Origin of the sequence: Microcoleus vaginatus HSN003 (genome assembly GCF_022701255.1) — a bacterium.
GTDB classification, from domain to species: Bacteria; Cyanobacteriota; Cyanobacteriia; order Cyanobacteriales; family Microcoleaceae; genus Microcoleus; species Microcoleus vaginatus_B.
In genome coordinates, this window is sequence record NZ_CP031705.1 from 2471041 (window position 1) to 2528534 (window position 57494).

Annotated in this window: 59 protein-coding genes and 2 tRNA genes (2 of these 61 only partly in view); 25 read left to right on the plus strand and 36 right to left on the minus strand. The window is 44.7% G+C overall.

Translation table 11 applies throughout. The features are described 5' to 3' along the window. From D0A37_RS10560 to D0A37_RS10625, 14 genes are all read right to left on the minus strand, one after another. Positions 1-46 carry the 5' portion of a hypothetical protein gene (locus D0A37_RS10560; protein ID WP_242723946.1) on the minus strand. It extends 1280 nt beyond the left edge of the window, so only the first 46 of its 1326 coding nucleotides appear in the window; the start codon lies at positions 44-46; its stop codon lies beyond the left edge, outside the window. Between the two features lie 13 nt (positions 47-59). Next, positions 60-1292, minus strand: a complete 1233-nt coding sequence (locus D0A37_RS10565; protein WP_242723949.1) for an SGNH/GDSL hydrolase family protein — start codon at positions 1290-1292, stop codon at positions 60-62. 4 nt (positions 1293-1296) lie between these two features. After that, the gene (locus D0A37_RS10570) at positions 1297-1461 is read right to left on the minus strand and encodes a DUF5989 family protein (protein ID WP_006634651.1); all 165 of its coding nucleotides are present in this window, start codon (positions 1459-1461) and stop codon (positions 1297-1299) included. Next, entirely contained in the window at positions 1462-1869 is a 408-nt protein-coding gene (locus D0A37_RS10575; RefSeq protein ID WP_242723950.1) for an SxtJ family membrane protein, read from the minus strand. A 93-nt stretch (positions 1870-1962) separates the two neighbouring features. Beyond that, entirely contained in the window at positions 1963-3996 is a 2034-nt protein-coding gene (locus tag D0A37_RS10580) for a carbamoyltransferase family protein (protein ID WP_242723951.1), read from the minus strand. A gap of 392 nt (positions 3997-4388) precedes the next feature. Next, entirely contained in the window at positions 4389-6185 is a 1797-nt protein-coding gene (locus D0A37_RS10585) for a hypothetical protein (RefSeq protein ID WP_242723953.1), read from the minus strand. Between the two features lie 18 nt (positions 6186-6203). Next, positions 6204-7139 carry a glycosyltransferase family 2 protein gene (locus tag D0A37_RS10590; protein WP_242723955.1) on the minus strand — a complete coding sequence of 312 codons (936 nt, stop codon included), beginning with the start codon at positions 7137-7139 and terminating at the stop codon, positions 6204-6206. Positions 7140-7688: 549 nt separating this feature from the next. Next, entirely contained in the window at positions 7689-8174 is a 486-nt protein-coding gene (locus D0A37_RS10595; protein ID WP_242723960.1) for a hypothetical protein, read from the minus strand. 236 nt (positions 8175-8410) lie between these two features. Further along, a complete protein-coding gene (locus D0A37_RS10600) occupies positions 8411-9331 on the minus strand; it encodes an NAD(+) kinase (RefSeq protein ID WP_242723962.1) in 921 nt (306 codons plus the stop codon). 397 nt (positions 9332-9728) lie between these two features. Next, entirely contained in the window at positions 9729-11411 is a 1683-nt protein-coding gene (locus D0A37_RS10605) for a DUF1574 domain-containing protein (RefSeq protein WP_242723963.1), read from the minus strand. Positions 11412-11496: 85 nt separating this feature from the next. Next, positions 11497-15402, minus strand: coding sequence for a cobaltochelatase subunit CobN (cobN, locus tag D0A37_RS10610; protein WP_242723966.1), 3906 nt, complete (start codon positions 15400-15402; stop codon positions 11497-11499). 191 nt (positions 15403-15593) lie between these two features. After that, the gene (locus D0A37_RS10615; RefSeq protein ID WP_006634644.1) at positions 15594-16454 is read right to left on the minus strand and encodes an EamA family transporter; all 861 of its coding nucleotides are present in this window, start codon (positions 16452-16454) and stop codon (positions 15594-15596) included. Then, positions 16451-17188 (minus strand): ABC transporter ATP-binding protein, encoded by a 738-nt coding sequence (locus tag D0A37_RS10620; RefSeq protein ID WP_242723967.1) that lies wholly within the window; start codon positions 17186-17188, stop codon positions 16451-16453. The genes D0A37_RS10615 and D0A37_RS10620 overlap by 4 nt, the downstream gene beginning before the upstream one ends. A 170-nt stretch (positions 17189-17358) precedes the next feature. Continuing rightward, positions 17359-18171, minus strand: coding sequence for an ABC transporter ATP-binding protein (locus D0A37_RS10625; RefSeq protein WP_242723968.1), 813 nt, complete (start codon positions 18169-18171; stop codon positions 17359-17361). Positions 18172-18222: 51 nt separating this feature from the next. On the opposite strand from D0A37_RS10625, the gene D0A37_RS10630 reads away from it, so the two are divergent. From D0A37_RS10630 to D0A37_RS10660, 8 genes are all read left to right on the plus strand, one after another. After that, a complete protein-coding gene (locus D0A37_RS10630; protein ID WP_242723969.1) occupies positions 18223-18522 on the plus strand; it encodes a DUF4258 domain-containing protein in 300 nt (99 codons plus the stop codon). A gap of 4 nt (positions 18523-18526) precedes the next feature. Continuing rightward, positions 18527-18823 carry a type II toxin-antitoxin system MqsA family antitoxin gene (locus D0A37_RS10635; RefSeq protein ID WP_242723971.1) on the plus strand — a complete coding sequence of 99 codons (297 nt, stop codon included), beginning with the start codon at positions 18527-18529 and terminating at the stop codon, positions 18821-18823. Between the two features lie 143 nt (positions 18824-18966). Then, complete coding sequence (locus D0A37_RS10640) at positions 18967-19833, plus strand: HEAT repeat domain-containing protein (RefSeq protein ID WP_242723972.1); 867 nt, start codon at positions 18967-18969, stop codon at positions 19831-19833. Positions 19834-19857: 24 nt separating this feature from the next. Beyond that, positions 19858-20136 (plus strand): HEAT repeat domain-containing protein, encoded by a 279-nt coding sequence (locus D0A37_RS10645; RefSeq protein WP_242723974.1) that lies wholly within the window; start codon positions 19858-19860, stop codon positions 20134-20136. Positions 20137-20279: 143 nt separating this feature from the next. Beyond that, positions 20280-20603, plus strand: coding sequence for a hypothetical protein (locus D0A37_RS10650; RefSeq protein ID WP_242723975.1), 324 nt, complete (start codon positions 20280-20282; stop codon positions 20601-20603). A gap of 240 nt (positions 20604-20843) precedes the next feature. Continuing rightward, a complete protein-coding gene (locus D0A37_RS29445) occupies positions 20844-20954 on the plus strand; it encodes a hypothetical protein (RefSeq protein ID WP_445242547.1) in 111 nt (36 codons plus the stop codon). Between the two features lie 4 nt (positions 20955-20958). Continuing rightward, positions 20959-21753: a Uma2 family endonuclease gene (locus D0A37_RS10655; protein ID WP_242723976.1), complete on the plus strand. Its 795-nt coding sequence runs from the start codon at positions 20959-20961 to the stop codon at positions 21751-21753. Positions 21754-21818: 65 nt separating this feature from the next. Continuing rightward, a complete protein-coding gene (locus D0A37_RS10660) occupies positions 21819-23687 on the plus strand; it encodes a tetratricopeptide repeat protein (RefSeq protein ID WP_242723977.1) in 1869 nt (622 codons plus the stop codon). A gap of 198 nt (positions 23688-23885) precedes the next feature. Here the strand turns inward: D0A37_RS10660 and D0A37_RS10665 are convergent, their stop codons facing one another. Then, the gene (locus D0A37_RS10665) at positions 23886-24521 is read right to left on the minus strand and encodes a L,D-transpeptidase (protein ID WP_242723978.1); all 636 of its coding nucleotides are present in this window, start codon (positions 24519-24521) and stop codon (positions 23886-23888) included. Between the two features lie 669 nt (positions 24522-25190). Here D0A37_RS10665 and D0A37_RS10670 point away from each other — a divergent pair. Continuing rightward, positions 25191-25691, plus strand: a complete 501-nt coding sequence (locus tag D0A37_RS10670) for an autotransporter (RefSeq protein ID WP_242723980.1) — start codon at positions 25191-25193, stop codon at positions 25689-25691. Between the two features lie 306 nt (positions 25692-25997). Beyond that, a complete protein-coding gene (locus D0A37_RS10675) occupies positions 25998-27344 on the plus strand; it encodes a PQQ-dependent sugar dehydrogenase (RefSeq protein WP_242723981.1) in 1347 nt (448 codons plus the stop codon). 65 nt (positions 27345-27409) lie between these two features. Here the strand turns inward: D0A37_RS10675 and D0A37_RS10680 are convergent, their stop codons facing one another. From D0A37_RS10680 to D0A37_RS10705, 6 genes are all read right to left on the minus strand, one after another. Continuing rightward, positions 27410-27865: a DUF6575 domain-containing protein gene (locus tag D0A37_RS10680; protein WP_242723982.1), complete on the minus strand. Its 456-nt coding sequence runs from the start codon at positions 27863-27865 to the stop codon at positions 27410-27412. An 11-nt stretch (positions 27866-27876) separates the two neighbouring features. After that, complete coding sequence (locus tag D0A37_RS10685) at positions 27877-28233, minus strand: hypothetical protein (RefSeq protein ID WP_242723984.1); 357 nt, start codon at positions 28231-28233, stop codon at positions 27877-27879. 246 nt (positions 28234-28479) lie between these two features. Continuing rightward, positions 28480-29046 (minus strand): DUF924 family protein, encoded by a 567-nt coding sequence (locus D0A37_RS10690; protein ID WP_242723986.1) that lies wholly within the window; start codon positions 29044-29046, stop codon positions 28480-28482. A gap of 143 nt (positions 29047-29189) precedes the next feature. Next, positions 29190-29546, minus strand: a complete 357-nt coding sequence (locus D0A37_RS10695) for a peptidoglycan-binding domain-containing protein (RefSeq protein ID WP_242723988.1) — start codon at positions 29544-29546, stop codon at positions 29190-29192. A 129-nt stretch (positions 29547-29675) separates the two neighbouring features. Further along, positions 29676-30314: a ThiF family adenylyltransferase gene (locus D0A37_RS10700; protein ID WP_242723991.1), complete on the minus strand. Its 639-nt coding sequence runs from the start codon at positions 30312-30314 to the stop codon at positions 29676-29678. 12 nt (positions 30315-30326) lie between these two features. After that, entirely contained in the window at positions 30327-31172 is an 846-nt protein-coding gene (locus tag D0A37_RS10705; RefSeq protein ID WP_242723993.1) for a hypothetical protein, read from the minus strand. A 135-nt stretch (positions 31173-31307) separates the two neighbouring features. Here D0A37_RS10705 and D0A37_RS10710 point away from each other — a divergent pair, with 135 nt between their 5' ends. Further along, a complete protein-coding gene (locus D0A37_RS10710) occupies positions 31308-31700 on the plus strand; it encodes a DUF4189 domain-containing protein (protein WP_242723994.1) in 393 nt (130 codons plus the stop codon). Between the two features lie 141 nt (positions 31701-31841). Here the strand turns inward: D0A37_RS10710 and D0A37_RS10715 are convergent, their stop codons facing one another. Beyond that, positions 31842-32183, minus strand: a complete 342-nt coding sequence (locus D0A37_RS10715; RefSeq protein WP_242723996.1) for a hypothetical protein — start codon at positions 32181-32183, stop codon at positions 31842-31844. 421 nt (positions 32184-32604) lie between these two features. Here D0A37_RS10715 and D0A37_RS10720 point away from each other — a divergent pair, with 421 nt between their 5' ends. After that, the gene (locus D0A37_RS10720) at positions 32605-32871 is read left to right on the plus strand and encodes a DUF433 domain-containing protein (RefSeq protein ID WP_242723999.1); all 267 of its coding nucleotides are present in this window, start codon (positions 32605-32607) and stop codon (positions 32869-32871) included. A gap of 77 nt (positions 32872-32948) precedes the next feature. Here D0A37_RS10720 and D0A37_RS10725 read toward each other — a convergent pair whose 3' ends face one another. The 9 genes from D0A37_RS10725 to D0A37_RS10765 all read right to left on the minus strand — a co-directional run bounded on the left by D0A37_RS10725 (position 32949) and on the right by D0A37_RS10765 (position 38282). Next, the gene (locus D0A37_RS10725) at positions 32949-33269 is read right to left on the minus strand and encodes a type II toxin-antitoxin system Phd/YefM family antitoxin (protein WP_242724001.1); all 321 of its coding nucleotides are present in this window, start codon (positions 33267-33269) and stop codon (positions 32949-32951) included. A 47-nt stretch (positions 33270-33316) separates the two neighbouring features. After that, positions 33317-33604 (minus strand): Txe/YoeB family addiction module toxin, encoded by a 288-nt coding sequence (locus tag D0A37_RS10730; protein WP_006634628.1) that lies wholly within the window; start codon positions 33602-33604, stop codon positions 33317-33319. 101 nt (positions 33605-33705) lie between these two features. Next, entirely contained in the window at positions 33706-35145 is a 1440-nt protein-coding gene (locus D0A37_RS10735) for a vWA domain-containing protein (protein ID WP_242724003.1), read from the minus strand. Positions 35146-35356: 211 nt separating this feature from the next. Continuing rightward, positions 35357-35818, minus strand: a complete 462-nt coding sequence (locus tag D0A37_RS10740; protein ID WP_242724005.1) for a hypothetical protein — start codon at positions 35816-35818, stop codon at positions 35357-35359. A 130-nt stretch (positions 35819-35948) separates the two neighbouring features. Next, positions 35949-36018, minus strand: a tRNA-OTHER gene (locus tag D0A37_RS10745). A gap of 291 nt (positions 36019-36309) precedes the next feature. Further along, positions 36310-36510, minus strand: a complete 201-nt coding sequence (locus tag D0A37_RS10750; RefSeq protein WP_242724006.1) for a hypothetical protein — start codon at positions 36508-36510, stop codon at positions 36310-36312. A gap of 126 nt (positions 36511-36636) precedes the next feature. After that, entirely contained in the window at positions 36637-36834 is a 198-nt protein-coding gene (locus tag D0A37_RS10755; RefSeq protein ID WP_242724008.1) for a radical SAM protein, read from the minus strand. Positions 36835-37139: 305 nt separating this feature from the next. Further along, positions 37140-38099 carry a GNAT family N-acetyltransferase gene (locus D0A37_RS10760; RefSeq protein WP_242724010.1) on the minus strand — a complete coding sequence of 320 codons (960 nt, stop codon included), beginning with the start codon at positions 38097-38099 and terminating at the stop codon, positions 37140-37142. Between the two features lie 9 nt (positions 38100-38108). After that, positions 38109-38282: a hypothetical protein gene (locus D0A37_RS10765; RefSeq protein WP_242724011.1), complete on the minus strand. Its 174-nt coding sequence runs from the start codon at positions 38280-38282 to the stop codon at positions 38109-38111. A gap of 260 nt (positions 38283-38542) precedes the next feature. Here D0A37_RS10765 and D0A37_RS10770 point away from each other — a divergent pair, with 260 nt between their 5' ends. From D0A37_RS10770 to D0A37_RS10795, 6 genes are read left to right on the plus strand one after another with little or no spacing between them, the layout of a single operon-like run. Next, positions 38543-40237 (plus strand): TnsB C-terminal domain-containing protein, encoded by a 1695-nt coding sequence (locus tag D0A37_RS10770; RefSeq protein ID WP_242724012.1) that lies wholly within the window; start codon positions 38543-38545, stop codon positions 40235-40237. 3 nt (positions 40238-40240) lie between these two features. Further along, positions 40241-41077, plus strand: a complete 837-nt coding sequence (locus tag D0A37_RS10775) for a TniB family NTP-binding protein (protein WP_242724013.1) — start codon at positions 40241-40243, stop codon at positions 41075-41077. Beyond that, positions 41077-41598: a TniQ family protein gene (locus D0A37_RS10780; RefSeq protein WP_242724017.1), complete on the plus strand. Its 522-nt coding sequence runs from the start codon at positions 41077-41079 to the stop codon at positions 41596-41598. Before D0A37_RS10775 ends, D0A37_RS10780 begins: the two co-directional genes overlap by 1 nt. 39 nt (positions 41599-41637) lie before the next feature. Further along, positions 41638-42144: an NUDIX hydrolase gene (locus tag D0A37_RS10785; protein WP_242724019.1), complete on the plus strand. Its 507-nt coding sequence runs from the start codon at positions 41638-41640 to the stop codon at positions 42142-42144. Next, a complete protein-coding gene (locus D0A37_RS10790) occupies positions 42144-43295 on the plus strand; it encodes a hypothetical protein (protein ID WP_242724021.1) in 1152 nt (383 codons plus the stop codon). Before D0A37_RS10785 ends, D0A37_RS10790 begins: the two co-directional genes overlap by 1 nt. 3 nt (positions 43296-43298) lie before the next feature. Beyond that, on the plus strand, positions 43299-45002 hold the full coding sequence (locus tag D0A37_RS10795; protein ID WP_242724022.1) for a carbamoyltransferase family protein: 1704 nt from the start codon (positions 43299-43301) through the stop codon (positions 45000-45002). Between the two features lie 32 nt (positions 45003-45034). Here D0A37_RS10795 and D0A37_RS10800 read toward each other — a convergent pair whose 3' ends face one another. Continuing rightward, positions 45035-45472 carry a MerR family transcriptional regulator gene (locus tag D0A37_RS10800; RefSeq protein WP_242724023.1) on the minus strand — a complete coding sequence of 146 codons (438 nt, stop codon included), beginning with the start codon at positions 45470-45472 and terminating at the stop codon, positions 45035-45037. 323 nt (positions 45473-45795) lie between these two features. Between D0A37_RS10800 and D0A37_RS29660 the strand changes: the two genes are divergently transcribed. Genes D0A37_RS29660 through D0A37_RS10820 form a run of 5 tightly spaced genes read left to right on the plus strand, consistent with a single transcriptional unit; the run spans position 45796 to position 53398 of the window. Next, a complete protein-coding gene (locus tag D0A37_RS29660) occupies positions 45796-46074 on the plus strand; it encodes a SctK family type III secretion system sorting platform protein (protein WP_508632743.1) in 279 nt (92 codons plus the stop codon). Next, complete coding sequence (locus tag D0A37_RS10805; RefSeq protein WP_508632747.1) at positions 45984-48338, plus strand: type I restriction-modification system subunit M; 2355 nt, start codon at positions 45984-45986, stop codon at positions 48336-48338. Before D0A37_RS29660 ends, D0A37_RS10805 begins: the two co-directional genes overlap by 91 nt. Continuing rightward, positions 48338-49582, plus strand: a complete 1245-nt coding sequence (locus D0A37_RS10810; protein ID WP_242724025.1) for a restriction endonuclease subunit S — start codon at positions 48338-48340, stop codon at positions 49580-49582. Before D0A37_RS10805 ends, D0A37_RS10810 begins: the two co-directional genes overlap by 1 nt. Next, positions 49579-52692 (plus strand): type I restriction endonuclease subunit R, encoded by a 3114-nt coding sequence (locus D0A37_RS10815; RefSeq protein WP_242724028.1) that lies wholly within the window; start codon positions 49579-49581, stop codon positions 52690-52692. The genes D0A37_RS10810 and D0A37_RS10815 overlap by 4 nt, the downstream gene beginning before the upstream one ends. Position 52693: 1 nt before the next feature. Then, positions 52694-53398 carry a M48 family metallopeptidase gene (locus D0A37_RS10820; protein ID WP_242724029.1) on the plus strand — a complete coding sequence of 235 codons (705 nt, stop codon included), beginning with the start codon at positions 52694-52696 and terminating at the stop codon, positions 53396-53398. Between the two features lie 107 nt (positions 53399-53505). On the opposite strand, the gene D0A37_RS10825 is transcribed toward D0A37_RS10820, so the two are convergent. After that, positions 53506-53934 (minus strand): MerR family transcriptional regulator, encoded by a 429-nt coding sequence (locus D0A37_RS10825; protein ID WP_242724031.1) that lies wholly within the window; start codon positions 53932-53934, stop codon positions 53506-53508. A 55-nt stretch (positions 53935-53989) separates the two neighbouring features. On the opposite strand from D0A37_RS10825, the gene cas12k reads away from it, so the two are divergent. Together cas12k and D0A37_RS10835 are read left to right on the plus strand one after the other, a co-directional pair. After that, a complete protein-coding gene (gene cas12k, locus D0A37_RS10830; RefSeq protein ID WP_242724032.1) occupies positions 53990-55918 on the plus strand; it encodes a type V CRISPR-associated protein Cas12k in 1929 nt (642 codons plus the stop codon). A 92-nt stretch (positions 55919-56010) separates the two neighbouring features. After that, positions 56011-56304: a hypothetical protein gene (locus D0A37_RS10835; protein WP_242724034.1), complete on the plus strand. Its 294-nt coding sequence runs from the start codon at positions 56011-56013 to the stop codon at positions 56302-56304. A 513-nt stretch (positions 56305-56817) separates the two neighbouring features. Here the strand turns inward: D0A37_RS10835 and D0A37_RS10840 are convergent. The 3 genes from D0A37_RS10840 to D0A37_RS10850 all read right to left on the minus strand — a co-directional run. Next, positions 56818-56891, minus strand: a tRNA-Lys gene (locus tag D0A37_RS10840). Between the two features lie 197 nt (positions 56892-57088). Beyond that, positions 57089-57232, minus strand: coding sequence for a dihydrofolate reductase family protein (locus D0A37_RS10845; RefSeq protein ID WP_242724036.1), 144 nt, complete (start codon positions 57230-57232; stop codon positions 57089-57091). Positions 57233-57262: 30 nt separating this feature from the next. Continuing rightward, positions 57263-57494 carry the 3' portion of a dihydrofolate reductase family protein gene (locus tag D0A37_RS10850; RefSeq protein ID WP_242724038.1) on the minus strand. The gene runs 167 nt beyond the window's last position, so 232 of the gene's 399 nt are visible here — the last part of the coding sequence; the start codon falls outside the window, past its right edge; the stop codon is at positions 57263-57265.

Here is a 57494-nt window from a genome sequence, read left to right on the forward strand (position 1 = left end):
GAATTAATATATTTTTGCCTTTTTTCAACGCCGTTGAATCTTTCATGAAATTTGACTGATTACGGTTGTTTTTTGGGGACTTGAGACTGCTTCAAATTTTCGCACACATTTCGGTTAATCAGGATACTAGCCAGCCGGTGTCCGAGTTCATTCCAGTGACCCCCACAGGGTACAGAATTCTCAAAACCGTGGGCGCAGACTTGATATTTTTCAGTGTAATCTTGGATCTGTTCGGATAAATTTAGTACCCGAAAACCCTCGCGTGCGCCCAATTTTTCCAGCCGCCTATCGGGATAAAACAAATCCTGAATGTTGTTCTTTGTCATAAAATTTTTTCGCTTCTCGGCCTCCGGTCTAACTTGCACCGGATCTCCGATCGTCACAACTAAGAACTCAGCATTTTTCTGAACAACTTCATCCCGCATAGTCACAATCAAACCCTCTGTCACCCTCCACGCCTCTTGCCAAGCTGCATCCTGAGGTTCCTTGAGGTTGTAGGTACTTAAGTGGGTAAAATCATCCGATAACTCGCGCTTTTTCCGCTCTAAGTCTACTTTTTTAATGACCTGCAAAATGCGCGAATTGTTGACGAGCAAACTGGGCATCCGGTCTACGAAGGAAACTGCTCTTTCGTTGCGGTCGATCGGCGCCAGATTGCGAAAAGACATATCCGGTACTAACTTGCCACTAGCATCATAACTAAAAAATGGTCGGTAGCGATCGTATTCCAATTGCGGCGAATTGTTAATTATATCATTACCAATAAAAAAAGCAAGAATTACAATATCAGGACTGTAATCCCACACTTTTTTTCGCAGCATCATCAATTGTTGAGCAGTGCTGTAGCCCTGCACCCCGAAATTCATGACCTCAACCTTTTTGCGTCCCTTAACAGCTTCGCAGTTGCCTAACTTTCGTTCCAATTTTGACCAGAAAGTTTGTTCGACAGGTACGTGAATTGCTTCGGTAAAAGAATCGCCCAAAACCGCAACGCGCAAAGTATTTGGAGGTTTTGCTTTTGTATGTTCACGATCGCGCAAACCCTCGCTATTCACCTGCACCAAACTCGCACCTTCCCCATTCCACTCACCCGAGGCACCCGGTTTCAGCTTCCAGCCCAAATTCGGATCGGAAGTGTGGAAACCAGTTGGCGCCGAGTCTACGAAATCTCCTATTTTTGGATAGCCTTCAATCTTGGCCACCCGCAATCCAATTTCACCAATTACCACCCCCATAAACAAACCGCCGAGTGTCAAACCTAAATTGACACCCAAATTTTTCAACTTGCTCATTATTTCAAAACAGCGTGTAAATAAACGGAGCAATCACAGAACCCTGACTCAATACAATCAAAGCTCCTAAAAAGACTAAAGTCACAATTAACGGCAACATCCAATACTTTTGGCGTTCTTTCATAAACGCCCACAAATCTTTGAGAAAATCTAAAGTTGCTTCAAACACTTAGAAAGGACGCTCCATACTAACTTTTGTTCTTGCTTTACTTGGGATGCGGTAACTATCCATTTTCGGATTGAGTTTTCGCCGCATTGCATCTTCGCCGAAAATATTTTTGATTACTCCCATCGGCCAAACTATCAGGTAAAAAACTATCCCTAGGATGAGCGGCGTTTGGATTTTGTGGAGGAGCAGTCCAAACCGCATCCATGCGTGATAAACGGGATTCAGCGATTTCGGCGCAACCAATCCTAGCACGATTAGCACGGCGCCGATGGCCCAGGGCGCCCAAGGTAGAGAATGCCGCCGCAGTAAAGGTACTGCTAAACCGAAGATCACTGGAATCAAGCTGCCAATTAGCAGCCCGAAATCGCGCAAGCCTTTTTTGTCGAGTTTTTTAATTTCGTCGCTCATTAGAAATGGGGAATTGGGAATTGGGAATGGGGAATTGGGAATTAGTTATTAGTTATTCGTTCCCACAAATAACTAATAACTAATGACTAATGACTAATCTAGTTCAAATTCATTTTTCCAAGCATCATCTTGTTTCCAAGGAATTTGTTCGGACTTGGGAAGCAAGTAATTTTCCAAAACCAGATAGTCCATTTCGGTTCGCATGAAACAGCGGTAAGCATCCTCTGGAGTGCAAACAATGGGTTCGCCTCGGACGTTGAAAGAAGTATTTACCACAATAGAACAGCCCGATCGCTTTTCAAAATGGCTGATTAAGTCATAGTAGCGAGGATTGGTTTCTTTGTGAACAGTTTGAATGCGAGCCGAGTAATCGACGTGGGTGACAGCCGGAATCTCCGATCGCGGAATGTTGAGCTTTTCAATGCCAAACAACTGCTCTTGTTCGGGAGTCATCGGAATACGGAGACTGGACTTGACAGGTGCTACCAATAGCATATAAGGGCTAGAATGGTCCATCTCGAAATAATCCGCAACTCGTTCGGCTAAGATTGACGGCGCAAAAGGTCGAAATGATTCCCGATATTTAATTTTCAGGTTCATCACGGACTGCATTTTAGCACTGCGGGGATCGCCAATGATCGATCGACCACCCAGAGCCCGCGGGCCAAATTCCATCCGCCCTTGGAACCATCCCACCACATTTCCCTGTTCCAAAATTTCCGCCAACTGCGGCATTAATTGGGCATCGTCCAATCGGTGATAGCTGGCTTTGACAGCATCCAAATATTCGAGAATTTCTGCGTCACTAAACTTCGGGCCCAAATAAGAGCCTCGCATTTGGTCATGACAAGTTAAATGAGCAACCGACTTCGCCACAGTTGCCACCGCTTGGTTTACAGTGAGAATTTCAGTCCTCTCCTCTACCGCTGCCACAGTTGCCACCGCTTGGGTTGTAGTGAGAACTTCAGTCCTCTCCTCTAACGCTGCGTTTGTAGTGATAAGTTCAGTCTTGAGGGATTCTATACTATTTGGTGTTGAGTTCGCGCTCACAGTGCGAGTTTGTTCGCAATACTGATACCAAATCGCTAAAGCCGCGCCCAAAGCACCGCCAGCATCTCCCGCCGCCGGCTGAATCCAAATATCTTTGAAAATACCTTCCCGCAAGAGTCTGCCGTTAGCAACGCAGTTGAGAGCAACGCCGCCGGCCATACAAAGATAATCGACATTCAATTCTTTTTTAACTGTTCTGCAAAGTCGCAAAACAACTTCTTCGGTAACAACTTGAATGGAAGCGGCAATATCCATTTCCCGCTGAGTCAATTTTCCTTCAGCTTGACGCGGCGGCCCTTCAAACAGTTCGTCAAACTTCTTATTTGTCATGGTTAAGCCAACTGTATAGTTGAAATAATCCATGTTCAAACGAAAAGTTCCGTCATCTTTGAGGTCGATTAAATAGTTAAGAATCTTGTCTACATACTTGGGTTCGCCGTAAGGAGCTAAACCCATGAGTTTGTATTCACCAGAGTTGACTTTGAAGCCGGTGTAATAGGTGAAAGCTGAATAAAGCAAGCCCAAGGAGTGGGGAAAATCGATTTCCCACTGAGGTGTAAGTTCGTTACCGTCTCCCAACCAAACTGAGGTTGTTGCCCACTCGCCCACGCCGTCGAGGCACAAAACGGCGGCTTTTTGAAACGGGCTGGGGAAAAATGCCGATGCTGCGTGGGATTGGTGGTGCTCGGTAAATAGCAGAGATGGCAGTTTATTCGTTTTGCAGTTTGCTATTGCTGCCAGATCTCTTTTGAGCATGGTTTTGAGGTAAAGCTTTTCTTTGAGCCATATCGGCATGGCTGCTAGGAAAGAGCGAAAACCTTGGGGTGCGTAGGCTAAATAGGTTTCGAGAAGGCGCTCGAATTTGACTAAAGGTTTGTCGTAAAAGACTATTCGATCGAGTTCCCGCAAATCTATTTTTGCTTCTTTCAGGCAATAAGCGATCGCATTCTTGGGAAATCTGGCGTCGTGCTTTTTGCGGGAAAATCTCTCTTCCTGCGCTGCGGCAATAATTTCTCCGTCGCGAACTAAGGCTGCGGCGCTGTCGTGATAGTACGCCGAGATTCCAAGTATGTTCATCCCTCTCCTCACAAATCGCAATGCGTCTGGATCTGACTGTTTAACTGTTGGGGGTCTGGGCGGCTAGAAGTCCTCCCGCCAAATCGAAGATTTCGCGTTGGGATACGCGGACACCCCAGGTCAATTATAGAACCCATTTGAGATCTTTTGACGATCGCCCTTCATGTGATACCACTTTTTTAAAGTTATGACAGACTTTTGCAACAGGGAAAGGTGGATATTTACAATGTCTTGTCCTCCTCGATCTCTATCGGATCTTTAGAAAAATGGTATGAGATCGACTCAGCCACGGGCGATCGACTCAGCCACGGGCGATCGACATCCAATTGCCCCAAGGAAAGAGAGTGATGCAGTTTCAACCAAAACGGGGAAGGGTTGTTGGTTGTCTCTGCTTACTGAATTAATGTAAAATTACCTTTTAACTTGAAGGCTTTCCCCGTATCGGCATCTAAGGCCCAAGCTTTTATTGTTCCCGCTTTTGGGGGAATTTGATTAGCCAAGATAACTTTTTCCCAACCTGACTTGGAGTAGGCTTTGTTTCCTAACACTTTAGCAATATCTTGTCTGTTGAGTTCCACCGAAGCGATCGCAAATATAATTGATTCGCCGTGTTGATTTTCGTATGTCAAAATTACTCCATCTGCTGGCTTGACTTTTTCCGGCAAAATAGCCCATCCTCTCACCGCGTACTTATCTTTACCCACAGGTTCCATGCTATTCAACCAGCCATAATCTACTCCCGCTACTTTCTGGCCTTTAATCTCTTGTATTTTGTTACTGGTTGCTAATTTTGGCTGTAAAAATCCCATGCGGTTCAAGATGTTTGCTCTTGCTTTCATGATGTTCAATAGGGTAGCTTGTACTTGTTTATCGTTGGGCTCGTTCCACAGCCATATCAAGCAATTATCTGTATTCACGACGTTGACGAACGTTAAACAAGTTTTTCCTCGGTTACGAGCAACCTGGCTTTCGCCCATCTGGTCGATGCCATAGCCAATCGCGATTCCATGCAACAATATAAAGAGGGTTAGCACCGATGACAGCACTCGGTTTAACGTTAGATTATGCCGCGTTAAAAGTCCTCTCGCTGCGGCGTCCTCCCAAACAATGGTTATTAAGTAAATCAGAGGAATCGCTAAATAAACCGCAAACGTTGCATATCTAGAAGAGAGAGATTGTTTTACACCAAACCCAACGCGACCGGAGGCTGTAATCGCAGCGCTGATAATGGTATATCCGGCGATCGCTAACCAACCTAATGTACGATTGATGAGATTTTTCTGCTCTCTAAATTTCCCTATATAAACACAACAAATTATCAAACTTCCAACTAAAATTACACCCACAATTGTGGCAATGGTTAAGTTACCTCCAGCCAACGGCGCACCCAAGAACGCTAAAAAGTAGTTCAGTGCTTTCACTGGATGCAAAACTCCCTCTGCAAAGCTAGGACTAGCAGGTGGCTTTTTGTAGTTATAAAAATAAAAGTAAACAACTACATTAGAAACAAATCCAACTAGCCCCGCGCCAATTAACCATTTCTCCCTCATTAAATCTTTCCAGTTTTGGAACTTAGCGAGGGCAAACACTGGAAAAACGATTGCCCAGCATAGCAGCCCATTCGCATAGGAAAAAGTCGCCACGGTTGATAAAATAATGCCAATTAAAACCTGAGTTCTGAGACTTAAATTTGAGTAAGCGACTAAAATACAGGCAACGATACAAGTAATCGGCACGAAAACAACAACTTGAATCCCCCACAACCAATTTTCTTGCTGACTGGGTGAAAAGATAAGTAAATTCGCCAGAAAAGCGAGTAAAATCAATTTGGTCGAACTTCCCCCAACGGTCAGCCGACTTAAACGGTACAGACTGAACGAGATAAAACAGGCAAGAATAAACGACACCAACATCTGATATCTGACATCCCAACCTGTGAGGTAAGCTAACCCGATAAACAAAATTCGGGGAAATAATTTCCGACTTTCGTTATGCTGAGAAATTAAGTCTTGAAACGTCAAAGACCCGGCATAGATTTTCTCAAACATCTCAGCCATAAACCATTCATCCCAATTGGGAACGTTAACGCTGTATTTTAAAATTAGAATTCCCGTCAAACCAGCGGGAATAATTGCCAGCCCAAACGCGAGAATTTGCCAAATATTTGCACGCCACTTTGAAAGTTTCATGGGTAAGTTATAATTCCTTTATTCTTCAAACCCAATTTTTTCTCTGATTATGTAGTAAGGACGTTGTTTGACCTCATCATAAATCCGACCGATGTATTCACCGATGATGCCTAAAGACACCAACTGAATGCCACCTAAAAAGAAAGTGGTCGTTAAACCGTGATCCCAAGATAGCAACTCTTGCCGCAAAACAAACTTATAATACAGTCCAACGAGGCCAATGATAAAAGATGCGCTCGCAAAAGTCAAGCCCAAGAAAATCGAAATTTTCAATGGAATGGTGGAAAATGAAAATATTCCATCAAAAGCAAGCTGGATTAACTTCAACAACGTCACTCTTGGTTCACCTTTATATCGCGGTCCCCGTTCGACCACAATTCCTGTTTGTTTAAACCCGGCAAACGCTCTTAAACCGCTGATATATTTATTGCGTTCTGGCATACTGCGAAGCGCCAAAATCACTTTTCGATCGATTAAGGAAAAAATGCCCGCATCTAAAGCAACTGGAATTCCCGATAACCTATTTTGAATCCAATAAAATACCTTAAAAGCCCATCGTTTCAGCCATTTTTCCTTTCTTTTTTCCCTAATGGCATAGACCACATCGTATCCTTCTTGCCATTTTTCTACAAAGTTTAAAATGGCTTCCGGAGAGTCTTGTAAATCTCCATCCATCAGGACAACTGCGTTGCCGTTTGCCTGGTCAATTCCTGCCGATAAAGCACACTGATGACCAAAGTTTCGCGATAAATTTATTATCTTAATTTCCGGATATTTTTGGTTCAGCTCGATTAAAATTTCTAGGGAAGAATCTTTGCTGCCATCGTTGATAAAGATGACCTCGCTAGACCCTTCTAATTGCCCCATAACGTTGTGCAATCGTTTCCATAACTCCCCAAGAGTTTCTTCTTCATTAAAAATCGGTATCACCACTGAATAATCTGCACCCATCATCGACTTCCTCACCACAGGGATTTTCACGCTAATCCCAATAATATATAGCGGATTGCAGCCGCATGAGGTAGACCTTCGTTTGTATAGAACAATACTCCGGACTGTTTTGGCAACGATACTACAAGCTTTACAGGGCAAGGATCATAAAAAAGTCGAATTAAATGCCGCGTCAGGGGTGGAGCTGACATTGATTTAATTATCCACAGTGGCTCAAAGTCAAGCGAGAATAAGCCATTGGGCCATATAAAAACTGTCCGGACTATTGATAGAACCCATTTGAGATCTTTTAACGATCGGCCACGGCGGGCGATCGCCTCATAGCGGTCGATCGACTCATACCGGTGGATGGTTAACATTGACCTACCTAATTGTTTATACGCCCTTTCTTTCACATTTTGGCACAAAATGCAAGGGCTAATTGAGAATGGTGCAAGATCTCAGTTTAAACGATCGCCTGGACAGATTTTCAAGTTGGTTGTCCCCCATCAAGTGGGGTTTTAGACCCAAGTTTTTGATAACCTGTTTACCAGCAGTTTTTTGCCCCAAGCCTTAGCGCCTGGAAATCCGCCGTCCCCAAGCCCTGAAGTACGTGGCCACGGGAAATTGATAAAATTCACCGATCAACCATAGCACAATGCCTAAGTGGGACAAAAAAGCTAAGCCTGTCCAAGCTGCGGGCAGCCACGACAAGCGGCTGCCGGGAACCGGGGGAAAATAGTAAGCTGAAAGTCCCAGCAAGGTAGTGGGAAGGAAAATTAGACCAAAAGCCGCTGCCAAGTAGGGCCATCCAAATTCTACGCCTTCGAGGTGGGCTCCTATCCACCGTTTACCGTTCCAGTGCCAACTTACGGGCGGTTGGCGATCGGCCATTTGGAGCGATTGTCTTTCAACGCTTGCGGTATAAATGTGCTGGCAGAAGTTGCAAGCTAGGGCGTCCATCATCGGCATGGTAGAAATTTGACCGGTGCGGCACACGGGACAGGGATATGTATCTTGAGGGTTGAAAGGTCGGGTTGATTTTTTGAAAGTCTGCATGGATCAGGCTGTTTGTCAAGATATTGAGCGATCTTAACAAAGTACAGAGATTATGGGTTGGCTGAGGGCGGTTTTTGTATCTAGATTGTTGGTGATTTAACAGGTTTTTTCACGCTTACGGGCCCCACGGGTTAATGCGGGTTGATATTAGACCTCTCCAATAATTATTATTGTGGAACAGGCATCCTGCCTGTTCAAGACTGGCAATTCTTGCGATGTCTATTGAAGGATTCGGATTAATTGCGGTGATTGTTGCTGTAGCGAATTCTGGCTCCGGCCCAGTGAAGTTTTTCCCTCAAAGTGTTGTAATAAGAATAGTTTTCCCGCAAAATGATAAACTTGGCTTCGCAGTCTGCCCTCCGCACGTCTACGCGCTGTCCTGGCCAAATTGCAGTACCCAAAATGCCGTCTGTCCAGAGTTTGGTACTGAGTTCGTAATCTGCTAAAGGCCAAATGCTGACGACTGAACCGGGCGGCAGGACGATCGCCCGACTGGATAAACTCAAAGGGCAAATCGGAGTAACTGCGATCGCCTCCATTCCCGAGTGCATAATCGGCCCATTGGCAGATGCGGTGTAGCAAGTCGAACCGGTGGGAGTTGCCACAATTAAACCATCGCCTTGATATTGATCGACTACTTCGCCGTCAACTTCCATTTCTAGAATACAGCTCGGCATTCGATCGGCTGAAGCAGGTTTGACACACATTTCATTTAGTGCCAAAAATCGATCGCTTTGGGGTTCGAGATTGCTTCTGTTTCCCTCAAAAACTGTTGCTTGCAACATCATCCGCTTCTGCACGGCATACCTGTCTTCCGAAAGTCTGTCCCAAATCTCCTCAGTATTTTGGAAATCCTCAAAAGACTCGGTTAAAAAACCCAGATGTCCCCCCACATTCGCTGCCAAAATCGGGATGCCATCAGCCGCCAAATTCCGCGCCGCAGCTAGGGCCGTACCGTCGCCCCCCAGCACCACCGCGAAATCAATTGGGCTGTTACTAGAAGCTAAAAACACCGGATATGGGTTATCTTTCGGGCCACTGGGCCCCATTAAAACCTGACACCCGCGACTTTCTAATTGGCGGGCACACTGTTCTGCCCACCGCTGGCTGAGGGTATCTCTGGCTTTGTGGGCGATAATTACTTGTTTTAGTTGCACAACCTATCGATTTTAGATTTTAGATTTTGGATTTTAGATTATTAGACATCTCCCATAATTCTTGTGGAACAGGCATCCTGGCTGTTCAAAACCTGCTTTTTAGGAGATGTCTATTAGATTTTAGACTGAATTGCCGCGACCGGGACGATCGCACTGTACTCGGAAATTATGTCGATGCCACAGGACATCTCCCCTCGGAGACTCTCCCTCTGGTTTATAGCAATTCCAAAAAGTAATGCAATTGTTGGAAAACTCCAAACCCTTATCTCATCAGACATCTCCAATAATTATTGTGGAACAGGCATCCTGCCTGTTCTTGACAGGCTTTTTGGGAGATGTCTATCTGTCATTCCTAATTCTTTAATCGAAAATCGAAAATCGAAAATCGAAAATGGTATTATCCCTCGCTGCGCCTGGATTTGGGCCGTGGCCAGATAATGCTGGAATCGGCCGCGAGTAGACTAGAAACTGCGATCGCCCCAAAGCGGTTAAGGTGGCTGGGGTCAACAAAATAGTCATTGCGGCCGGGCCACCGCTGCGAAAAGTCGCGGAAAGCGAAGCCTTTTTGCCGCGAGAGTTGCTGCATTCGCTGCCGGAACTGCTGTTCGGCGCGCAGACGAGTTCCGTCTAAGTAGTCGTTGGTGAGGGGCAAATTGACGAAAATCAGGGGTATTTTGCGAGCTTTGGTAAATGCTACAACTGAATTAAAGGCTGTTGCTTGTTTGCCTCCGAGATTGAAGTTTTCGTAGTCGCGATCGTACTGGCCTGAAACGTAAGCGCGTTCTCGATAATAAGTGTTGGGATTGTACTTGGCCGACATAGCCATGAATCCGTTGGAGTCGATCGAATATGTCAATTGGTTGACTTGCCTCATTGCTACTGTTGTCCGTCGCGAGACTGGAATCAATTGTGCTTTTTGAGTTGCTGCATCCGCTGCGATCGGTTTTAACTCATATCTGGCAGCATTTGAGGCAGCGGGCAGGATGCCCGTTCCACTGGACAGGAATTTGATTGGGGGGTGGGTGTCAGCAACGGGCAAGATGCCCGTTCCACTAGAGGTGTCAGCAACGGGCAAGATGCCCGTTCCACTGGACAGGAATTTGATTGGGGGGTGGCTGTCTTGCCCGCTTAAAGGTCGATGGACAGATGCCTGTACTCTGCGGAAAGTTTTGTTAGCGCAGGGCTGCGGGAATCTGTAACACAGCGGAATCACATTCGGTTCATCCGACGGCAGTTCGGGGCGAACGCCTAGGGCTAAAAGTTGGCTGCCTTCAGAATCGACGATCGAATTAAAAGTGCGATCGTCCCGGCCGCTGTTAAATCCCCGCACACCGTCTGCCCAGATAATCATTTGAGGCAAATGACCGGGCTTCAAAAGCCGGCGTAGTTGAAAGTCAACTACTTGTGCAGTTGCGCCATTGACTGAAAAGTTAAATACTTTTAAGCCCGGACGGCCCCTTTGGGCCAAAGAGTGTTTTAGCTGTTTGGGATCAACGCCCTGCAATGCGCGGGAACTGCCGACAATCAAAACATCTGGTGGGCCGACCGCAGCAACGTAGGATAGGTAAAGTTCGAGTTGTTCGTTGAGCAAATCGCTGCTGAAGCTGACTGTACTGGCTTGCGATCTGATTGCACTCGCTTGCTGCTGGGAATAAACCAGGTTTCTCATGTACTCGATTACTTTTTTCTCAGCAAACGCCCGTCTGGGACTGCCGGGGGGAACGGCTTGCATCCAGGCGACGGCCTGCACCCACAGGGCGGCTACTTCGTCCCAGTCTTGTTTTGAATTGGCTGATTGAGCCAAATTAGAAGCTTGGGTCGCAAAGTTAACCGACTCCGTGAAGCCATCGTTTTGGGGGCATGAAGCAACGCTGAGGGGTTTTTTGGATTTGTTGAGGTTTTGAGCTAACAGAGAGGTTGGGGACTGCGCTAGGACTGCGGATTCGATCGAACCCGATGGCGCTGCGGTGTTGGGCGGCTTCGTTGACGAACATCCCAAAGTTAAGGCTAGCAAGGTGGTTGCGGCGCAGGTACGTTTGAGGATGCTGGTGCTGATGCTAGCAATGTAGCGGCGAATCATAAAGCTTTCAGCGATCGCGAAACATTACTAGATATTACCGCAAGCGGCCATTCCTCTGCTGCGGCGATCGTGACGTTTTGAGTATTTATGTATGGGATTCGATGACAGCTTCGGCTTGCAGGGCGATCGACCTCAATTTATCCAATGTATCCTGCTTCGCACTCTGCCACAACCCCCGCTGACGAGCTTCTAGCAATCTTTCCGCCATATCTCGCAGCGCCCAAGGATTGTTTTCTTGAATAAATGTCTGCACTTTCTCATCAAAAATGTAAGCCTCTGCGATTCCTTCATACATAAAATCCTCTACACAATTTGCCGTAGCATCATAAGCAAACAAAAAATCAACAGTTGCTGCAATTTCAAACGCGCCTTTATAACCGTGTCGCATTGCACCTTCTATCCATTTGGGATTCACAGCCCTACTGCGATAAACCCGTGCAATTTCTTCTCTCAGTTGCCGCACTTTCGGATTTTCAGGAATTGAATTATCTCCGAAATAGGTTTCAGGATTTTTGCCTTGCAAATTGCGAATTGCGGCCGTCATTCCCCCTTGGAATTGATAATAATCGTCGGAGTCGAGGATGTCGTGTTCGCGGTTGTCTTGGTTTTGCAGAACTATTTGCATTTGGCCGAGGCGTTTTTCAAATGCTTCGGGTGCAGAAGATCCCCATTCACTCTGTTTAACTCCTGCTACATCTCCCGGCAAATTTGAGGAACTAGAGGAGGTATAGGCGTAACTGCTCCAATTAATGTAAGCTTTTGCTAAATCGCTGTCGTCTGTCCAGTTTTGAGCTTCAATTATGCCTTGAAGTCCTGCGCCGTAAGCACCTGGTTTTGAGCCAAAGACTCGAAATTGCGATCGCCCTTGGGCCTCTTCCTGACTCAAACCTGTAGATTCCCAATACAAAATCTCTTCCTTAACTTGTGCGGCTAAAGGATTGTTTTCTGGCGATTCGTCTAAATCTGCCACAGCTTTTACCGCACTGTCAAACAAATCAATTAAATTAAAAAAAGCATCGCGGAAAAACCCAGAAATCCGCAAAGTAACATCAACGCGCGGCCTTCCCAAAACAGAAACTGGCAATATTTCAAAATCTACAACCCGCCGCGAAGGCCCATCCCAAACTGGTTGAACTCCTATCAGGGCCAAGGCTTCGGCGATGTCGTCTCCCCCCGTCCGCATGGTGGATGTTCCCCACACTGACAAACCCAAAGTTTTAGGATATTCGCCATTTTCTTGGGTGTATCTTTCGATTAAAGTTTCAGCAGCAACTCGGCCAACTCTCCAGGCGGTTTCTGTGGGAATGGCCCGGATATCTACTGAGTAAAAATTGCGACCAGTGGGCAATACATCTGGTCTGCCGCGAGTGGGCGCGCCGGATGCGCCGCTTGGTATGTGCCGCCCATCTAGTCCGCGCAAAAGGTTGGTAATTTCTTGGTTTGTTTGGAGGAGTGAAGGTAAAAGATAGTTATTTATCCAGTCTAATTCTTGTTGGGTTGCTTCTCCTATGTGGATATTTTTATTCGCAGATGAACGCGGATAAACGGAGATGTTTTTAATTAAATCATCTACTAATTCTGCGGCTTTTTCTTCGAGTTCTGCTGTTAAATCGCCTGCTGTGCGGTGCTGAATAATCGATGTTGGATCGCAGGTTAAGGGGTCAAAATCGTAGCCTGAGTCTTCTGCTAGGGCGCGGGTTATGCCCGATCGCCCGTTGGTAGGATGGCGGGCGATCGCAATTATCAAATCGCGCAATTGTCTACCTTCGGGACACTGCCCGAAAATGTGCAATCCGTCGCGAATTTGGGATTCTTTGAGTTCGCAAAGATAGCCATCGGTACGGGTGATAAATTCTGTAAATTCGGATTTATTTAGTTGTATTCCTAACTCTCGATCCAAGTTTTCTTTGTTGGTGAGGGCGAGAATGCGATCGCGAATCATCGGCAATCTGGACGGATCTAAACTTTGGGCTTCGCAATATTCGTCGATTAAGGTTTCCAACTGCTGCAAAGGCCCGTAGAGTTCGGCGCGAGTCATCGGCGGTGTCAGGTGGTCGATTATCACGGCTTGCGATCGTCTTTTTGCTTGGGAACCTTCCCCCGGATCGTTGACAATGAAGGGATAAAAATTCGGCATCGCGCCTAAAGCTACTTCTGGATAACATTTGTTAGACAATGCTATGCTTTTACCAGGAAGCCATTCTAAATTGCCGTGTTTTCCGGCATGAATTATGGCGTCAATTCCCAACTTTTCTCGCAGCCAATAATAGTAAGCTAGATAATTGTGAGTAGGTTCTAAATCCGGTGCGTGATAATTTAAGGCGGGGTCAAGTTCATATCCCCGCGATGGTTGAATTCCTACAAATACATTACCGAACTGAATCCCGGGAATCGCAAAAGACGTATTGTTACTTATAAAGTCTTGTGCATAGCTTCCCGGAAGCCCCCATCTTTTACAAATCCCATCTTGCGCTTCCTGCGGCAAAGTAGCAAAATATTCTTCATATTCTGCCAAATCCAAAGATTGATGAACAGGCCGCAATTCGCGTCCTTCCGGGTCATTTGTCACGCCCGAAGTCAGGAGTTCAATTAACTCGTTGCCACTAGCGGGGATATTTTCAATTTGATAGCCAGCTTGCTGCATAGCTTTGAGGATTTCGACACAGCTAGCGGGCGTATCTAAGCCGACACCGTTGGCTAAGCGGGCGTTGCGGGTGGGGTAATTTGCTAAAATTATGGCGATGCGTCGGTTGGCGGCTGGGGTTTGTTTCATTTTCACCCAATTCGCGGTTAAATCTGCTACAAATGAAATGCGATCGCCCGCTGCTACATAGCCTACTACATCGGTTTCTAATTCGCTATTCCAAGTCTGTACGGCTTTAAAAGAAACAGCCCTAGTAATGATTTTGCCGTCTACTTCCGGCAATGCTACATTCATCGCCACATCGCGGGGAGAAAGTCCTTGTAATTCAGTTTCCCACTGTTCCAAACCGCCGCCGCTGAAGATTGCTTGCAATACGGGAACGTCTAAGGATTTTAAGCTGTTTTGTTCGGGTTCTTGGCTGCTGAAACCGGAGACTGCAAAGCTGGTGGTGTTGAGCAATAATTGAATGGGTTCTGATTCTTTAGGTTGAAAATAGTCCAGCAATTCTATTTGCAAATCTGGTTCCCGCAAAGAAGACACAAAGACGGGAAGTGGTACTAAGTTTCGCTCTGCTAGAGCTTGACAAAGTGCATCTATTGGTGCTAAGTTTCCTGATAAGTAATGAGCTCGATAAAATAAGATTCCGACTTTAGCTAGAGTTGGTAAAGCCGGAGATCCCCCCCAGCCCCCCTTAATAAGGGGGGAGCAAGAAGTTGTCAAAGTCCCCCTTCTTAAGGGGGATTTAGGGAGATCTGAATCTGGTTGTAAAGTTGCAAAACACGCCCCCGCTTCTCCGCCGCATTCGTAAATTCCGACGCGGGAAACTGTTTGAGGTAGAGGCGGATTATAAGCAGTTTTCAAGCAAGTATCGGCGGCAAATTTTAGTGCATTAACAAAGTTTTGGACTCCGCCTTCTGTGAAGTAGCGCCACAGTTGATTGACTGCTGACAGCGATACATTGGAATGGCTGATCAAATCGGGATCTGGACTGTCTTCCCCCGGCATTACAATCAGTGATGCGTTAGTTTTCTGCACAGTTTCCCGCAGAATTTCTAACCCGTAAGACCAATAAGAACGCCCCCCTAACAGTCTTAAGATTATGACCTCTGCGCGTTCTAAAACTTCCTCGGCATAAGTATCAATTGTTAGTTGTTGCTGCAACTGAAGCAGGTTTACTGCGCGCACTTTGGGGAATGCTGCCGGCATTTTGGATGCCGCCGCTGCGAGAGTTTGAATGTCGGTATCAGCAGCACTAATAAATACTATTGGTGCTGGGGTTTGCTGAATAAAAATTACTCCTTCTGCTTGAGGGTTCCAACCTCCGGGTGTGGCGGCTATTTTGTGCATTAATTTTTTTTATCTTAATAAATAGTGAGAGAAAGTGCGATCGCCTTGAGTATAACATGACTTATACATCAATAGAGTCGAGGACGTGTTTCCAACCCAGAAATCCCCGCCCAATCGAGAGAAGGCGAGCACGGGGGCACCGCGCCTACATTCGGGGAGAGAACGAGCGTCAAAGTCCCGGAAATCTCAACCTATAAACTGATAAATAAAACTCCCAAAATCATGATTCCCGCCCCTAAGAATCTTTGTTGAATATCTTTTTCCTTAAAAAGGAAATGACCGAACAATACACCCATTAACACGCTAGTACGTTTAATCGCGATCACTTGCACTACGAAAGCTAATGTCAAAGCTTGCATTTGAAAAATTATTCCAATAGCATTGAAAAACCCCATAGCAGCTAGCATTGGTAATTGTTTGAAAATTTGTCGCCCTGGATTTGGGGTTTTGTGCAATAAAACTGGCAGTAGCAACACACTCATAGTACCAAACAAAGAGAATACCCAAAAAATAGGGTTGGAATTTGTAACTCCTATTTTGTCAAAATTTGCGGCAATACTCCATAGTACTGCGACGATTAACATCAATTTGGGTCCGGGTTCATCCAGCAGTGCTTTGAATGGGGCTAAATATCCTTTAGATTTCTCTTTGATATTTAATAAATAAGAGCCTGCTACGATTAGTAAAATGCCAATATAATCAAAAAATTTGGGATATTCACCGACAATTAACGGTGAAGTTACCAACATGAATAATGGTGTCAAAGCTACCATCGGTAGTGTCAGGGATAAATCTGATACTTTGATGGCTTTGATGTAGAGGAGGGCTGTGACAGCGTTGATGCTACCTCCGATTAATAGGGCGAGCCAAAATTGAGAGTTTAATGGCGGAATTCCTGTATATAATACCCAGGGAAGCAAACAGATGACTGAAAAAAATGAGAGAGACCAAGCGACGACATATTCGTCACTTTTTTTGAGGTTTTGTTTGCCAAAAACGTCTTTGACAGCTTCAAAAAAAGCGGTCAAAATTCCCAAAATCAACCAACTCATCCTAAATATGCGCTCCTGACTCGCTCGTCGTTTAGCAAATCCGTTCCAATACCTGTGAGGGTAATATTACCAGCTTCTAGTACGTAACCCCGATCGGCAATTTGCAGTGCTAAACTGGCGTTTTGTTCGACTAAGAGGATTGTAACGCCTGTGGAGCGCAGGTTTTGAATAATTGCAAAAATTTCTTTGACGATCGCGGGTGCTAAGCCTAAACTGGGTTCGTCTAATAATAGCAGTTTCGGGCGCGACATCAGAGCACGGGCGATCGCCAGCATTTGCTGTTCCCCGCCACTGAGAGTTCCTGCTAGCTGGCGACGCCTTTCTGCTAGGCGCGGAAATACCTCAAGTTGGCGCTCTAAATCGGCTTTTACAGCCGCCGAGTCCGATCGAATATAGGCCCCCAATTCCAAGTTAGTTAACACCGTTTGCTGGGCCAAAACCCGCCGCCCTTCTGGACTGTGGGCGATTCCCAATTTCACAACTTCGTGAGCTTGGCGGCGGCTAATATCGCGCCCGCTATAAAGAATTTGTCCTTGTCGCAAATTAACTATTTTAGAAATCGCTCTCAGGGTGGTACTTTTGCCCGCACCGTTGGCACCGATGAGACTGACAACCTCGCCTGCATTAATCGTGAGATTAATATTTTGTATGGCTTGAATGCCCCCATAATTTACAGAAACATTTTTGAGTTCTAAGAGGATGTTTGGGGTTGTTTTTGGTGGACTCTGTTGCATTTTTTGTGACTTGATTTTTGATAACAAAACCGTCTCTTTTTCAGCAGTACGCCAGGGGTTGGAACCCCTGGTTCCTAGCTGAAGTCCTCTTAAAAGGACTGGAAGATTCATTTAAGGCTAACTCTTAATTTTACTCGTTCCCCGCCAGAGCAGGCAAACATTTACAATGTCTACGTTTCATCTCCCAAATAAGCCTCAATTACCGCCGGGTCATTTCTCACAACAGCAGGTTCTCCCAAGGCAATAAGCTGACCGAAATGCAAAACGGCAATCCGATCGCACAATCCCATAACTAGCGGTACATGATGCTCGATCAATATTACAGTTAAATTGAATTGTTGGCGGACTTCTCGGATAAATTCGCTTAATTTGTGCTTTTCATTGGGATTCATGCCCGCCGCAGGTTCATCTAACAAGAGTATTTGCGGTTCTAAGGCTAAAGCGCGGGCAATTTCTAAGCGCCTCTGGTCGCCGTAGGCCAAGTTTTTGGCTTGTTCGCCCGCGCGATCGCCCAATCCGACTAAATCCAACAATTCTAAGGCTTTTCGCTGGGTTTTGCGTTCCATTGCGTTAGATGCTGGCAAGCCGAAAATCCCGGCCAGCACCGATAAAACTGGATTGCCCGATCGACTGTGGATGTGTCGGGCGATCGCCACATTTTCCACTGCAGAAAGTTCCCCAAACAACCGGATATTTTGAAAAGTTCTGGCAATACCTTTATTAGCAATTTGATAAGGCTTCAAGTGGGAAATATTTTCATTTTGATAAATCAGGTTGCCACTAGAAGCAGGTATCAGTCCAGTCATTAGATTAAATAGAGTTGTCTTGCCCGCGCCGTTAGGGCCGATTAATCCAAAAATTTCGTGTTTTTCAACTGTAAAAGATACGTTGTTTACAGCAATTAAACCACCAAAACGACGAGTTAATCCTTTGGCTGCTAAAACAGGATTACTTGTTGAGAGGGTAAGGGGTTCGGAAATCATCAAATATGATAAAATAGTGATTCTCTAATTATGCCTTAGACTTAAGTATAAATGAAAGTAGAGGAAATTCAAGCAAGAGTTCGCCAAAATCTGTATGTTTACACAGGTCATGGAGATATCGAGCGTCAGGCTGATGGGTTAACCTTTACTCAGGTTGAGGAAGCTTTACTCAACGGAGAGATACTTGAGCAATATCCTAACACTGGTCGAGGTGAAAGCTGTCTAATATTAGGTTATGCAGGTGAAATTCCTATTCATATAGTCTGTGGTTGGCGCGGTGAAAAAGTAGCAATTATAACTGTATATATTCCCAGTCCCCCCAATTTTATTAACCCTAGAACTAGAGGATAGACCCATGCGAGAAATCCGATGCAATACCTGCGGTAGCAACCGCTATGAGGAACGTAGAATCGATTACCTTTACAGTCATAAAGGTAAATACTTGCTAGTTCCTAACACGCCAGTAGAGAGTTGTCTTGATTGTGGCATGATTTATTATGATGCAGCAGTTCTTAAAGAAATTGAGCGCCATTTCTTTGCTATTCACCAGCAGAATGAAATGCCGATTCCTAGATTGAAAACCCCAGCAAGAGTTCCACGTAAAGAATTGTTTGTTAAGGGAAGAAGCAGAATCTTCTTAAAGTCCCCCTAGAAAAGGGGGATTTAGGGCGATCGATTTCACGACAGACAAGCACCAATTTAGATGGCCCGGAGTGCTGAAACCAGTTTGATGAGAATGTATACACAATTATTCAAATGGCTGAGACGCCTCATCAAACACAAGGATTCTAGCCCATGACGAAGCACTGCCGACAAAGATTAGTTGCCGTAATTGCTCTCTCGTTTCTATCTTTCACATCGCCTTTGCTGTTGACTCGCAATGCTGCGGCTGGAATTGGGGACGAACCCACAGCTAATCCCAAACAGATTGCCTTCCTCACCGAGAAGTTAAACAGTAACGATGAAACGGCACTTGATGCAGCTATTAAGCTGTTACGAAAAATAGGTGAACCAGCCATCCCTGATTGGATGGAAGCTTTGCAGGATCAGAATTTGTCAGTCGGCCAGAGTGCTGCTGAGGTTCTAAGACAAATTGCTCTTCCTGCTATTCCTGCCTTTGTCAAAACCTTGAAAGACTCAGATGTGTCGGTTGGTGCAGAAGCTAAAACTGCTGTGCCGCAGCTAATTCTCTTGCTGAAAGACTCCGATGCAACTGTGCGTAGCCGTGCTGACTATGCTTTGGGAAGGATTGGTGCAGAAGCTAAAACTGCACTGCCGCAGCTAATTCTCTTGCTGAAAGACTCTGATGCAACTGTGCGTAGCCGTGCAGCCAATGCTTTGGGAAGTATCGGTGCAGAAGCTAAAACTGCACTGCCGCAGCTAATTCTGTTGCTGAAAGACTCCGATGCAAAGGTGCGTAGCCGTGCTGACTATGCTTTGGCAAGGATGCGTGCAGAAGTTAAAACTGCACTGCCGCAGCTAATTCCCCTGCTTCAAGACTCAGATGCAACTGTGCGTAGTAGTGCAGCCAATGCTTTGGGAAGTATCGGTGCAGAAGCTAAAACTGCACTGCCGCAGCTAATTGTCTTGCTGAAAGACTCCAATCCAAATGTGCGTAGTAGTGCAGCCTCTGCTTTGAAGAAAATCGGTGCAAAAGCTTAAACTGCACTGCCACAGCTAATTGTCTTGCTGAAAGACTCCGATGCAGATGTGCGTAGTAGTGCAGCCTTCGCTTTGGGGGATATCGGTGCAGAAGCTAAAACTGCACTGTCGCAGCTAGTTCCCCTGCTTCAAGACTCCGATGTAGTTGGGCGCGGCGATGTAGCTAAAGCTTTCGAGAAAATCGGTTTTAGCCTTCAAAAAAAAGCAAATTGGGTAACTTCACAGGAGTTAGATATAGCTGTATCCAACTTAGAATCTGCCTTAAAATTTGTGGCAGAATCTGAAGCTAATTTCTCACAATAAACGATCGCAAATCTCCGCATATACATCAATGAGCTCAAAGCCGAACAAAGTAATCGCCCATACATCGAATCAATTCCCACAAATCCCTACATCGGGGGAATTTACTTATTTTTCCTCTTCGGAACCTCTGCCACTCCCAGGCGGTGCTGGCGAAAAATCTACGAAACCTTAAAACCGAAATAGCCGGCTACAGAAACATCACCGTTTTGCTAGCCAAGCTCTATGCCGACCAACTGATTGCCAAGAAACAAGGCACAAGAGATGGCAATTTACCTGATAATATTGCCGAGTTAATGCTGCACTACTTAAACCAAGTCAATCACAGTGTGCCGGGGGAGAAATTTAGCGATTATACCGTCCACAAAGATGCTAAAATCATACCCTGGGAATGCCTGAAACCAACCTACCGCTCCGCAGCCGCCAACCGTCAAAATGCGAGAAGTGCTCTGGGTGAAGAAAAGGCATAATTACGGCTCAAGTATCTAGAATAAAAACTCATAATCATCCAAACAATAGGTGTCGCACACGACCAAATCCGTTTTTCTCTGCATCCGCTAGGCGAGTATTTAGGTGGGTTGTATTTGCTAGATATTAACGGTAAAGATGAGAGGAAAGGGCAAAAAATTTTGCAGGTAGCAGACTCCCAAAATTAACCCGAAGCGAGCAAAGGCTTTCTGTTAGCAGTAAAAAATTGCTATCACGATAAAATAAGTATCGGTGCAAAAGATACCGACTTTCTGCCGCAAGAAATCACATCGCGCTATAATATTACAATTACCGTACCGCCTCAATCTCGTCAAGCCGTCTCGCCTGGGTAATCTTATGACGATGTACGAACCGGATTCGCAGCCTTCGCGAACAAAAGTCCTCCCTACGATGTATGATTTACCCAGTGAAGACCCGGAGGAACCCGGTTTGCCTGACGAATTTCACGACTTTCAACCCGAACTGCTGCGTCTAACCTGCCGCCCCGCCAACCATCCGCCAGAACAAATATTTATAGCGACAGACCTTAATCTCTACTACGATTCTAACCATCTCAATTGGTACAAAAGACCTGATTGGTTTGTCGTCTTGGGGGTTCCGAGATTATATCAAGGTGACGAATTGCGCCTCAGCTACGTGATGTGGCAAGAAAATGTCAGTCCTCTGGTAGTAGTAGAACTGCTATCACCTGGAACTGAAGATGAGGATTTAGGAATTACAGAAGAAGCACGAAATAAACCCCCTACTAAGTGGCGAGTTTACGAACAGATTTTGCAGATTCCTTACTACTTTGTTTTCAGTCGGTACAACAATCAACTGAGAGTATTTCGCTTGATTGGCAATCGTTACCGCGAACAATTTTTAACCGAACCCAGATTCTGGATACCGGAATTAGAATTAGGTATAGGTTGGTGGGAAGGGTGTTATCAAGGTTGTTCGAGGTTGTGGCTGCGCTGGTACGATGTCAGTGGAAATTGGGTTCTAACTCCCGAGGAGTTTGAAAGGCAGCGAGCTGAATTAGAAAGTCAGCGAGCTGAATTAGAAAGTCAGCGGGCAGAATCAGAAAGTCAGCGAGCAAATCGATTAGCCGATCGCCTCCGAGCAATGGGCATTAATCCGGATGAGCTGTAAAATTAAGTAGCAGCGCCAAATACTGTCTGCGGTGTCAATAAAAACTTATTAACTAAAAATAACTTATGCCAGACTCTACCTCACTGCGCGATCGCTACCTAGCCCTAATCGACAAAATTGTCGAAATCACCCTCAAAGGTCAAATTCGCTCCAAAGAACAAGTTTATCAAATGCTGGTGCAAGACATTAGCACCGGTACCGGCGAAATCTTTGAACGCTGTTTCGGCGAACGCCTTGATGCCGCAGAAAATCAAGTCAGAAATGAAAAAGACGAAATCAAACAAGCAAAGGCAAATCGCACTCTCCGAGCTCTCAAAACCATCCAAGGAGAATGGGAACGGTGGCAGAAAGATAACCGCGTCGATCGCGAAATTGCATCCTCAATCCAACAAATCGTTACTGCCGAATCTAACGCCCGCCTCCTGGCATTATTACAAGTAATTGACCCGAATAAAGAACATCCGCTGACTCTGGCTCAATTGCAGCAATTGGCAAAATCCCTACACCAACAAATGCTGCAAACTGCCAATCCCGAAACCGAACAAGATTTGCAGCAAATCACCGTCGGCATCGCCAAAGGTTTAGAATCTTGGCAGCGTTTGGAACCGGAACTTGTGGGCTGGATTTATCAGCCGCAGCAGCTAGGATTTGCCGGTAGTCCCGAACAAAATGGGCCTTGGGCTTTTTGGGCAAAAAAAGTTAACAGTCCCTTTCCCCAGGCTCTGTTGAATACTATTGCAGTCGGTGAATCTGTAGTTCAATTCGCAGCCCAGCAATCGAGTTTAGATTTAGGCATCTTGGTGGAAGCGGCGATTATTTTGCAGTGCTTGCAACGGGCGTTGGCGACATGGTTTGATAAGCAAGTTTATGATTCCAAAGTGTCAACAAAAGCTTCAATTTCTACTTACATTACTTTTGCGGTAATTTGGAGTCAGCTAGCTAGTGGGTTTAATAATTCTACCAAAAGCGGCGAGCAGTTGGCAAATGCTTGTTTTCAAGTAACTTTGCAAATTTTGCGCGCTTTTTCTCAGCGAGAATATTTTCCGCTTTACGGGGGAATTTTTGCTTCGTTTGATGGTAAAGCCCTGCGGCATACTTTGGATTATTTAGACGAACCGCTGCGGCGAGTTGAAGGCACTCAAGCGAAAGCTCGGATTCTGACGCTTTTGGGTTATTCGATGCAGGCGGCTGGGGCCTACGAGCGATCGATCTTGCTACACAAGCAAGCGCTGGAAATTGCCCGTACCGAAGGAGACAAAGCTTGCGAAGTTGCCAATCTCAATCACATCAGCCGTAACTATGTTGCTCAAAAAAATTATCAGGAAGCGATTAATTACAGCCAGCGGGCTTTAATTATGGCACGACAAGCGGGAGAGCGACAAGGCGAGGCAAATGCTCTGGCTAATTTGGGTTACAGTGAAGTGTTTCAAGCGCGGCAGTTGGAGGAGGTGGAACCGGAGGTTTACGAGAGTGCGATCGGTTATTTGGAACAAGGTTTGTTGCTATCGGAAAAATTGGGCGATCGCCAAAGTCAAGCTTTTTGTTCTAGCAGTCTCGGTATTGCTAAAATTGCCCTGGAAAATGCTGAAGCTGCGATCGAGTATTTGCTCAAAGGTTGGCAAGCGGCTCAATTCTCAGGGGATTTATATTTGCAAGGTCTGAATTTGGCTTACTTGGCTCAAGCTTATTACAGAATCAACTCACTAGAAAAAGCGATATTTGCGGGCAGTTTGGGGATGTATACTTTGGAGCAAATTGGTGCGATCGAGTGGCGTCAATCGGCTGGTTTGTTAACAATTTTGCGGGGTCAAATGGGGGCGGAATCTTTTAAACAATCTTTGGCGAAAAGTCGAGCGAATATCATTCCGGCGATCGGTGTTGATGGCTACGATTACATCCCGGAGTTGCTGGAAAAATATCAGCAATCTATTTAACTCTTTGTTGTGGAACAGGCCTGAAAGCCTGTTGCTGACAGAGGTTTAAGGTGTAAGTTATAACTCACCCAATAGCTGCATTATCAATAAGTCTTTCATGGGTGGGATCTCCTGCCCACCCCACAACCAAATTTAAGTCTTTGTGGAACAGGCATCTTGCCTGTTCATGTGTTTTTATGCACCCCAACCTCCAAATAATTAATGCTCAACTATCACCGGTGTGCCAACTGCGACTTTCTCAAATAAAGCCTGTGCGTCTTTATCAAACATTCTGACGCAGCCGTGAGAAGCCGCCCCCCCGATCGACTCTGGATTCGGAGTACCATGAAAACCAATCACATTCTTGCCATCCGTCCAAAACCCCATCCACCTACTCCCTAATGGATTGTCTGGCCCAGCAGGAATAAGTTCTCCTGTCCAAGGATTTTGCCAAACTGGATCTTTGATCATTTGCATAACTTTAAAATTGCCTGTAGGAGTTTCCCACCCGCCTTTTCCCACAGCAACCGGGAAACTGGTTTGCACCTTATTTTGTCGGTAAACATAAACGCGGCGTTCTCGTAATTTCAGCACTAAACGCACTTCCTCAATAGGACTTACCGCAGGCTTTGGTTCCTGGGGAATATAACGAAATGGTTCTCCCAAGGGCGGCAGTTCTGGGGTTCCGAGATTCGGCAATTGTGCCTCGGATGTGGGCCGCTGCGCTGCGATCGCACTATTACTTGAATTAGCCACCAGTTCGGCAGTGGCCTGCGGCTGTAGACCCACCGACAGCGCCGCTGCACTCAAGCTCAGTACAATTAACTTGTTAAACAAAAATTTGCTCTTCACCATTGTTTTGTTCGCTAAACTCCTCACCAGCAGTTCCTACAAAGTTCCTATCTAATTATCCGCCAACCGCACCTGATCACAAAATTTTGAGATGGCTTTTTGACGGCAACTGCGCTGCACAGTTTTTAGGTAAAATTCCACCACTGATAACTTGTAACTCAACACAAAGCTTAGGCAATAATACTAAAACCACAAGGTTTTTATAAGAGGCTCAGTGGAATTACGCAATAGAATGTCCTGAGAAAACCCGGTTTATGCGTAAATATTCCAAGAACATGATTAAATTTTACCTCCGACTAATTTGATTTTTTAGCCATGGCCGACTGGGGATCAAGTATTCAAACTATGGCGCTGCTGTATCCGGCAAGCATAATCTGTCTTTGGGTAGAGTTCCCCCCAGCAACAGTTAGGTTGGCGGAAAAAAACTGCTAAGGTCGATCTAATAAACTTAATATATCACGTCAACACTCGAGAGATGCGAACCGCTGAACTTGTTGTTAATTGGGAACTTATGATGTAAAATTTAGTCTTTCAATACTTGTTCGATAATCTTTTTTTGAGATTGTCATAAATTTCCTACTCTGGGGATTAAACTGGATTAGGTAGAGAGGTTGGGACTTTCGCGCAGCGGAAGCAAACCCGACCCTGAATAGCAGTTAATGTGAGGTTTCAATGCGTCTTCAGAACATCAAATTATTGACAGGTGCAACACTGTCGGTGGTAATTTCGGCGGTCTCAGTACATCCTGCGATGGCTAACCCTGCAACTCAAATAGCCCAAACGCAGACCACCACAACAGCAAGCACTCGAACCATTACCGGTTTTGTCAAAAGTATTGTCGGCGACGTAGTAACTATTCGCGAAGAAAGCGCGCCGTACAGGACTCTCAGGATTCAAAGATGCGTCCTGAGAATTATTGGCCTCGTACCGGGAATGAAAGTCAGAGCTACAGTCGCCGGATCTCAGATACAAAATATCGCGGTGATCCCCGATTATAAGGTGGTAGCAGCAACGGTTGTTCGTCCCGCAACCCCAGCACCGGCACCGCGTCCGGCCCCAGCACCCGCTCCGGTACCTCGTCCGGCTCCCGTTCCGCGTTCGGCTCCAGTTCCGGCTCCCCGTCCAATTCCGGCTCCTCGTCCGGCTCCGGCTCCTGTGAGAGGACTTTGGTAGACCTAGGTTATACGATTTTAGATTTTCGATTGAAGATGGGCAATGACAATCAAGCAATTTGGTTCCGGGCCCCCAGATTCATTCGTGGGGTCGCTTTCTTCAATTCTTTAATCTAAAATCTAAAATCTAAAATCTAAAATCGATTGACTGATAAAGCTCAAGGTTTGGATCACAGGGCTACACTTGCATTCTTGTTTGCAACTGGTATCAGTAAATAAAATTAAGCCACCGCGTCGGCGGTGGCTTAGCTATTTAATAGCCGTTAGAATAATAGAATGGTCCAGCAATTGTGGAGAAATCGCTGCTATGTATTACCTGCGTTTCTTGCTGCTAATTCTGCTGTTGCCGGTGATTGCGTGCGATCGAGCTACAGATGCGATCGCCCCTGCTGTTGGCAACAACGGCCCCCTGTCGCAAATTCCCTCCCGTGCACCGCTGGTAAATGTTGGGACAAATCAAATTGTACCGACCAAACCGCTTTCGCCGCAGCCAATCCGCATTGTTGCAACTACTTTGCCGCAGCCCGGAGCCAGCGAAAGCGCCTCAAAACCTCCTCAAGTAGTACCGATTCCCGCATCGCCATTGCTGCGAGTGCCTCCTGGCTTTGTCGTTAACGTTTTTGCTGACAATTTAGACGCTCCCCGATGGCTGGCTTTGACGCCGACAGGCGATGTTTTGGTAACAGAAACCCGGCAAAATCGGATTACACTGTTGCGAGATGCCAATCGCGACGGGGTTGCTGAGGTTCGCAAAACTTTTGCAAGTGCCCAAAACGGGTTAAATATTCCCTTTGGTATGGCTTTTGCAGATCGCTATTTTTTCCTCGGAAATACCGCTGAAGTCCGCCGATTTCCCTACACAAAAGGGCAGGAACAATTGACAGGTAGTGGTCAAAAAATTGCCGATTTACCGGGCGGCGGCTACAACCAACACTGGACGCGAAATGTTGTCGTTTCCCCCGACAAGAGCAAGCTTTTCGTCTCAGTTGGATCGCAGTCTAATGCCGATGTCGAACCGCTGCCGAGGGCGTCTGTTCAAGTGATGAATTTGGACGGCAAGAACAAACAAATTTTTGCTTCGGGTTTGCGAAATCCGGTGGGATTGGATTTTCACCCAACAACGAATCAACTCTACACAACAGTCAACGAACGCGACGGTTTGGGAGATGATTTGGTGCCGGATTACTTGACAAGAATTCGTCAAGGCGAGTTTTACGGCTGGCCTTACGCTTATTTTAAGCCGAATTTGCTCGACCCGCGCCACTCCAGAAATGGCAATAGCGATCGACCTGATTTAGCGGCTAAAACATTAATGCCAGACGTGCTGTTTCAGGCGCATTCGGCGGCTTTGGGACTTCAGTTTTACGACGGCAAAACGTTTCCCAAAAGATTCTCGAACGGGGCGTTTGTGGCGTTTCGCGGCAGTTGGAACCGGAACGCTGGAACTGGTTATAAAATCGTGTTTGTACCTTTTAATGCGGCGAACGGACGCCCTCAAGGTTATTATGAGGATTTTCTGACTGGTTTTCTGACAGATCCGTCGGGCCCGAAAACTTGGGGGAGGCCGGTTGGTTTGCTGGTTTTACCTGACGGGAGTTTGCTGTTTACTGAGGAAGCGAACAACCGGATTTATCGGGTGCAGTATCGCGGCTGACGATTGGGCGATCTATTAGATACCGACTTTTTCAAGAAGTCGGGGATCTGGTTGTTTAGTCAGCTTCAAACCTTGCTAAGTTGAGATTCACCGGAGAGCTTTTGAAAAATTAATAACCTATCTTCTTCCGCAGTTTCGCGATTTAAATCAGACAGTTCGTAATAGGAATCTGTTTCTGGCAAGTAGATTGCCGGTAAATTTGCAGGCAGAATTAAATAAGTGTTTTTCACCTGTAAATCATTGTCTATATCTAATGAATATAAAAATCCGTCAACAGGATTTACAATTAACTCGTGCAAGGAAACTTGTCCCTCTATGTAAAGCTTGAGAGTTAGTTGTGCAACTCTGAAAACCAACCAGCGATTGTACAAATTATCTACATCGCACCACGAATAAAGATAGCTATCGCCGTATTCATTCTCAAAAAGCGATAGCAGGGGGCCGTCGAAATACTCTAAAGTGACTATGCTTCTGAGAGATAAAGGAAATTTACTTAGTTTAAATCCTATTAATTGTTCCATGTTTTTGTACCTTACAATAAACAAGATGTTATTACAAATTTTGCTGCTAAATCAGCAGTAGCAAATTCATGTAGGCTCAAGTGACCGTTATCATCTATTTGGGAGACAACTCCATCTGTCTTGTCGATCGATCCTGCTGCTATGTTAGTCCCCAGAGAATCGCGGAGTTTTTTTCTTTTTTTTGTTAGTTTTAAATAACGTTTTTCGGCATTTTCCTTGGTATCAAATAATGATAGCGCATAACCTTGACATCTGGTTGCTTCAGTTTCTGGTTGTAGGTTGCGCTGCGGAGTTATTATCAGCACTGGTTTAAAGTTATTAATAGATCGTTCATCATTGGGTTCAAATACAAATCTAAAAGCCAGCATTTCTTTAGGTTCATAGTCCTGTGGCGGGCATTGAGTTGAAAGCTTATCTATATATTATTGGTGTTTTAAACACATATTGATAATTTTAGTAGCCGCTTTGATTTTAAATTTTAAATGTTAGCCGAAAATCGCTAGTTTTTATATCAATTGTAATCCGTTCTTTTTGCTGTAAAATCAGTGGTTATTCCTCTTAACAGTATTTTTAAGTGGGTACCGTAAATAACCTAAAAATTTTGCGATCGCGCTTTAAAATCCCGAACCGGGTTGTTTGAGAAATTCCGCTTCTTCTGGGGTTGTTTCGCGTCCGAGAATTTCATTGCGGTGGGGAAATCTCCCAAACCGCTCGATTATTTCCAAATGCTGCATCGCGTATTCAATGACTGAATCGCTGTCAGGTTCGCCGCTGAGTTGGCTAAATAGTTCGACAGATTTTTGCTGGTTTTCTAAGTTTTCGCTGTGTTCAAAAGGCAGATAAATAAACACTTTTTGTACAGTAAGCAATTCGCGATCGAATTTATTATTAACAGCGTATTCGGCGGTGGCTAAAGCTTTGTTGTCTGTGGCGAATGCTTGGGGTGTTCCGCGAAACATATTGCGCGGAAATTGATCGAGCAGTAGAATTAATGCTAGGCAGTTTTCCGGGGAATCTTGCCATGAGTCGAGTTTACCGGAGGCGGCGAGTTCGTATTGCTGCATAAAGCGCGATCGCACTTCTGCATCAAAATCCGCATCTTTTTCAAACCATTTCTTTTGGGCTTTGCCAAACTCAGGAGACTGCGCTCGACCAAACCAAAAATCTAAAACTTCATTCATTAGCAATCTAGTATGCGATTGATTGTTGATTAAAGCTTCTGTGTCTGTAGTTGCACAAAATGCGCTCTCTGTGCAACTACAAACGGCAGCGATTAATGATTAGCAATAATGACTTAGGAACCTTTGTTGTGCGGTGCTTAAATTCACGAACTAGCAAACAGTCTGTCCCAAGTTTTGCCTCCTACCACTCCGTCTACAGGAATATCAGCTTGTCGCTGAAATCTTTTCACTGCATTTTCGGTTGTCGGGCCGAACACGCCATCAATTGCGATCGGGTGTGCGGACAAGCCCCGCGCGTTCAACAACTTTTGCAGTTTCTTCACATCGTGCCCTTTCGAGCCACATTTTAAAATCCTTTTATGGTGTCTCACTACTGGTCGATGGCAATCATCAGTGTAGCAAACTGCGGAACCCGCTGCATAGTTGGCTCTACTTGTGCCCGTCAAAACTAATAGGGCGAAAATTCCTAGTAAAAAATAAAAAGTCTGTGATCCTGCCATACTTTCCCTGTTAATTTTTCAAGCGTTTTTTGCAATTTGGACGATTGTTTGAGGGTGAGAAACCGGGTTTATAGGATGGGGGCATCCCATCTTGATTGACCTGGTTTCTGGCAACAGTCAACCGACATTCTACAATATAAGTGGCTTTACTGCAAAATCTCCGATCGTGCAAGTTAAATTTTGTTGCTGTTTGGTAGCAGCAAAGGTAACAATTACTTCGCAGGCAACTGCAACTGTCAGGATTACCAAGTTTCGCGCCAGCGGGTAATCGCAAACGTCATCATTCGCCGCTGAAGGAACCCGATAGTGTTCGTTCCAAATTATTTCGGAGTAATCGGCAGCTAATCCGACGTGCACGCAGGGAAGGGATGCACTCGCACAGTAATCCTTGACTGCTTGCCGCCCGACACTGTTATCAAAAGTATCGATGACTGTGGCGCTGTTGGCCAGCAGCCGATCGACATTTGCGGGTGTCAATTCTTTTGAGTGCGCGTCAATGCTGACTCCCAAAGCGCGGTAGAGGTTGTTGGCGAGAATTTTGGCTTTGAATGCGCCGATGTCCGATCGATAATAGGGTTGAGTGGAAAGGTTGCGTTCCTCAATGCGATCGCGATCAATGACTTTTAACTGACAAAAGCCCGATCGCGCCAGACTTTCTGTAATATTCGCACCCAAAGCGCCCGCCCCGCACACCGTTACCGGGAAATTTTTGATCTGCGACATCACTGCGGCACTTCTGTAAAGTTGTTCGTGAAAAAATATACTCATGGTAATCAAGAATTAGCGATTTTCGACGACTCCAACCAATGAATGCAAGTCGAAGTCTTTGTCCAATCCGCTGAGACAAATCCCCGCACTCATAACTGTCAAGTCATTTTTGGCGATCGCAGAAGTGTGGTGTTCTCCTGTTCCGCTAGTCCATTCAACTAGCCAATAATTTTCGCGATCGCCAAAATCCCGCAATTCACCGCCGCCCATTTTTAGCGCCTGCTGCAAGCGCTGTTGGGCCCGCACTTTCGGATCGAAATATTTAATATTTCGGGACACCAACTCATAAACTGTTCGCATTTCCGGTGTCATCCCTTTAAAGCGAACTTCTTGAGGCAAAGTCAACTTTTTTAAAGCTGCTTTTAACTTCTCAGACGGCAGCGGATCGGCGCGCCTGTCAATCTCTTCAAACCACAAACAATGACCGTCCCACCGCGCAACAATCGGCTCAAACTGCGAACCTTCAGTTACTAAATGAACTGGTACGGGTTTCGCAACACCCGTGCGCTGTTTAGCGTCAGATTCGTTAACAGGATAAGCCAGCCAAGTTTGCCCTTGCAGCACGCAAGCCAACTGCAAGCGAACGGGTACGAGCAGTTGCAAATACTCGGCTACTTGCGGCAAACTCGGTTCCTCAATCACCGCAGCAATTTTCTCATTGACTGGCCCAAAAATAGCCCATCCTTCAAAGTTGCGCGGCTGCGGTAGAAAAGTATAAATCATTGAGCTAACCCTTGTCCGCACGCTTCCCCCGGGCACGCAAGGAGCCAGGAATTGGGTATCGAGTAGGTGCCCTTCTTGGGCAGCGAGTTTGCTGAGAATTTGGCGGATATCTGCCACTGAATTGACCTCCGTCATCTTACTTTTTGTTACCGAACACACTTTTAATTTAAGAAAACCTAAAGATTTTTCAACACTATTGACAGGAGTTAATCTCCTAATCTAATATTGAGCGAATCTCGCAAGTTAACCTTGTAAATATCTTAAGTAAATATGCTGCAAAAGCTTTTTTGTAAGTGGGTTGTAGTCACAGCTTTGACACTTCCTCTTTTTGGCTCAGTCCAGGTAGCTAAAGCTCAGGACAGCCATGGAGCTACTGCTTATTCTCCGACTTCTGACGCCACTGGTATTAGTTGGGATCATGCGACAGAGAAAGAAGCACTAAACGCAGCAGTAGCCGTGTGCAATGAACAAAGCGAAGGTGCGAACGACTGCGAAGCGCTGACCTCTAATAGTAATAATTGTGGAGCGATCGCCGTAGGCAAAGGAGGAGCAGGTGCGGGCTGGGGTGAGGATAAAGCAGCAGCAGAAGCTCAAGCTCTCGCTGGTTGCAGCGAACTAGATGGCGGTAAGTGTAAAGTGCAGCTTTCAGCTTGCAACAACTAATTAAAGTGATAAAAATTGGTTAGAGTAGTGTCTTTTTTCGGTCGTAAAACCGCTTAAAAAATAGTAAAAGTAGGGTGCGCTAGGCGCACCTTACAAAATACAAATCAGCTAAAAGTAGGGTGCACCATGTGCACCTTACAGTTAATCTCCTACTTCGGAAGTAACTGCATCTGGTGGCAGCAAACTTTCTAATCTATCTTTAGACCAATATTCAGTAGGGTAAGCGAGTGCAATAATATCAGAGAGTCGAATCAGCCACGTAACTTGTCCGTAAGCATCGATATTTTCCGCCTGTTCGTTAGGGGGAACTATCACCAAAAGTTCCACAAACTCCCCGAATAAATTAATCGGGATGCCGCCGAAACTGCTATTATTTGTTTTAATCCAAACTTTGCTGCCTCGATCGAGAGCTTCTTGAAGTCGCTGGAAGAGCAAACTGGATTTTTTGACCTGGGATTTTTTGGCTTTCGACTTTTTTCCCATACTTTTAAGAAGTTAAAGTAGTTGTATTGTGGGTTGCACAGTTCGTTAGACAGTGGGTTGAGATTTAGTGCGATCCTCTTTGAGGGCTTCGCTAACGCGGTTTGGTATTGAAACGGACAAAAGGAAAAATGGCGATCGCCCCCTCGCTACCCATTACTCTAGTCTATAAGAAATTGCTGTACTGCGATCGTAATAACAATTTAATCGAAAAATGGGGAAATGACACCAGCTCAAAAAAAATGCCACAGTCGCCAAACTCCAAACCCTGGTTGTCATCAGTGATTCCCAATCTAAAATCTAAAATCTAAAATGGTATCACCTGCCGTATCATGTTACACAATCCGTCAACGAGGCCCGTGTTTCTACTGTACCCAAATGCAGTATAATCGGCGGAATCTTCCCAAATCGTTTAAGTAAAACAATGGACTGGCGAAAGCTCATTCATCTCGAACCCAAAACTTCAGCAGGTAAACCCGAAGTGAAAGAAACTCGATTGTCTGTAGAATTTTTGCTGGGGCTCTTTGCGGCGGGATGGACAGAAGAACAGGTGTTAGATAAATATCCTGCACTGACTTCCGAAAAGTTGCGCGCTGCTTTAGCTGCTGCTGATTCCCAGTTAGTGTCATCCATAGCTAATCCAGAATTACAAGAAATTATCGCAGAAGGAAGAAGGAAGAAGTCGATGTGAAAATGCAATAATAGGAATCGCTTGAGGAAAGGCAGCCGGGAGTTTTGGAATAAAGGGCGATCGGATTCCTCACTCTATTACTTTACTCTCATTTGTAGGATTTTTTCAGTATCATTCTCTTCATCAAGCCCAAATTTTTTGGAAATTTCATCGAGTGTCTGAGGTTGAATGACTCTTGATTTAGCTCGCTTCAGTGCCGTTAACAAGCGAGTTGCATTAGCAGGCGACCTCAGCAAATAAAGCGTTTCTAGCAAACTTTCTAATTCTGCCTCAGAAATCAAAACCGCATTTTTGCCGTTAGGTCTAGTAATAACTATTACTTCCCCAGTTTCAACAGCGCGATCGCAGAAATCTTTAAAATTTGCTTCAGCTTCAGTGTATGTAATCTCAGTTGACATAAATTTATAACTCCGACTAACTTAATGACTCAACTTTTATCACTTTACTAATAGTGATAGCGCGCTTTCAGAAAATCAATACGGTCATCACTCACTAAATAAACAATACGATGTTCTTTATTCAAGCGACGCGACCACGCGCCAGAAAACTCATATTTCAAGGGTTCCGGCTTGCCAATGCCTTCAAACGGGTCTCGCAGAATTTCTCTGACCATTTTGATTAAGCGTAACGCCATCTTGCGGTCAGTTTGTACCCAATATTCTAGGTCTTCTAAAAACTCCGGCTGAAAAACGGCCTGACGTTCTACGCGATCGCTCTCACCCTCAGCACTCATCTGGCAAACCCTGAATCATTTTTTCAATTTTATGCTCCCTCCTCGAAAAAATAAGGTGAGCATTGGCCGCGAGCTTAACTCACGAGCCATGCCCCATTATATCACTTGTCATCCCTCACAGGCAGCGACGTATCCATAATTTCCATCAACAATTCCAGTCGCGAAGGACGGCTCAACATCGGCACTAAATTCGGCAAGGAGTAGTAATCACCCGCAAACGTAAAGGTTTCCACCGATACTTGTTTGTCCTTTAAGTGCTTCTCAACCTCTTCGCACCAATCACCAACTCGTACAATCAGAACATCAGGAATTACCCCCAAACTGCGGCAGTAATTCGGGTAAGCATCCACGAAGTAAGGTGAAGAGTTTTCGCCTTCATCTGTTACGATGATAAATTGCTCGACTACCTGCTTTTTAATCCGCATTGCTTCCACCGCGCAACCGCAACTTGTGCCGCCGCCCGCCCGAATGTGCTTGAAAGCGCGTTCCCAGTCTGTCAATTCGCTGCCGTTTGCTTGCAGTGGATACGGCATCGTGTCAAAGGCATAAACGAACAGTGCAGCGTCGGAAATGCCGGAAATCAAGGCAGCGAGACGCTTCCCTACTTCGATCGCACTTTCCATCGAACCAGACTTGTCAATCAACAAACCAGTCGCTTTCGCAATCTTGCCGCGCTTCTTCACCTGTTCGTTTGTCACCGCTTCCAGCTTCGCCGCCGTTGCTGCGTCGAAGTTCGCGCCCGCGCCCGCAACACTCGCTTTGTAAGCAGAAACCCGATCGCACTTTGCCGCTTCATCCAGCTTCGAGTCAATCAACTGCTTCACTTCCGGGTGTTCCATCGCGCCGCGCGACTGAATCGATTTCAAATTGTTGATGACTTCCTGCGGCGACATCGAGTTAATCAGCGCGGCCAAAACCGTTGGCGTTAGCTGTCTGATCGCACCAACTGCGATCGTATACGGAATCTTGTACTCAACAATCAAATTCGCCTGTTCCGCAGGTGTCGCCGCCTTTGCTAACTGCTTCAAAACGAATGCCAGAGAGTCTTCCGGCGGATTGTCTTTAAACAAAATAGCATTAGCGCGATCGCTGGGCTTGACGTGCAGCGTTGCGTACAAATGCTTCATCGCCTTGCGGTTGCGGATGGCGGCGCGATCGAAAAACTGTGCATTCTTTTCCCGCGATTTCAGATAGCGAGTGACAGCAGTGCGCGCGCTGCGAGGCACCTTATTCTGGTGCCGCTTCATAAAGTCCACAATCCGCGAAACCTCGTAGGGAGGGAACTCTTGCAGCATCATAAACCCGGCATCTCGGTGTTCCGTCAGTGCCGAAGTCAGCAAATTTCCGGCAAAAACTTCCTTGTGATCGCGCACCTCCCCGTGACGCTGATACCACACTGCTAAATGACCGTAAAAAATGGGGTCTAATTCGATAATTAACTTGTGAATTTCTGCCACCTTTTCCAGTTGACGGTGAGGAGTGGTGAGCAGACTGTTGAGCATTTCCAAACGCAAATCGCGCTCTGCTTTATTCATATTCATTGGTGTTACCTTCCTATTCGATTTTGGATTTTGGATTTGAGAAGTATTCAAAATCGGTGGTTGGCAGTTGTTGCACGCTAGCGAGTGAAATTTAAAAATAACCGCGCAAGTTTGGGGAGCTTTTTTTTAGTAAACCTATGGCTAAACCTAATAGGGTCTGTATGTAAGCTCTCGCGATTGGGGCGCGGCAAAAACTGCGATTTGAAATTAACTATTTCAGGGAAACTGTTTCTAATTCGAGCGCTCTCAAATCTGGCTCAACCCAATTATTGCGGGCTTCCCAAGACATCAGGCGATCGCGGGTGTAATAGCTAAAAGGTAAAGTGCGATCGGCATATTTTGCAATCAAACCGTTAGCCAAATGTACGATCGATTGATTTTGGCTTTCATCGGCGAGATATCGGCCAACATTTCGCACCCAAAACAGCGTTAGCGTTTCGTGATACCCGCTGTTTTTTGTGATTTCAATTCCTTGAACCGAGTTGTAACGTTTAATGCCAGTGCGAATCGCATTTATCGCTTCTTGCTCCGAGTCATAACACAGATACCACAGAGCAACAGTTAAATGTGCTTCGTGCGTCCATTGACTTCGCGAGAGGTTCCATTCTTGGAAGGCATGAATCAGACTGTCTATCTCCTTGGGCGATCGGTAAATTACCAGTCTTTTTCTCATGGCTAATACCCCATTTATTTTTGAGGACGGAAGTCTTCAATACAAACAGGATTACTTAATTATTCTCCTGAATTAACAACAAGAGCTTATAGCATTAAAAGTCACTTCGCGCAAGTTAAGAAAGCCATAGGCACATACGCAGGAGTTGAACCTGCGACCTTTTCTTTAAAGAGAAATGCTCAACCAAGAGCTAGTATGTAAGCTTCCTTTGTTGGGGCGCGAAGTGGAACTTTTAAGCGCCCGATAAATATAAAAAATTCAGCTATAAAAGGCAGCGCACAAGTCAGAGAAGCTTTTTTCCCGCCTAACGGCAGGTAGGAATTGAACCTACAATTCGATTTTAAGTCGAACGTATCCAGTTTGTAAGCTTCTTTAGTTGGGGTGCGCTGCCTCAAGCTGATGATTTTTTTATCCCGCGCAATTTACAAAAGTTTGTGAGAATTTATAGTGTGCATGATTCTCGAACAGCGAGGCGGAATAAACATTAATTTCTAGCCATAAACGGCTTCAGGGCGGACAATTAAATCACCACTGGGACGGCGATCGATAACGTAAGACTCGAAGCGAGATCCCTTGACATCAAAATGGTTGGCTAGACGTTCCTTAATAGCTCGATCGCTCATTCCTGCCGTGATACCCACTTGGTTTTCTGCCACGTCATAGGAACGTCCTTCAAAACGAATGTGAACCATTACCGATACCTCCTAGAGCAATTTTGGATTTGGGATTGGTAGCTTATCTGCTCTCGACTTTGGCTTTTTGTGAGACTTAGCAAATTGCCAGTATCGATAAAGATTCACGAAATCTGATAATCTTTACTAAAAGAAGCGCCGTTCTAAATGATAAGCTTGTTGGATTTTGCGGATTTCCTCAGCATTTTTGGTTGCTTGAAATCGGGCAGAACTTGTCTCTTCTGAATCCGCATGAAATTCCTTGAAATTAGACTTATTTCGTACAACGTCTGACTCGGATCGAGTCAGTTTGTAACCGAACAGTCTCGTATAAAGTAACAACATGACAATCGAGTCTCTATTGCAAGACTTTCAAATTGATGTTCCTTAAAATTTTGATCGTTTATTCAGTTGTCAAGGTTCAGAATTTGCACGAAAAATACAGGTTTTTGCTTGTCCTGCGCTTTCCATATTTATATACTACATACATACTACACAGGTGTCAAGGGGGTAGCAAAAGTTTTTTAGATAAAACTTACACCAGTGGCGAGAAACCGGGTTTTTTCACGAAAATATTTCGTTGCTACCCGCAGATTCGGTAAAAAACCCGGTTTCTTGGGTGGGAGCGCGATCGCGAACTGTAACATGGATTAAATATCCTTAACATAGGAAATACTGTCGCGAATATTGTGGAAGCCGACTGATTCGTAAAGTCGCAATGCACCTGATGAATTTTCAGCATCCACGCCGAGAATAGCAGTAGCGACACCGGCAGCTTTCAGTCGATGCAAACCAGCGAGCAACATTGCTCGTCCCAATCCAATTTTGCGGAAGCCGCGCCTAGTGCCGAGACAAGCAATCCAGCCTTCATTGCGCCCGGTACGATCGCACTCTTCCACACAAATCACGCAGGAACAAAAACTGACAAATGTGCCGTCATCAGCAACAGCAATCAAGTCTAAATCATTTCTGTAATCGGGTTTAGCTAACTCATGCTTAAATTTATCCACTGTTAAATCGTGATGATTCCAGTGATCGATAAACGACTGGTTGAACATTTCTACCCAAGCTGCGGCATCCTGTTCGCCGGGGAACTGACGTAGCGCGAAACCTTCGGGGAAGTGCGGTTCTGGGATAGGTTCAGAAAGCGATCGCGCCATTCGGTAAAAATAGCGATCGACCTTAAAACCGCAACTAGCCAGCACAGAAATGCGATCGCAATCCTCAGCGCGAGCGTAGGTTCGCAGCTTCACGCGCCCGCCGCGCATCGCAGACACTTCGCGCATCCGCACTTCACTCCAGGCGATCGCGGCTGCTTCCACATCGCCGGATCGCACGTCGGGGTGGACGCGAAACCACAGCCAACCGTCAATTACTTCCCCAGGCTCAGAAACTGACAACTGAGCAAAACCGATTAATTTTCCTTCCGCATCTTCCCAAAGGCGAATATCCCGGCCTTTGTTGAAAAACGGGGCATTAAATTCTTGTTGCAGTTCAGATATGGAAGTGCCTTCATCGAGCCGATCGACTTCTTCGCAAGTATTGATTAAATGGGCGATCGCACTTAAATCGCGATCGCCCCCATAGCAGCGCGCCGAGAGATTTGCCATTATAGCTAATCACCATTTCCTGTTGTTATTCTGTTTAAAAATAGCTTGGGCGATCGCACTTTTATCGATCGACTCGCCCCAATGGTCGATCGGCATTAAAAATCCGACAACGCAACCACCCAGACGCATCGAACCGCTACAGCAGTTGACTGTACACGTGTACAGTAACAAATTATTTGTCACATTAACGAATTCGTGACACAAATCGGCGAACAACGAAAACCCCTACACAGCAACGGTTCTAACGATTTGTACTTCTTGTTCTCTCTCCACCTTGCATCCCACTGCATTAACAAATTAAATGTCTAATTCCAGATATTTAACTAATTAAGTGTCATTTGCCTGAAAGTGGAAAATTCTGGATTACAATCAAAGTTAACACATTGACTGTCACAGTTTTACCGCCTAAAATACATTTATGTTTTAATCAAACACTAACGTTTATGTCTAATGCTCATCCCTCAGAAACGATTCCAGATGAGAGGGGCAACCTCGAAGAAGCCAATACCATCGCCTCTGAGTTTTCCGACGAGGCGAAGCTCAAGATCGAAGTGATTCAAAGCCTTATGGAGGCAGGCGATCGCGCCACGTATGCCCAAAAGCTTAAAGAAGCTGCTCAAAAACTGGGCAAGTCGGTGCGGACGGTGCGGCGGTTAGTGGATAAATGGGAAGAACAAGGGCTGTCGGGTCTGGTTGAAACTGAACGCTCTGATAAAGGTAAGCACCGAGTTGATACTGACTGGCAAGATTTAATTCTCACAACCTATCGGGAAGGAAATAAGGGCGGTAAACGGATGACCCCGAAGCAGGTTTTCCTAAGAGTACAAGCAAAAGCCCACGAATTAGGGGTCAAGTCTCCCAGCCACATGACGGTGTACCGCATCCTCAATCCTGTAATTGAAAAACAAGAAAAAGCCAAAAGCATTCGCAGTCCGGGATGGCGAGGATCGCGTTTGTCGGTTAAAACTCGCGACGGTGCAGATTTGGCAGTGGAGTACAGCAACCAGGTGTGGCAATGTGATCACACTCTCGCTGATCTGTTGCTAGTGGATCAGCATGGGGAAATTTTAGGTCGTCCTTGGTTGACGACGGTTATTGATAGCTATTCTCGCTGCATTCTGGGCATTAATTTAGGCTTTGACGCTCCCAGTTCTCAGGTAGTGGCTTTAGCTTTGCGCCATGCTATTTTGCCGAAGCAATATGGTGCAGAATATGGTCTGCATTGCGAGTGGGGAACTTATGGGAAGCCAGAGCATTTTTATACTGATGGCGGTAAGGATTTTCGTTCGGAACATTTGCAGCAAATAGGAGCGCAGTTAGGGTTTGTTTGCCATTTGCGCGATCGCCCCTCTGAAGGTGGTATTGTCGAGCGTCCCTTTGGCACATTGAACACCGAGCTATTTTCCACTTTGCCGGGATATACGGGGTCAAATGTACAAAAGCGGCCGGAAGATGCAGAAAAAGAAGCGTGTTTGACTCTGCGGCAGTTAGAGCAGCATTTAGTCCGCTATCTTGTTGATAACTACAATCAGCGTCTTGACGCTCGGATGGGCGACCAAACAAGGTTTCAACGATGGGAAGCTGGTTTACTTGCTATGCCACCTTTAATCTCAGAAAGAGATTTGGATATTTGCTTGATGAAACAGTCGAGGCGAATTATTCAAAGGGGCGGCTACTTACAATTTGGAAACTTTATGTATCGGGGTGAATATTTGGCGGGTTACGCAGGGGAAAGTGTTGTGCTGCGATATGACCCCAAAGATATTACAAGGCTTTTGGTTTACCGCAATGAGGGTAGTAAGGAGGTATTTTTAGCCCGTGCAGTAGCACAAAATTTAGAAGCTGAAGAACTATCTTTAGATGAGGTGAAAGCTAGTAGGCGCAAGCTTCTGGAAGCTGGGAAAGCGGTTACTAACCGTTCGATTTTGGAGGAAGTGCGCGATCGCGACACTTTCGTCACTCAGAAGAAAACGAAAAAGGAACGCCAAAAGGCTGAACAAGGTGAAATCCGTAAGGCAAAACAGCCTGTATCTATGGAACCGGAACCCGAGGAAGTGGTATCGAACAACAGTGAAGCTGAACCAGAAATGCCGGAAGTATTGGATTACGAACAAATGCGCGAAGATTACGGGTGGTAAAAAATGACGAATCAAGAAGCCCAAGCAGTCGCTAAGGAATTAGGCGATATTCCCGTTAATCAAGAAAAAATTCAAGCGGAAATTCAAAGATTGAACCGCAAGCCTTTTGTGCAGTTGGAACAGGTGAAAATTCTCCATGACTGGCTCGAAGGAAAGCGCCAGTCTCGGCAGTCGGGGCGAGTTGTGGGCGAGTCGAGGACGGGCAAAACTATGGGGTGCAATGCTTACAGGCTGCGAAACAAACCTCTTCAGCAGCCGGGACAGCCGCCAACGGTTCCTGTTGTTTACATCCAAATTCCGCAAGAGTGTGGCGCGAAGGAATTGTTTGGGGTGATTCTTGAGCATTTGAAGTATCAGGTGGTTAAGGGAACGATCGCCGAAATTCGCGATCGCACGATGCGGGTGCTCAAGGGGTGCGGCGTGGAGATGCTGATCATTGATGAGGCGGATCGGTTTAAGCCTAAGACGTTTGCTGAGGTGCGCGATATTTTTGATAGGTTGGAAATTCCGGTGATTTTGGTAGGAACCGATCGCTTAGATGCGGTGATTAAGCGAGATGAACAGGTTTATAACCGTTTTCGGTCAAGTCATCGGTTTGGTAAGTTGTCGGGGGAGGAGTTTAAGCGGACAGTGGATGTTTGGGAAAAGATGGTTTTGCAGTTACCTGTGGCTTCTAATCTTTCTAGTAATGCGATGTTGAAGATCTTGGGGCAGGCGACTGGGGGTTATGTGGGGCTATTGGATATGATTCTCCGGGAGGCGGCGATTCGGGCTTTGAAGAAGGGGTTATCAAGGATTGATTTGGATACTCTCAAAGAAGTTGCTGGGGAGTACAAGTGATGGAAGCGATCGATATCCAGCCTTGGATGTTTCGGGTGGAACCGTTGGAGGGTGAGAGTTTAAGTCATTTTTTGGGGCGGTTTCGACGGGCGAATGAGTTAACGCCGACTGGGTTAGGTAAGATGGCGGGGTTGGGAGGCGCGATCGCTCGTTGGGAAAAGTTTTATTTGAATCCGTTTCCTTCTGGGGAACAGTTGGCGGCGTTGGCGGTGGTTGTGGGAGTGGAAGCAGAGAGGTTGCAGGAAATGTTACCGCCTGCTGGGGTGGGGATGAAGTTGGAACCGATTCGGTTGTGTGGGGCGTGTTATGCCCAGTCGCCTTGTCATAAGATTGAGTGGCAGTTTAAGGGGATGCAGGGGTGCGATCGGCATGGATTAAGATTGCTGTCGGAGTGTCCTAACTGTGGGGCAAGGTTTAAGGTTCCGGCGTTGTGGGTGGATGGGTTGTGTCAACGCTGTTTTATGGGGTTTGAAGAAATGGTGAAGAGTCAGAAGCTCTGTTGTACAGAAATGCGATTATAGTAGTTCTAGCAGAGGAAAGTATTTAATTTGTTTATGGGGATGAAGAAACAACAAATCAATGTTGCCCTCGCTTGTGTCATCCATGAGCGTAAAATTTTGTTAACAAAACGTCAAGAGAAGGCACAGCCTGATATTGACAATAAGTGGGAACTGCCTGGAGGTAAAGTTGAATTTAGCGAATCTCCTTTAATAACTGTGATAAGGGAAGTAAAAGAAGAGACAGGATATGAGGTAGCAGATCCCATTGGGCTTCCCTTCCCTTACACTGTAATGCGTCAATATGATGATTATATTCTTCACGTAATAATTTTATGTTTTGAATGTAAATTCATAGGCGAGCTAGATAGCTTTATACAGACACAAAATAAAATTGCAGATGTGCAGTGGTTTGATATTGAACGCATCAAGTTTCTGGACATCGTTGGCGGTAGTCGTGAATTTATTTCTTGGGTTTTAGATAAACCTGAGTTTAATACCACAAACTATCGATCATCTCCCTCTACAAGCTTGGAATCAAGCCAATCATTAGTTTCTCGCGTAACATAATGGCAAATCAAGGTGAATTATTTGTTGTAATAATAGTCAACACAATAGCACCATATTGTTTTGAAATAAATAATATAATGGCGCTTCCTGTTGGATTTACCTATCGTTTTAGGTATCAAAAGAAAAAACAGGGTGAATGGATGCCAGAGATAAAAAATCCCAAAACTTTAAAGGGTTGTAATGCTTTAGTAGTTTTGAGAGAATTTCTTACTACAGCTAAACTTATTCCAATAAGGAAGATATATATAAATAATGTTTTAGTGATCGGTGATATTGTTTATATTGAATACGAATTAAAAGAAAGAGTGACCTTTAGCTCCGATCCCGATCGAAGAAATGAGCAGATAGAATTATTTAATAGAAGAATTATAACGGACATAAAAACTGACCGATATCCTAATAATCCGAACCAGAACCTAAAAAATTTAGTTTTTATGGGTACTGATTATACATATGATTTTAAAGATGAAGATTATCAGGGAGAAGAAATGGATAAAGATTCAAATAATTGGGGTAATTTAATTGAATTAATAGGCACTTTTAACAACACTGGAATCGAAGTTTATAAAGATTTTGATTTTATAAAGATAACTGGATTGATAGACGAATTTGGCAATCCCGCTAGACCCCAAAAAATCAAAGATAAGCTTTTTTATATTTTAGAAAATAGAGTAGTGTATAATCTACAGTTCCTCCAAAGAACATACACTGGAAGCTTGGGCAATAGTGCAGTAATTAAGCCGAGAGATATAGTATTAATTTCAGATCCAAATGAAGTAAAGCTAATTATTCCACGACTAAATATATTGGGAAAGTATGACCTATTAAGCTTTGCATTTAGAGCTGAAATTTCTAGCTTTAAAAAAAATACTATACTGATCTTGCAATTTTGTAGAGGAAATGAAGTTTTACCACTTCCATCTCTTATTATCCCAATTCAAATTAGATATTCGTGGATAGAAAAAATAATAACCATTGGTTCTTTGGCAGTGTTTGTAACAGCATCTATTGCCTACTGGACTGCTGATATTCTTGTCCCTACTGGCTCTGCACAAATACTACGCAACATCTTACTTCCAATTATGATAGTATTTGGCGGTGAGGTTTTACGCAGCCTTAAAGATTTAATTTTAAGTAAAATTACCCTTTAGTTTATGCTAGTAGTCGGTGTAAATCTTGGAAGCACTTGGTTTGGTAAGCGTTTACGAGACGGTGGTTCTTGTGTTGCCAGTTCAAAAGGTATCTTAATAGCTCTTTCTGAAGAAAGAGTGACTAAGGAAAAATCGGCTGGAGGTTTTGACAAATCTTTTGAAATTTGTCATTCAGCATTAGGGTTAAATCCAAAAGATATCGATCTAGTGGTTTATAGTAGTTGTTGTGAGTTGGTAAGGCAAAGAATAGAGCTATCAAATCTAGAGCTATATTCTGGAAGAACTAGACCTATTCCTTCTCATCATTTGTCACACGCGCTTAGCGCATTTCTAGTTTCTCCATTCGAGGAAGCAATTATTATAGTTATAGATAGTGGTGGAAATATTTTAAATGCTAATGGTCAAGAAGAGTCAGAGTGGTGGAAGTGTTCAAGGGAACAGCACAGTTATTATATCGGTAGAGGTACGGAATGCCATCTAATAGATAGAGATTTTTGTGATCCTTTTGAAGCAGGCGTTGGAGAACTTTATCGAGCTTTTACTAAATTTCTTGGATGGAAATCTTCTGTATATTCTGGTAAAACAATGGCTTTATCAACCTATGGTAGTGGAGATAGGTTTAAGGGAGTAGATTTATTTTATTTTGATGGAGATAGGCTGAAAAGTAAGATAACAAATAACCCTTTGCAACCTTTTGAAATGATACAAAATTTTGCTTTTAATAATAAAATTTATTTCGGGAAAAACAGAAATGCTAACGAACCTATAGAAAATATTCATATGGACATTGCTCATTATATTCAAAAGCAAGCAGAACTAGCAATTATTCAGAAGGTTAGGCTTTTGTATCGGAAAACTAGAATAAAAAACCTTTGCATTGCTGGTGGGGTTGGCCTTAATTGTATTATAAATACAAAATTGTTAGAACAAACAGAAATAGAAAATATATTTATTCAACCCGCTGCTGGAGATCAAGGTCAATGCCTTGGAAATGCTTTATATGGTTTATTTAATATTCTAAATTTGAAAGATAGATTTCCAATGAATACAGCATATTTAGGGCTGTCTTATTCTGTCTCTAAAAAAGAAGTAGAAATGAAAATTCAAAAGCACGGAAAAAGCTTAAAAATTATTGAAACAGATGATATTTTGGAGACGGTGGCACAGTTAATTTCTCAGGGTAAGCTAGTTGGTTGGTTTCAAGGGAAAAGTGAGTTTGGCCCAAGAGCGCTTGGAAATAGAAGTATTCTGGCCGACCCAAGGTTTATAGAATCTAAAAATAAATTGAATAAGTTGGTCAAGGATAGAGAGTTTTTTTTACCTTTCGCCCCAAGCATATTAGAGGAATGTGCCGAACAATATTTTGACTTTAATTATTCCAGTCCATTTATGCTGTTTGCTCCTAATGTTAAGTTTCATAGAATTAGAGAAATCCCAGCCGTAATTCATTGTGATGGAACCGGTAGGCTACAGACTGTTTCGATAAGAGATAATCCAGCTTTTTATAGCCTAATTAAAAAATTCTACGAAAAGACAGGGGTTCCAATATTGCTAAATACGTCTTTAAATCCTAAAGATTCTCCTATATGTGAAACTGTGGACGATGCTCTGAATTTTATAGCAAACTCTGAGTTAGACTACTTAACGATTGGAGATGTGTTAGTAAAAAATAACTCTAAAATAGAAGATGCTTCGTTTCCAGATTAGCAATTTTTTGGATTAAATAGTGCGATCGCACTTTACCCCTTCACTCTCTCACGCAACCGCCCATAAATCACATCTAACCAAACCGGTACTACAAACTTACCCTTAGCCCAAGCTGCGACGACTTTCTCCAGCTCGAACTCTACCAGCTTGGCCACTCCTTCCTGTGGTTCTTTGACAAAAATTAAACGTTTTGGCTCCCGATCGCTCAAAAGCCCCGGATACTGCTCCTTAAGCGTCTTCAGCACTTCCCGCCCCACCTCAAAGGTAAAACCCACTGACAGCCAATAAACCATCGTCGCCAAATCCACCAAATTTCCCTCAGAGTAGTAAATACTCCTCCCCGTCCCCGTTTCCGTAATCACAGCGACAACAACTCCACTCTCACGCCAATACTGCAAGTGACGTAACGTAAAGCCTGCAATCTGGGCCGCCTGCTTACTCGTAAAAAAGCGCTCTTCGATGAACCTCATTGTACAGGAGCGCTAATTGATACATTAATGTTAGTATTGAAACATTAATGTTAAAAATAGCAATGGGCCAAATCACCCTCCAGTGCCGTTTAGTCCGTGTTATCCCCAGTCGCCTTGTCACCGGATAGAGTGGCAGTTTAAGACGGCAACGGGGTGCGATCGCCACCAGTTACGCTTGCTGTCAGAATGTCCTAACTGTGGGGCAAGATTCAAAATTCCAGCTTTATGGGTTGAAGGGCAATGCCAAAGATGTTTTACATCTTTTGCTGAAATAAAAATATACTAAAAGCCTTTACGCTTTACGCAAAAAGACGATTTGGTCAGTGAATAGATTTGGATGTTGTGAAATATTACTGGTTCTTTGCGGGCTGGTTGCGTTTCGAGGTAAAATAATTAATTGCGTTCTAACACTGTCTAGCAGACAAAACTTAGGACGCGCTGTACAAGGCTGCACAAGATGGCACTTAAGAAAAGTGAACTTTACAGTTCGTTATGGAAAAGCTGTGATGAGTTGCGGGGCGGCATGGATGCCTCGCAATACAAAGACTATGTGCTGGCGTTATTGTTCATTAAATATGTTTCTGACCGCTATGCAGGGGTAGAGGATGCCCTGATTGAAGTCCCGCAGGGGGGAAGCTTTCAGGACATTGTGGCGCTCAAAGGCGACAAAGAGATTGGGGACAAAATCAATAAAATTATTGCCAAACTTGCGGAAGCGAATGACCTGAAGGGCATTATTGACGTTGCTGATTTTAATAATGCTGACAAGTTGGGCAAAGGTAAGGAGATGCAGGATCGGCTCTCTAACTTGGTAGATATCTTTAATGACCCGAACCTGAATTTTAGTAAAAATCGGGCAGATGGGGACGATTTGTTAGGGGATGCCTACGAGTACCTGATGCGGAACTTTGCCACCCAGTCAGGGAAAAGCAAAGGGCAGTTTTATACTCCGGCGGAAGTGTCTCGGATTATTTCTAAGGTGATTGGGGTCAATACTGCCGAAAGCCAGGATCAGACAATTTATGACCCGACTTGTGGCAGCGGTTCTTTGTTGCTGAAGGCGGCGGATGAAGCTGCACGGGGGTTAACCATCTATGGGCAAGAGATGGACAACGCTACTCGCGCCTTGGCTAAGATGAACATGATTCTGCACGCGCATCCTACGGCAGATATTTTACAAGGGAATACGTTGGCAGACCCACTGTTTAGAGAAGCGGATGGGAAACTGAAACAATTTGATTTTGCTGTTGCAAATCCGCCTTTTTCTTCAAAAGCTTGGAGCAATGGATTTAACCCGGTTCAAGACGAATTTAAGCGCTTTGAGGATGGCATCCCTCCGGCGAAAAATGGCGACTATGCTTTTTTGCTGCATCTGCTGCGCTCGCTTAAAAGTAAGGGTAAGGGGGCGATAATTCTGCCTCACGGGGTTATATTTCGGGGCAATGCCGAAGCAGAGATCCGCAAGAACTTGATTTGCAAGGGAGTGATTAAAGGCATTATTGGCTTGCCGCCCAACCTATTTTATGGAACGGGGATTCCTGCCTGCATCATTGTGGTGGATAAGGAAAATGCCGAGGAGCGTCAGGGCATTTTTATGATTGATGCCAGCAAAAGTTTTGTCAAAGATGGCAATAAGAACCGATTGCGGGATCAGGATATTCACAAAATTGTTGATGTGTTTAATCGACAGCTAGAGATTCCGAAGTATTCCCGCTTTGTGCCATTTGAGGAAATTGCTGAATCTAAAAACGACTACAACCTGAATATTCCCCGCTACATCGACAGCCAGGAAGAGGAAGATATTCAGGATATTGAGGCGCATCTGTTGGGAGGAATTCCCAAGCGAGACGTTGAGGCGTTGAGTGAGTATTGGCAGGTGTATCCGACGCTAAAGCAGAAGCTATTTGAAATAGCAGAGCGGCCTGGATATTTAAAGCTAAAAATCTCCATAGGGGAGGTCAAAGCCTGCATTTTTGACTATCCAGAATTTATTACCTATGGGCAAGAAATTCAGGCGGTTTTTGAAGGGTGGCAAGCAAAAAATACACCTTGGCTGAAAGATATCCAACCGGGACATCATCCCAAGGATATTATTTACAGTCTTTCAGAAGATTTGTTGCAAGCTTTTACTGAAAAAAGTCTAATTGATAAATACGATGTTTATCAGCACCTAATGACTTATTGGGTGGAGAGTATGAAGGATGATGTTTATATTCTGGTTGAGGATGGCTGGAAAGCAGAACTGAAAGGGGTAACAAATAAAAAAGGTGCAATTACAGATTATGTCTGCGAACTGATTCCGAAGGAGTTGATGATTAACCGCTATTTTAAGGCTGAACAGGCGGCGATTGAAAAATTGGAAGCGAAAAGAGATGACATTGTTCGCCAGCAAGAGGAACTGCAAGAAGAACACGGTGGCGAGGAGGGTTTGCTGGAAGAAGTTACTAATGATAGTGGCAAAATTACTAAAGCAAATGTAAATGAGCGCATTAAGACAATCAAGAATGATGCAACGTTTGCCGATGAGTTAAAGGTGTTAAAGGCTTATTTAAAACTGATTGAGCAAGAGGCGGAAGTTACTAAAGAAATTAAATTATTGACTCAATTTCTGGAGAAATATGTGTTAACAAAATATGGAAATCTAACACAGGACGAGATTAAAACGCTTGTAGTAGATGATAAGTGGATGGTAACGCTGCAACAAGCGATAAATTCGGAGATGGAGCGGATTTCGCAACGGTTGACGCAACGAATTAAGGAGTTGGCAGAACGATATGAGACACCTTTGCCAGAGTTGACGAGTCGGGTGGACGAGTTGACGAGTCGGGTGGAGGCTCATTTGAAGAAAATGGGGATGGTGCGGTGATGGAGACGAATATACCAGAAGGTTATCAACAGACTGATGCAGGAGTTATTCCTGACGATTGGATAACAAAAAAACTGGGTGATATAGGAAAATTTAAGAATGGTATTAACAAAGCAAAAGAAGAATTTGGCTTTGGATATCCATTTGTAAATCTATTAGATATTTTTAGTGGTGCAAGTTTATCCAACAAATCATCCTTGGGCTTAGTAAACTCAACGCAACAAGAAAGAAGTGAATATGACTTAAAAAAAGGAGATGTATTGTTTGTTCGTTCTTCAGTTAAACCTGAAGGAGTGGGACTAACATCTGTCATCACCGAGGATTTAAAAGATTCAGTTTATAGTGGTTTTTTAATTAGGTTTAGAGACTTCGACTTATTAAACTTGGGTTATAAGGAATACTGTTTCTATGAAGAAGGCTTCCGAAAAAGATTGATTGACAATAGTACAGTCAGCGCAAATACAAATATAAATCAAGATGCCCTGAAAAGTCTTGTCGTTGCGTTCCCCTCCACGATAGAAGAACAAAAAGCGATCGCACAAGCCCTCAGTGATGCCGATGCCGCGCTCGCAGAACTCGATCGCCTCATCACCAAAAAGCAGAACATCAAGCAAGGCGCAATGCAGCAACTCCTTACGGGGAAGAAACGCCTACCCAGTTTTAGCGGTGAGTGGGAAGTAAAGAAGTTGGGGGAGATAGGACAAGTTGTTACTGGAAATACCCCTCCAACTAAAGACCCTAAAAACTATGGAGATGAGTTTTTATTTGTAAGTCCTGCCGATCTGGGCAATCACAAATTTATTATAAATACAGAAAAAAAACTTTCATTAAAAGGCTTTAATCTTTCTAGAAAGTTTCCCAAGTCTAGCATATTGTTTACCTGTATTGGATCTACCATTGGGAAAATAGGAATTTCTACAATAGAATTGACATCTAATCAGCAGATAAATGCGATTTTTCCCAATAAATCTTATTCAGCACATTATTTGTATTATTCACTAAGCTATTCAGCACCTATAATTAAAGCTAGTGCAAGTGAACAAGCAGTTCCTTTGATCAACAAAACAGATTTTGAATCTATCCTAATTATCCTCCCTTCTATCGCAGAACAAAAAGCGATCGCGCAAATCCTCAGTGATATGGATGTCGAAATCGAAGCCTTAGAGCAAAAACGCGATAAATACAAAGCCATCAAACAGGGAATGATGCAGGAACTTCTCACCGGGAGGACTCGACTGGTATGAGTGAAGTCGGACAACGGGAACGCTTAACCCAAAACCGTGTTGTACAACTGTTTCAGCAGCAGTTGGGCTATAGCTATCTGGGCAACTGGCAATATCGCTCCAATAACAGCCATATCGAAACCGACCTCCTCACCAACTTTTGGCGTCACAAACAATGCTACAGCGACACCCTGATTAACAAAGCTTTGTACGAACTCAAAAAAGTCGCAGATGACCAAAGCAAAAGCCTCTACGACATCAACAAAGCCGTCTACAGCCTGCTACGCTATGGGGTCAAAATCCGAGAAGAAGTCGGCGAAAACGCCCAAACCGTTTGGCTGATTAATTGGGAAAACCCTTTAGAAAACGACTTTGCTATTGCCGAAGAGGTTACAGTCAAAGGCGAAAATACAAAACGCCCGGACGTGGTGCTGTATGTCAACGGCATCGCCTTGAATGTATTAGAACTCAAACGCAGCACCGTCTCGGTTTCCGAAGGCATCCGCCAAAACCTCGATAATCAAACCTCAAGATTTATCAAATCCTTCTTTGCCACCATGCAGTTTGTTATGGCAGGCAATGACACCCAAGGCTTACGCTACGGCACGATCGAAACCCCCGAAAAATATTATCTGACTTGGAAAGAAGAAAACCCAGACTATAATCCTAAAACAGACCCTAAAGAAAACAAATATTTATCCAGTTTAGACTGCGACATTGCCGACAACGCACTCGATTGCACTCTGCTGCGCCTTTGCGAAAAACAACGATTCCTCGAACTAATCCACGACTTCATTGTGTTCGATCGCGGCATCAAAAAAGTTTGCCGTCATAACCAGTATTTTGGTGTTAAAGCCACTCAAACCTTTCTGCAACAACGGAAGGGCGGCATTATCTGGCACACCCAAGGCAGTGGCAAAAGTCTAACAATGGTGTGGCTGACCAAATGGATTCGCGAAAATATCACCGATGCCCGTGTCCTGATCGCGACCGATCGCGATGAACTAGACAAGCAGATTGAGAACGTTTTTAAAGGCGTTAACGAAGACATCTATCGCACCAAAAACGGCAGCGACCTGATCGATAAACTAGATCGCACGGCCCCCTGGCTACTCTGTTCTTTAATTCATAAATTCGGCAAAAAAGATAAAGATAAAGTCAGCGATGCAGACTACGACAGCTACATTGCAGACCTCAAGCGAAGTCTCCCCCAAGATTTCTCCTCCAAAGGCAATATCTATGTATTTGTAGATGAATGCCACCGCACCCAATCAGGCAAGCTGCACGATGCCATGAAGGAAATCCTGCCCAATGCCGTGTTTATTGGCTTCACAGGTACGCCGTTACTCAAAAAGGACAAGCAGAATAGCATTGATGTCTTTGGCGGTTACATTCATACCTATAAATTTCATGAAGGCGTAGCCGATAAAGTAGTTCTCGATTTACGCTACGAAGCCCGCAATGTCGATCAATTCATCACTTCCGAAACCAAAATCGACCAGTGGTTTGAAGCGAAAACTAGAGGCTTAACCGCACAAGCCAAGATTCAACTAAAACAGCGCTGGGGTACCTTACAGAAGGTTTTGAGTTCGGCATCCAGACTAGAAAAAATTGTCAGCGATATCCTATTAGACTTTGAAACCAAAGACCGTCTCCAAAGCAATCGGGGCAATGCTCTGCTGGTGGCAGGCAGCATTTACCAAGCCTGCAAATATTATGAGTTATTCCAGAATCGCGGCTTCAAAAAATGCGCGATCGTCACCTCTTACGATGGCTCCCTCCAAAGCATCAAAGGCGAAAGCACCGGCGGAGACGAATACACCGAAAAGCAGCGGCAGTATGAGATTTACCAAAAAATGCTGAATGGTAAAACCCCCGAAGCCTTTGAGGAAGAGGTCAAAAATAAATTTGTTGATGAACCCGCCCAGATGAAGCTGCTGATTGTGGTGGATAAGCTGCTGACTGGTTTCGATGCGCCCCCCACCACCTATCTCTACATAGATAAAACCATGCGAGATCATGGTTTGTTTCAGGCGATTTGTCGCGTTAATCGACTGGATGGTGACGATAAAGAGTATGGTTATATTATCGATTACAAAGATTTGTTCAACACCCTGGAGAAATCCATTCTCGACTACACCGCCGAAGCGTTTGAGGACTACGATCGAGGCGATGTGGAGGGGTTATTGAGCGATCGCCTGGAAAAGGGAGTCGAACGTTTAGAAACTGCCAGAGAAAGCATCAAAGCCCTGTGCGAGCCTGTAGAACCGCAAAAAAATACCCTGGCCTACATCCGTTATTTCTGTGCTTCCAACACCGAAGACCCAGATTTAGTAAAAGAACACGAACAAAAGCGAGTTAGCCTCTACAAACTCACCGCTTCTCTAGTTCGAGCTTACGCTAACTTAGCAAACGATATGCTAGAAGCTGGCTATTCTTCTGCTGAAATTGAAACCATTAAGCAGGAAGTCAAATATTACGAACAGATTCGCGCCGAAGTCAAACTTGCCAGCGGGGATGCGATCGACTTGAAAGCCTATGAACCCGCCATGCGCCACCTGATCGATAGCTACATTGGCGCAGAAGAGAGCGAAGTGCTTTCCACTTTCGACGATATGACGCTGATTGAGTTGATTGTCGATCGCGGTAAGGATGCAGTCAATACCCTACCCAAAGGCATCAGACAAAACCCAGAAGCCGTTGCGGAAACCATTGAGAACAATCTACGCAAAGTTATCATCGAACAACGCCCCACCAACCCTAAATATTTCGGCACAATGTCGGAACTCTTGGATAAACTGATTCAAGAACGCAAAACAGCCGCTCAGGAGTATGAGGACTACTTGAATAAAATTGTGGCTCTCAGCCGACAAGTTACCCAACCTGCAACCTCAACCCAGTACCCTCCATCTCTGGATACTCCCGCCAAACGAGCGTTATACGATAACCTAGACCAAAATCAGGATCTGGCATTGGCGATCGACAATGAAATCCGCCAAACCAAAAAGGATGCTTGGCGCGGCAATAAAATCAAGGAGCGCGAAGTAAAAAACGCCATCAAAAAACACCTTGACTCCTCTGAAAAAGTAGATATAATTTTTGAAATCGTGAAGAATCAAAGCGACTATTAGGATGTATCAGATAAGTGTCAGCGATCTAGTCATTGATATTGATAGAAAAGATATTAAAAACATCCACCTTGGGGTATACCCTCCCGATGGTCGAGTTCGGATTGCTGCACCTCTGAGAGTGAATGAGGAAGCTCTACGTTTATTTGCTATCTCAAAAATCTCTTGGATCAAAAAGCATCAGGCAAATTTCAAAGCGCAAGAACGGCAATCAAAAAGAGAATTTGTCTCTGGTGAAAGCCACTATTTCCAAGGCAAACGCTATTTACTAAATATTATATATCACCAAGGTAAGAGTAAGGTACAAGTAAGAAACAACACCTATATCGACCTTTACGTTAGGGAAGGAAGCGACGAAGCCCAAAGGCAACAAGTCATGATGAATTGGTATAGACAGCAGTTAAAACAAGCAATTCCTCCATTAATCGAAAAGTGGGCAGCAATTCTAGACGTTCAGGTAAACGATTGGGGAGTGAAGCAGATGAAAACCAAATGGGGCACCTGCAACATTGAAGCGAAACGCATCTGGTTGAACCTTGAATTAGCCAAGAAAGCTCCTAACTGCCTGGAATACGTCGTCGTCCATGAAATGACGCATCTTTTAGAACGGCATCATAACGAGCGATTCACAATGTTAATGAACCGATTCCTTCCTGATTGGCGTTTCTATAAAGATGAATTGAACCGCTCTCCACTGGGAAGTTATTGAGATTCAACTGGAACTATCGACTTCTTTTAGTTTTCCAGCAACCGCCAATGAATTACCTTCAGCTCAAACAACGACAAGGCTAATTAAATGCAAAAATGCGATCGCGCCTAACTCACCAGCTTACTAGCTAGCCCTTGATGAATCTGATCTAACCAGAGCGGAATCACAGGCTGACCAGTTTTTAACCATGCGATCGCACTCTCCCAATCAAACTCTACCAGTTGGAGCGATCGCTCTTTTGAATCCCAGCACAACATAAACCGCCCCAGCGAAACCGAATTTGTAAATTCCGGTTCCTTCTCCCTCAGCCGTTGTAGCGTCATCGCCGCCACGTCAAAAGTCAACCCCACAGACAGACAATACTCCATCGTCGCCAATGCCGCCAAATCAGACCGAGAGTAATAAACACTCCGCCCCGTACCCGTCCCGGTAATCGCAGGCACAACAATCTCCTTCTCTCGCCAATACTGCAACTGGCGAAGGGTGCAGCCTGTAATATCAGCCGCCTGCTTGCTGGTGAAAAACGTTTGTTGCATAAAACGATTTTACTCACAGCTTGTTATTACACCTTTGTGTTATTATTGGGGATATGTGTTTACTAATAACATGAGCCACATCACCATCCAGTGCCGTTTAGTCGCCAACGAGCCCACCCGCCGCCAACTCTGGGAATTGATGGCAGGCAAAAACACGCCCCTAATCAACGAACTACTGGCACTCGTAGCCAATCACCCCGACTTCGAGACATGGCGACAAAAAGGCAAACTTCCCAGCGGTACAGTCAACCAACTGTGCCAGCCTCTCAAAACCGACCCCCGTTTCATCAGTCAACCCGCACGGTTTTACACCAGTGCCCTTAAGGTTGTGGACTACATCTACAAATCTTGGCTTGCATTAATGAAGCGGTTGCAATACCAATTAGAAGGGAAAACCCGCTGGCTAGAAATGCTCAAAAGCGATGCCGAACTCGTAGAAAGTAGCGGTGTCACCTTAGAAACTCTCCGCAGCAAAGCTACTGAAATTGTGGCTAAATTAACCCCCCAGTCCGACTCGGTTGCATCTCAACCACCAAAAGCTAAAAGTAAAAAAACGAAAAAATCCAAAGCCTTAGATAGCAAGCCGAATGTATCTCACATCTTATTTGATGCTTATCGCAATACAGCAGATATTTTGAATCTATGCGCCATCAGCTACCTACTCAAAAATGGCTGCAAAATCAACGATAAAGAAGAAGACGAAAAGAAATTTAGCAAACGCCGCCGCAAAGTCGAAATTCAGATTAAACGCCTCACAGAAAAGCTAACTGCTGGAATTCCCAAAGGTCGAGATTTGACCACTACTAGATGGTTGGAGACATTAGCCGAAGCTACATCCTGCGTTCCCCAAAACGAAGCTCAAGCTAAATCTTGGCAAGATAATCTACTCAAACTATTTAGCCTCGTGCCATTTCCCGTCATTTATGAAACTAACGAAGACCTGACCTGGTTTAAAAACGTTTCAAGCCGTCTCTGTGTTAAATTTAGCGGCTTAGGCGAACATACCTTTCAAGTATATTGCGACCAACGCCACTTCCACTGGTTCCAACGATTTTTAGCAGACCAAGAAATTAAAAAAAACAGCAAAGATCAACATTCCAGCGCCTTGTTTACTCTCCGTAGTAGTAAACTTGCATGGCAAGAAGGAGAAGGGAAAGGAGAGCCGTGGAACCTTCACCATTTAACCCTCTACTGTTGCGTCGATACCCGCCTGTGGACTGCCGAAGGAACAAAACAGGTAAAAGAAGAAAAAGCTACCGAAATCGCTAAAATCCTCACCAAAGCCAAAGAAAAAGGCGACCTAAATCAACAGCAAGAATCCTTTATCCAACGCAAAAATTCCACCTTAACTAGAATCAACAATCCTTTCCCGCGTCCCAGCCAACCTTTATATCAGGGTCAAGGTAACATTTTAGTGGGCGTTAGTCTAGGTTTGGAGAAACCTGCCACTGTAGCCGTAGTAGATGCGATCGCACACAAAGTTATTACCTACTGTAGCATCCGCCAGCTACTCGGCGAGAATTACAAATTGCTTAACCGACAGCGCCAAGCAAAACGCTCCTCATCCCATGAACGTCAAAACGCCCAAAGACGAGACGCTTTCAATCAATTTGGAGAGTCTGAGTTAGGTGAATATATCGACAGATTACTGGCTAAAGAGATTGTGGCGATCGCGCAAAAATACCAAGCTGGTAGCATTGTTTTACCCAAGCTCGGCGATATGCGCGAAATAGTTCAAAGCGAAATTCAAGCTTTAGCCGAACAAAAATGTCCAGAATTTATAGAAGGACAGCAAAAATATGCCAAACAATATCGCGTCAGCGTTCATCAGTGGAGTTACGCCAGATTAATTGACTGCATTCAGACTCAGGCGAAAAAGCTTGGCATGGCGATCGAAGAGGGACAGCAGCCAGTTCGAGGTAGTCCCCAGGACAAGGCGAAGGAGTTGGCGATCGCAGCCTATGACTTACGTTCTAAAGCTTAATTGACAATGCCCGAACCTTGAAACTAGAATAGTAAATAGCGCCGCTGGTCATGCTTGCAAAAGCCTCTGAACAGTGATAAATGAGGGTTAGTTTGACTGTGGGAACATGGTCTTGCTTTCTGGCCCTGGTAGCTGCCCACCCCGATGCTGCTGTCCCTTGCGGACAGGAATTAGGTGCGCCCCCAGTAATAAGGGTGCGGGTTTACCGCAGTGGTGGCTACTCAATCACCTCCGACCAAGGAGGAACCCACCTTATTTTTTTTCGTGAACCCAAGCGGGAGCGAAATCCCCAGGAGGTTCACGAATCTTCTGAAATTGATAGCCAGACTAAGTTTGGGCTTTTTCTGGGATGGTCAACCCTCCAGTTACGACAGTTTCCAGAGTAAAATTTCCGAGGCTTAGGAAAGTGTTTCTGGAACTAGCGTGCAGGTAAGGGTTTAAGCTCAAGCGAGTTTCAACGACCATCCCGACTAGGGGTGGGTTGAAAGAATTTGTGTCGGATCATTGCCAGCAACATTTCTCGATTGGTTTCAACGACCATCCCGACTAGGGGTGGGTTGAAATATTGACCCGCTTGCCGTGCGCTTGGCACATCTGAGGCTTCAATGGCCATCCCGACTAGGGGTGGGTTGAAACTTCTATTATTGCGACTGAAGAGCTCGCAGCAAGCCATCGGGGTTTCAGCGATCGTTGTAGGTGGGTTGAAAGGAAGGTTCAAGTTCTTTTTTAGTCTCGTAAACAAGGTCGTCTATAAAAGTACCTTGTATTTGTCCAAGGGACAGTAATCTGTTATTAGTGACAAATAATTTGTTAAAGTGACAACAATCTGTTATCAGTGACAAATAATGTGTTACTGTACAGATCGTTAGTTTCGATAAATTCAGGTTCAGGATTTGGGATGGGAGTAGAAGGACTTGAACCTTCGACCTTGAGATTAAGAGTCACCTGCTCTAACCAACTGAGCTATACTCCCGCATCTAAGCTACTATAACACAACCGTTCTGAAAATTCAACTATTTTTGTAAAAATTTGTGGCGAGCGCCCTGACTCAACATTGAAATCGAGAAAATACCGCATACAATTTTTGTGTAATTCCTAGAAAATCAGTTTGTAGTAAGGACTGAAGCCCTTTTTTGGCCGTAGCAATTGCAACGAATAAAGTCCTGATTGCTAATCCTTCACTCGATAATGAAGCAACATGAAACCGTTGCTATAGATTTTGCGATCGGCAACTTCCAAATTTGTCCGCTCTATTTCACGAGAAAAGAGAGGGATTCCCGCGCCGATTACTACCGGATTTAACTTCACAATCATCTCCTCAATCTCCGAAAAAAGAGTTGCCGCTTAAGCGCCACCACCGCAGAGCCAGATGTCTTTACCCGTTTCTTTTTTTAATTCCTCAACCAATCCAACAGGAGTGTCCGAAACAAGTTGAATATTCTCATCCGGACTGGCTTCCATAGTGCGCGAAAAAACATACTGCTTCAAGCTGGGATAAGGATTAGTTACACCAACATTTAGCCCTACCTCATAGGTTTTCCGTCCCATCAAAACCGCATCAAACTGCTTGTTCTCT

Bases quoted from the DNA above. Each gene is read 5' to 3' on its own strand.
- D0A37_RS10565 (WP_242723949.1), bottom strand. From the start codon at position 1,292: ATGAGCAAGTTGAAAAATTTGGGTGTCAATTTAGGTTTGACACTCGGC.
- D0A37_RS10575 (WP_242723950.1), bottom strand. From the start codon at position 1,869: ATGAGCGACGAAATTAAAAAACTCGACAAAAAAGGCTTGCGCGATTTC.
- D0A37_RS10580 (WP_242723951.1), bottom strand. From the start codon at position 3,996: ATGAACATACTTGGAATCTCGGCGTACTATCACGACAGCGCCGCAGCC.
- D0A37_RS10585 (WP_242723953.1), bottom strand. From the start codon at position 6,185: ATGAAACTTTCAAAGTGGCGTGCAAATATTTGGCAAATTCTCGCGTTT.
- D0A37_RS10590 (WP_242723955.1), bottom strand. From the start codon at position 7,139: ATGATGGGTGCAGATTATTCAGTGGTGATACCGATTTTTAATGAAGAA.
- D0A37_RS10595 (WP_242723960.1), bottom strand. From the start codon at position 8,174: ATGCAGACTTTCAAAAAATCAACCCGACCTTTCAACCCTCAAGATACA.
- D0A37_RS10605 (WP_242723963.1), bottom strand. From the start codon at position 11,411: ATGATTCGCCGCTACATTGCTAGCATCAGCACCAGCATCCTCAAACGT.
- cobN (WP_242723966.1), bottom strand. From the start codon at position 15,402: ATGCACAAAATAGCCGCCACACCCGGAGGTTGGAACCCTCAAGCAGAA.
- D0A37_RS10615 (WP_006634644.1), bottom strand. From the start codon at position 16,454: ATGAGTTGGTTGATTTTGGGAATTTTGACCGCTTTTTTTGAAGCTGTC.
- D0A37_RS10620 (WP_242723967.1), bottom strand. From the start codon at position 17,188: ATGCAACAGAGTCCACCAAAAACAACCCCAAACATCCTCTTAGAACTC.
- D0A37_RS10625 (WP_242723968.1), bottom strand. From the start codon at position 18,171: ATGATTTCCGAACCCCTTACCCTCTCAACAAGTAATCCTGTTTTAGCA.
- D0A37_RS10630 (WP_242723969.1), top strand. From the start codon at position 18,223: ATGAAAGTAGAGGAAATTCAAGCAAGAGTTCGCCAAAATCTGTATGTT.
- D0A37_RS10635 (WP_242723971.1), top strand. From the start codon at position 18,527: ATGCGAGAAATCCGATGCAATACCTGCGGTAGCAACCGCTATGAGGAA.
- D0A37_RS10640 (WP_242723972.1), top strand. From the start codon at position 18,967: ATGACGAAGCACTGCCGACAAAGATTAGTTGCCGTAATTGCTCTCTCG.
- D0A37_RS10655 (WP_242723976.1), top strand. From the start codon at position 20,959: ATGACGATGTACGAACCGGATTCGCAGCCTTCGCGAACAAAAGTCCTC.
- D0A37_RS10660 (WP_242723977.1), top strand. From the start codon at position 21,819: ATGCCAGACTCTACCTCACTGCGCGATCGCTACCTAGCCCTAATCGAC.
- D0A37_RS10665 (WP_242723978.1), bottom strand. From the start codon at position 24,521: ATGGTGAAGAGCAAATTTTTGTTTAACAAGTTAATTGTACTGAGCTTG.
- D0A37_RS10670 (WP_242723980.1), top strand. From the start codon at position 25,191: ATGCGTCTTCAGAACATCAAATTATTGACAGGTGCAACACTGTCGGTG.
- D0A37_RS10675 (WP_242723981.1), top strand. From the start codon at position 25,998: ATGTATTACCTGCGTTTCTTGCTGCTAATTCTGCTGTTGCCGGTGATT.
- D0A37_RS10680 (WP_242723982.1), bottom strand. From the start codon at position 27,865: ATGGAACAATTAATAGGATTTAAACTAAGTAAATTTCCTTTATCTCTC.
- D0A37_RS10685 (WP_242723984.1), bottom strand. From the start codon at position 28,233: ATGCTGGCTTTTAGATTTGTATTTGAACCCAATGATGAACGATCTATT.
- D0A37_RS10690 (WP_242723986.1), bottom strand. From the start codon at position 29,046: ATGAATGAAGTTTTAGATTTTTGGTTTGGTCGAGCGCAGTCTCCTGAG.
- D0A37_RS10695 (WP_242723988.1), bottom strand. From the start codon at position 29,546: ATGGCAGGATCACAGACTTTTTATTTTTTACTAGGAATTTTCGCCCTA.
- D0A37_RS10700 (WP_242723991.1), bottom strand. From the start codon at position 30,314: ATGAGTATATTTTTTCACGAACAACTTTACAGAAGTGCCGCAGTGATG.
- D0A37_RS10705 (WP_242723993.1), bottom strand. From the start codon at position 31,172: ATGACGGAGGTCAATTCAGTGGCAGATATCCGCCAAATTCTCAGCAAA.
- D0A37_RS10710 (WP_242723994.1), top strand. From the start codon at position 31,308: ATGCTGCAAAAGCTTTTTTGTAAGTGGGTTGTAGTCACAGCTTTGACA.
- D0A37_RS10715 (WP_242723996.1), bottom strand. From the start codon at position 32,183: ATGGGAAAAAAGTCGAAAGCCAAAAAATCCCAGGTCAAAAAATCCAGT.
- D0A37_RS10720 (WP_242723999.1), top strand. From the start codon at position 32,605: ATGGACTGGCGAAAGCTCATTCATCTCGAACCCAAAACTTCAGCAGGT.
- D0A37_RS10725 (WP_242724001.1), bottom strand. From the start codon at position 33,269: ATGTCAACTGAGATTACATACACTGAAGCTGAAGCAAATTTTAAAGAT.
- D0A37_RS10730 (WP_006634628.1), bottom strand. From the start codon at position 33,604: ATGAGTGCTGAGGGTGAGAGCGATCGCGTAGAACGTCAGGCCGTTTTT.
- D0A37_RS10735 (WP_242724003.1), bottom strand. From the start codon at position 35,145: ATGAATATGAATAAAGCAGAGCGCGATTTGCGTTTGGAAATGCTCAAC.
- D0A37_RS10740 (WP_242724005.1), bottom strand. From the start codon at position 35,818: ATGAGAAAAAGACTGGTAATTTACCGATCGCCCAAGGAGATAGACAGT.
- D0A37_RS10750 (WP_242724006.1), bottom strand. From the start codon at position 36,510: ATGGTTCACATTCGTTTTGAAGGACGTTCCTATGACGTGGCAGAAAAC.
- D0A37_RS10755 (WP_242724008.1), bottom strand. From the start codon at position 36,834: ATGTTGTTACTTTATACGAGACTGTTCGGTTACAAACTGACTCGATCC.
- D0A37_RS10760 (WP_242724010.1), bottom strand. From the start codon at position 38,099: ATGGCAAATCTCTCGGCGCGCTGCTATGGGGGCGATCGCGATTTAAGT.
- D0A37_RS10770 (WP_242724012.1), top strand. From the start codon at position 38,543: ATGTCTAATGCTCATCCCTCAGAAACGATTCCAGATGAGAGGGGCAAC.
- D0A37_RS10775 (WP_242724013.1), top strand. From the start codon at position 40,241: ATGACGAATCAAGAAGCCCAAGCAGTCGCTAAGGAATTAGGCGATATT.
- D0A37_RS10780 (WP_242724017.1), top strand. From the start codon at position 41,077: ATGGAAGCGATCGATATCCAGCCTTGGATGTTTCGGGTGGAACCGTTG.
- D0A37_RS10785 (WP_242724019.1), top strand. From the start codon at position 41,638: ATGAAGAAACAACAAATCAATGTTGCCCTCGCTTGTGTCATCCATGAG.
- D0A37_RS10790 (WP_242724021.1), top strand. From the start codon at position 42,144: ATGGCAAATCAAGGTGAATTATTTGTTGTAATAATAGTCAACACAATA.
- D0A37_RS10795 (WP_242724022.1), top strand. From the start codon at position 43,299: ATGCTAGTAGTCGGTGTAAATCTTGGAAGCACTTGGTTTGGTAAGCGT.
- D0A37_RS10800 (WP_242724023.1), bottom strand. From the start codon at position 45,472: ATGAGGTTCATCGAAGAGCGCTTTTTTACGAGTAAGCAGGCGGCCCAG.
- D0A37_RS10810 (WP_242724025.1), top strand. From the start codon at position 48,338: ATGGAGACGAATATACCAGAAGGTTATCAACAGACTGATGCAGGAGTT.
- D0A37_RS10815 (WP_242724028.1), top strand. From the start codon at position 49,579: ATGAGTGAAGTCGGACAACGGGAACGCTTAACCCAAAACCGTGTTGTA.
- D0A37_RS10820 (WP_242724029.1), top strand. From the start codon at position 52,694: ATGTATCAGATAAGTGTCAGCGATCTAGTCATTGATATTGATAGAAAA.
- D0A37_RS10825 (WP_242724031.1), bottom strand. From the start codon at position 53,934: ATGCAACAAACGTTTTTCACCAGCAAGCAGGCGGCTGATATTACAGGC.
- D0A37_RS10845 (WP_242724036.1), bottom strand. From the start codon at position 57,232: ATGATTGTGAAGTTAAATCCGGTAGTAATCGGCGCGGGAATCCCTCTC.